Raw genomic sequence first — 57,366 nt, 5'->3', positions numbered from 1 at the left:
ACGACGGGTCCGACGCTGTCGGAGACCGCGCAGACGAGCGACCCGACCACGAGGACGGCGCCGGAGACGACCATGACCGGCTTCTTGCCGTACATGTCGGCCAGGCGGCCGGTGACGGGCATCGCGACGGCGCCGCCGAGCAGGGTGGCGGTGACTACCCACGAGGCGTTGCTCGCGGAGGTGTGCAGCAGCTCGGGCAGCTCGCTCTGGATCGGGATGACCAGCGACTGCATCAGGGCGGCGCACAGGCTGCTGAAGCCCAGCACGACCATGACGGCCAGGGCGCGGGCGTTCGTCTGCCCGGCGGGTGGGGAGGAGGAGCTCATGAACCTTCGATTCCATGTGTAAGTTACATAACCGAGTGTGTATGCTACCTACACATCAGCGATCCGCCAACACGCCCGGCCACAGGAGGCCCGATGGTGCCCGCCCCCTCGTCCACGGGCGCGTCGTCCGACGCGTCGTCCACGGATGCGTCGTCCGACGCGTCGTCCACGGATGCGCCGCCCACCGGCTCGCGCTCGCGCGACCGGGCCCTTGCGTCGCTGCTCTACCGCCTCGACCTGCACCGGCGCCTCGCCGAGCAGCGCAGCCCGCTCGGCACGGCGGACGGGCGGCTCCTGTGGCTGATGTCCGACCGGCGGCCGCGCACGCTGCGCGAGATCTCCAGCGCCCTCGGGCTGGAGCAGTCCACCGTCAACCGGCAGGTCAACGCGGCGATCGACGCCGGCCTGCTGCGCCGGTTCGCCGAGGCCGGCCGGCCCGCCCGCCTCATCGAGCCGACGGCCGCGGGGATCGAGGCCTTCGAGAACGCCACCGCCCTCGCCCTGGGCGCCTACGACGACGCCCTCGCGACGCTCGGTGACGAGTCCGGGGCGTTCCTCGAGCTCCTCGAGCGCTTCGTCGGTGCCTACGGCGAGGCCGTGCGGGCAGAGTGACCCGGCGCTCGTCAGCCGCCGAGCTCGTCGAGGAGCTGCGCCACCCCCTCGCCGTCCATGAGGCCGATGACGTTGCCGGCCGGGTCGGTGAACCAGGCCCCGTCGCCGCCCTCCATGAACCCGCGGGCGACGCCCTTCTCGTCCTGGTCGAAGCCCTCGTACCGCTCGAGGGTCACACCCTTCGCGACGAGGTCGTCGACCACGGGGTCGACGTCGGCGACCGCCAGGTGCATCACGGTGAACGCCGCCGGGACGTGGTCCTCCTTCGGGTAGACGAACACCGGGGCCCCGGGCCCGAGCCGGACCACGAGGCCCATGCCCTCGTCGAGGGGAGTGACGCGGAGCCCGAGGGTGTCCGCGTAGAAGCTGTGCGCTGCGTCGAGGTCGTCCACCGAGAAGCTGGAGAACCCGCGTCGAGTCGTGACCATCGCCCGTCCCACTCCTTCATCACCGCCGGCCCGGACGGCAGGCGCCGCCACGTGATGCCGGACGCTTCCAGGATCCGTCCGCCCCGCCGCTGCCGGCGGTGCGCCGCCGGGTGAAGTTCGGGGCGGTGCGGCCGGGGCGAGGGGTCATGCCGCGTCGGGCTGCTCCTCCACCTCGACCTGCTTCAGCTCGGGCGTGAACGCGAAGACGGTCCCGTCCTGCTCACCCACCCACCAGCGGCCGCACATCAGGGTGGCCGACTGCTCCTGCCCCGCCGTCCACCAGCCGGCCTCCAGGGTCGAGGCGTCGCGGTAGTCCTCGGGCTCGAGCGTGCCGCGGTCGGGCCGGGCGGCGAGCGGGTTCTTCGCGCTCACGGCCTCGCAGCCGGCGGGCAGGTCGTCGAGGTCGGCGGACATCGAGAGGATCACCTCGTCGCCCGTGGTGCGGAAGACGCCGCGCACGTCGGTCGCGTCGTCGGGCGCCCACGCGGGCAGCACCTCGGCGTCCTTCCCCGCCGCGCCGCTGGAGTACTCGAACGTCTTGGTGTGCCCGTCCGCGCGCTCGGCCAGCGACTCGGTGAGGCCCGCGCACGCGGTGGTCGTGACCACGACGCCGGCGGCGACGGCGAGGATGCCCAGGAGCCGGCGCTGGGGCGTGCGCAGGTCGGTGGTCGTCAGGGGTCGGTCGTCGGTCGGGGAGATCTCGGTGTGCATGACGTCGACGCTACGAACGGGCAGGTCCCGGCGTCGTCGGCCCGGGAACGGAACCTCGCGGACCGCCGTGCGACCCGGGTCGGACCGCCGGGTCAGGGTGATCCCGGACCGCCGGTCCGACGTCGCTCGGGGTCGCGACCGCCACACGGGCGGCACCGCGCCCGCCTCGTGCGCAAGGACCTTTCTCGCCAGGGGCAGGCGGCGAGGATGTGTTGTGCAATGCGGCGGCGACCGGGGAAGATCCGCAATCGCGCGCCCCGGGTCCCGTGCCAGGCTCCTCGCGTGACCGAGGTACTGACCGCCCCGGCCCCCACGGGCCGACGCACGAACCGACCCGACGACCGCCTCGACGACCGGCCCACCGGCCTGCGCGCCGAGGTCGCGGCCGGCGTCCGCGACTCGCTGGCCGCGGGGCTGGGGATGTTCCCGCTGGGGGTGGCGTTCGGCCTGCTCGTCGTGCAGGCGGGGCTGCCGTGGTGGTTCGCGCCGGCGCTCTCGGTCGCGGGCTTCGCGGGCTCGCTGGAGCTGCTCGTCGTCGGGCTGGCCGCCGCGGTGACGCCGCTCGGGACGATCGCGCTCACGACGCTGCTGGTGAACTTCCGGCACGTGTTCTACGCGTTCAGCTTCCCGCTGCAGGTGGTGCGCCACCCGGTCGCCCGCGCGTACTCGATGTACGCGCTGATCGACGAGGCGTACGCCCTGACCGCCGCGTCGCCGGGGCGGTGGACGGGGCCGCGCCTGCTGTCCCTGCAGCTGTCGTTCCAGGCCTACTGGGTGAGCGGCGGCGTCGCCGGGGTGCTGCTGGCGGGCCTGCTCCCGGGGCCGCTGGAGGGGCTCGACTTCGCGCTGTGCGCCCTGTTCGTCACCCTGGTGCTCGACGCCGCCCGCGGCCGCGGCCAGGTGCCGTCGCTCCTGCTCGCGGGGCTCAGCTTCACGCTGGCCGTGCTGCTGGCCCCCGGCAACGCGCTGTTCGTCGGGATGCTGGGGTTCGTCGCCCTGCTCGCGGGCCGCCACGTCCTGTCCGCCCGGCGGGCGCGCCGTGCCTGAGACCGGCTACCTCCTGGCCGTGCTGGCCGTCGTCTTCGCGATCACCTTCGCGCTCCGGGCGGCGCCGTTCGCCGCGATCGACCGGCTGCGCGCGTCGCGGCTGGTCGGCTCCCTCGCCCGCTGGCTGCCGGCCGGGGTCCTGCTGATCCTGGCCGCCAGCACCGTGCGCAGCAGCGCGGCCGGCGGCCGGGTGTGGCAGGCCCTCGCCGCCGTCGCGGTGACGGTCGTCGTGCACCTCGTCGGCGGCCGGCGGACTCTCCTGAGCGTCGGGGCGGGCACCGCGACCTTCGTGCTCCTGGTCAATCTCCTGTGAGGACGGCGCGCGATGATGTCCGCATGGATCGCACGGACCGGGCCATCGTCGCCGCCCTGCTCGCCGACGGCCGGATGACGAACGTCGAGCTGGCCGACCGCATCAACCTCACGCCCGGGCCGACGCTGCGCCGCGTGCAGCGGCTCGAGGCTGACGGTGTGATCCAGGGCTACCGCGCCGTCGTCGACCCGGACGCGATGGGTCAGGGCTTCGAGGTGCTCGTCGACATCGACCTGCTGGTCAACGACCGTGCCACGGTGCAGCGGTTCGAGGACGCCCTCACCGCGTTCGACGAGGTCGTGGAGGTGCAGCGGCTGTTCGGCTCGCCGGACTACTTCGTCCGCGTCGCCGTCGCCGACCTGGAGGCCTACGAGCGCTTCCACATGGAGAAGGTGCTCCAGGTGCCGGGCATCCGGCGGGCCAGCTCCCGGTTCCGGATGAAGACCGTCAAGGCCCCGGGCGTCGGAGGCCGGTAGGCACCGTCACGGCGCCGGCTCGACCGGCCCGTCCTCGCCGGCGACCCGGTCGCCGCAGCTGGTCCGCTGCGCGGCCGCGACCACCGCGTCGTCGGCGGGGGCGCCCTCGACCACGGTCTCCTCGACCCCGTCGGTGGCCCGGGTCGCGCCCGCGGACAGGTCGACGAAGGTGCGCGTCACGGTGAACACGGAGCCGTCGTCGCTGGCCTCGGCGTTCAGCGCCGCGAGGTGCAGCCGGTCCGCGTCGCGGTCGCCGTCGACCGTGGGCACCTCGTCGGCGCACTCGACGCCGGTGCCCTGCCCGGTGAAGCCCTTGTCGAACGTGTACGGGACGCCCTCCTGGTTCCGGGTGGGCGTCAGCCCGCACCCGGCCACCGAGAACAGGCGCACGGCGCGCCCGGTGTCGACGAGCGCGACCGGTGCTGTGCCGTCCTCGGTCGCGACGCGGTCGACCACCGCGGCGGCCCGCTCCGGGCTCGCGGAGCCGAGCGGGACGGAGAACGTGGCGCCGGACGCCGTCGTGATGCCGAGCCGTCGCTGGTCGCCGCCGGTGAGCCAGGCGGAGTCGTTCTCGTCGTCGCCGTCCACGTCGGCGACCTCGCGGGGCTCGGCGCCGCCCGGCGGCCCGTCGCCGGTCGGGGCGCAGCCCTCGGAGGTGGGGCCGGCGCCGCCCGCGTCTTCGGACGCCGCCGGCGGGGCCGCGGGGTCGCCGGCGCCGCCGGACCCGCACGCGGCGAGGCCGGCGACCGTCGCGAGCGTGACCATGACGACGGAGCCGGTGCGGCGCCTGCGGGCAGGGTCCTCGGCCGGGGTCCTCATCCGTCCAGGCAAACATCTCCGGGCGGGCCGGTGCACGTCGAGCGTCTCTGTCCGTCAGGAGTCGGGCGACGATCCCTGACGGACAGAGACGCTCGCGGACCCGCGGCAGGCCGCGCACGTGCCGAACAGCTCGACCTCGTGCGTGATGTCCGCGAAGCCGTACGCCTCGCCGGTCGTCCGCGCCCACTCCTCGACGGTCGGGCCGTCGATCTCCTCGGCGCGGCCGCAGACCCGGCACACCAGGTGGTGGTGGTGCTCGCGGGTGGCGCACCGGCGGTAGAGGTTCTCGCCCTCGCCCGTCTTGACGGTGTCGACGTCGCCCGTGCCGGCGAGCCGCTGGAGCCCCCGGTACACGGTCGCGAGGCCCACCTTCTCGCCGCGCTGCTGCAGCTCCCGGTGGATCTCCTGGGCGCTGCGGAACTCTTCCTGGTCGTCGATCGCGTCCAGCAGCGCCGCCCGCTGGCGGGTCATCCGTGCCACGGCGGTCACCTCCTCACCCTCTCGGACGTCCGAGGATCCCACATCCCCTCCTCGGACGTCCGCGGGTCGGCGGACCGTGCGCGTCAGGTCCCGTCCGCGCAGGTCAGACCGTCCCGGAGGGCAGCCAGGTTCTCCCGCATGACGTCCAGGTAGTCGGCCTCGGGGTCGCTGCGCCCCTCGATCGGGTCCAGCCTGGCGGACCCGATGCCGAGGTCCTCGGCGAGGGTCCGGGCGACCTTCGGGCTGGTGATCACCTCGAAGAAGACCGTCCTGACGCCGGCCTCCTCGACGACCGACCGGACCGCGCGGAGCCGGGCGGGCGACGGCTCCACCTCGGGGTCGATGCCGGTGATGCCCACCTGCTCGAGGCCGTAGCGGTCCGCGAGGTAGCCGAACGCCTCGTGCGAGACGACGAGCGTCGCCCCCGCGCAGGGCGCGAGCGTCTCGCGGTAGTCGTCGTCGAGGGCGGCGAGCCGCCCGGCCAGCGCGTCCGCGTTCGCGGCGAACTCGGACGCGTGGCCGGGGTCGGCGTCGGCGAGCCGGTCGGCGACGTCGTGCGCGACGTCCGCCAGCCGTGCCGGGTCCTGCCAGAAGTGCGGGTCCTCGGCGCCGCCGGTGAGCCCGGCGGCCTCGGCGGTGTCGACGAGGCGTTCAGGTGCGCTCGTCGCCACCGCCTCGTCGAGCGCCGCCTGCATGCCGGACAGGTACACGACGACGTCCGCCCCGCCGAGGGCGCGCACCTGCGCGGGGGACAGCTCGAGGCTGTGCGGGTCGGCCGCGGGAGGCGTGAGGTTGTCCACGCTCACGTGCTCGCCGCCGACCTGCTCGGCGACGAACTGCAACGGGTAGAACGACGCGAGCACCTCGACCCGGTCGTCCGCCGAGGACGGGGCGCAGGCCGCGAGGGCCGGGACGGCGAGCAGTGCGGCGGCCGCGGCGAGCGGCCCCCGGGCGGGGCGGGGGGTCACGGGATCACTCGTGCCCGTGCTCGTCGTGGGCGTGCTCGTCGCCCTCGCCGTACTCGGTCGAGCCGTCCTCGACGTTGCCGGAGATGCCGTTGATCTCGTTGGGCTCGACGTCGAGCTCGGCGCTGTTCCACACCTCGCCGGTCTCGATGTCGACGGCGTGGATCGCCCGGTTCGCCGGGTCGGTCACGTACGCCGAGCCGTCGAGCACGAAGATCGCCGGGCGCGGGGACTGCCACTCCACCGGCTCCTCCCACGCGTCGATCACGGGGATCGAGGTCTCGAGCTCGCCGGTCTTCGGGTCGATGACGTGGATCTTGCCGTCGGTGCCGAGCACGAGGGCCTCGCCGTGGTCACCGCGCGCGAGCGAGCGGAAGGTGTAGCTGGCCGGCAGGTCCACGAGCGTCATCTCGCCGGTCGTCGTGTCGGTGAGCGACACGCGCGTCGGGCGCTCGAGCTCCGCGTCCGGGTCCGTCTTGTAGTCGCCGAGCACGACGGGCGACTCCTCGCTGCCGGCCTGGTTGCCCACGCGGCCGTAGTCGTCCGGGCTGTCGACCTTGGTGATCTTCCCGTCGGAGACGACCAGGACGCCGTCCTCGCACCCGATGAGGACGGCCTCGTCGGCCGCCACGGCCTCGCCGTGCACGCCGGGGCACTCGTCCGACGCGGCGACCTGCTCGCCGTCGGCGTCGAGGACCCGGATGCCGGTGCGTGCGTCCTCGGTCCCCTCGGAGACGACGAGGGTGCCGTCGGAGAGCTCGACCGCGACGCCGTGGTGCGCCTCCGGCGTGGTGTGCTCGCGGGTCTCGCGGTCGGGGTCGGCCACCGCGGCGGAGTCGAAGATCTCGACGTGCCCGGTGCCGTCGTCGAACAGGGCGGTGCGCCCGTCGTGGACGACGACGTGACCGGGCGTGGTCGCCTCGAACGTCGTGCCGGTGAGCTGGGGGTCGGCCGTGTAGTAGTGCGAGTGGTCGCCGTGCGGCTCGGCCCACGCCCCGCCGTCGAGCAGCTGGAAGCCGCCCGTGGTGGACACCAGGAGGTGGCGGCCGTCGCCGACGCCGTTGATCCGGTTGAAGCCCTCGAGCTCGAGGTCCGCGACCTGCTCGAGGCTGCCGGCGTCGAGGACCTGGACGCCGCCGTCGTAGGTGACGGCGATCCGGGGCGTGTAGGTCGCCGCCTCGGTGGCGTGGCCGCTCTGCTCCTCGGCGGCCGGGGTGTCGGAGGTCGTCGAGGCGGGGTCGTCCGCCGCGCAGCCGGCGAGGGCGACCAGGGGCAGGGCGAGGCCGAGGGACAGGAGGCTCCGCGTCCGGGGCCGGTGTCGTGTGATGGAGTTCATGGTCGCAGACGGTATCAGTAATCAGAACCATTCTCATTAAGGGTCCCGACGTCCGGCTCGACCACGTGGCACGACGCCACGACCTGCGGGTTCGGCCGGTCCAGGAACCCCGACCGGATCAGGACCGGCGGCGGGCGGCGGGGTCCGACTCCGCCGCCTCGATCGCGGCCGCCAGCGTGCGCGCGTCGTGCGGCCCGCGGTGCCGGTGCCCGTCGAGGAAGAACGTGGGCGTGCCCCGGGCCCCGCTCGCCGCGGCGCTCGCGGCGTGGGCGCGCACCAGGTCGTGCAGCTCCTCGTCGTCCAGGTCGGCGTCGAAGCGCGCCAGGTCGAGACCGAGGTCGGCGGCGTAGCCGCGCAGGTCGTCCAGCTCGAGCTGGGACTGGTGGCTGAACAGCACGTCGTGCATCTCCCAGAACTGGCCCTGGCGGTGGGCGGCCTCCGAGGCGACCGCCGCGAGGAAGGCCTGCGGGTGCACGTCCGGCAGCGGCAGGTGGCGCACCACGTAACGCACCCGGTCGCCGAAGTGCTCGTGCAGCTCGACGTTCATCCCGGTCACGCGCGCGCAGAACGGGCACTGGAAGTCGAGGTACTCGACGACGGTGTGGGCGGCGTCGGGGTCGCCCCTGACGTGGTCGAGCTCGTCGTCGACCGGCGGGGCGAGCGTCACGGGCAGGTCGGCCGTCGTCTCGCCCCAGCGCACGCGGGCCACCGTGAAGATCAGCCAGCCCAGGACCGAGGCGAGCGCCATCGCGAGCAGGACGCCGACCGTCGCGGCCTGGGCGTCGGCGGGGTCGGGGAACGCGAGGTTCACCACGAGCAGGGAGACGGTGAAGCCGATGCCGGAGAGCGCGGCGCCGCCCAGGACGCTGCCCGGGCCCACGCCGTCCGGCAGCAGCCCGAGCCGCATCCGCAGTGCCGTCCAGGTGCCGAGCGAGACACCCACGAGCTTGCCCACCACGAGGCCGGCGACGACGCCCCAGGTGATCGCGGACCCGAGGGCGTCGGCGAGCGCGCCCCCGCGCAGGTCGATCCCGGCGTTGGCCAGCGCGAACACCGGGACCACGACGAGCGACACGGGACCGCGCAGCACCTCGTGCAGGCGATGGTTGACCGAGATGGACCGGGCCAGCCCTGCCTGGACGTTCCGCGCCCCCGCGGCGTCCGGGGACTGCCAGTAGGCGCGGAAGAGGCTCTTCGCGTGGAGCACGTCCGCCCGCCGGGTGACGGCCGCCGGCACGAGCAGGCCCGCGACCATACCCGCGATCGAGGGGTGGACGCCCGCCTGCACCGTCGCACCCCACAGCACGACGATGACGACCACGTACGGCGCGCTGCGCCACTGGCGCATGCGGCCCAGCAGCCACAGCACGCCCAGGCACACGACGGCCAGCACCAGCGGCCCGATCCGGACGTCGTCGGAGTAGAACACGCCGATGATCGCCACCGAGAGGAAGTCGTCCACCACGGTGAGCGTCATCAGGAAGACCCGCAGCTGGTTCGACATCGCCGGGCCGACCAGCGCGAGGACGCCCAGCAGGAAGGCCGTGTCCGTGCCGACGACCACGCCCCAGCCCTGCGGCGCCGCGCCGCCCGCGACCGCGAGGTAGACGAGCGCGGGCACGAGCACCCCGGCGGTCCCCGCGACGAGCGGCACCAGGCGCTGGCTGCGCTGGCGCAGGGAACCGATCGACAGCTCCTGGCGCACCTCGAGGCCGATGACGAAGAAGAACAGGACCATGAGCCCGTCGTTGACCCAGTGGTGCAGGTCCATGTCGAAGCGCAGCTCGCCGACGTCCAGGTTCACCGACGTCTCCCACAGGTGGGTGTACGCGCCGGACAGCGGCGAGTTCGCCCAGACGAGGGCCAGCACCGTGACGCCCACGAGCAGCAGCGCGGCGCCCGACTCGGTGCGCAGCCGCTCGACCAGTGCGCGTGGTGCCATGCGTGCCTCCCGTCCGTGGTGGGTGCGGGCCCGGCAGGAGCGTATGTCGTTCCTGGTCCGTCGGCCGTCGGGGGAACGTCGGCCCGTGGTGCGGGTGTTCCCGGGAATGTCCGAGCGGGGTGGCCGGTTGCACCCGACGGCAGGTGAGAAGCGTTCTCATCTCGACCGCACGAGGAGCCGCCGGATGGCCACCCGCACCGACCTGCGCCCGATCGTCAGGCTCCGCTCGACGGCGGGCACGGGCTTCACGTACGTCACCCGCAAGAACCGCCGGAACGACCCCGACCGCGTCGTGCTGCGCAAGTACGACCCCGTCGTGCACCGGCACGTCGAGTTCCGCGAGGAGCGCTGACGCGCCGCGTCGGCCCCGTCCAGCACGCGAAGAGGAGAAGCACCATGCAGCAGAACATCCACCCCACGTACGGCCCCGTCGTCTTCCGCGACACCAGCGCGGGCACCGCGTTCCTCACGCGTTCCACGCTGGCCGGCGACGCCGCCTCCGGCCCCGGCCGCCCCGCCCGGACGGTCGAGTGGGAGGACGGCAACACGTACCCGGTGGTCGACGTCGAGATCTCGAGCGTCAGCCACCCGTTCTGGACCGGGGCGTCCCGCGTCGTCGACACCGCCGGCCGCGTCGAGAAGTTCCGCCGCCGCTACGGGCAGGGCCCGGAGCGCCGCTGACGACGTCGGGCATCGCCGCCGGTCGAGCTCGATCCGAAGGTCTTGCGGTCGAACGCGACCATCAGCCGCGCGGAGGCCGACGGCAGCAGCCGGGCCAGCGCGTCGAGCTGACGGGCCTCGCCCACCAGCACCCGGGCCCGTCCCTTCGCGACCCCGGTCAGGATGGCGCTGGCCGCGGTGTCGGCCGAGGTGGTGAGCAGCGCGCCGAAGGCGGCGGCTTCGCTCTCGATCGCCGCCTCCCGGCCCCCGCCGGCCGGCCCACCGGGAGCGCCGGCGGCCTCGGCACGCAGGTCGGCGAGGGCCGTCACCTTGGCGTGGTGCGCGATGTTGGTCGCGACCCCGGCGGGGTAGACGGCTGTGACGCGCACGGGCAGATCGGCGCGCAGCATCTCCGTGCGCAGCGTCTCCGTGAAGCCGCGCACGGCGAACTTGGTGGTGACGTATGCCGACAGGTTCGGCTGCGCGACCAGCCCGTGCAGGCTGGACATGTTGACCACGTGTCCGTCGCCCGACGCGATCACGTGCGGCAGGAACGCCCGGGTCCCGTGGATCACGCCCCACAGGTTGATGCCCAGCAGCCGCGCGTAGACGGCGGGAGGCGTGTCGGCCACCGACGACATCGGTGCCCCGACACCCGCGTTGTTGTACACCTGATGCACCACCCCGAAGTGCTCGGCCACCTCGGCCGCCCAGGCCGCGACCTCCGTCTCGTCGGCCACGTCCACGACGGCGGAGTGCGGGTCGGTGCTCTGCGCGCGCAGCAGGTCCGTGGTCCCCTGCAGCCCGCGGGCGTCGACGTCCGACACCGCGACGCCGGCCCCTCGGGCCGCGAGGCCGAGCGCGAGTGCCCGCCCGATGCCCGAACCTGCCCCCGACACAGCGGCGACCTTGCTCTGGAAGGCGTCGGCGCGGTCGCGACCGAAGATGCGCATGGCTCCCCTTCGGTGACGTAGCGGGTGCCGACCATGCTTCCACCGCTTCCACTGCGGGGCACGCGCCGTCCACCCCGTCCGCCGTGCGGCGCGCGGTGAGCCGACCTAGATTCGAGGAACCGCACCACCGGTCGACGGAAGGGGCAGCACCATGACCGTGTCCGGCATCATCACCGCGATCATCATCGGCGCCATCATCGGCGCCCTGGGCCGACTCGTGCTGAGGGGGCGGCAGAACATCTCGATCCTGGTGACGATCATCGTGGGCATCGTGGCCGCGCTGCTCGGCACCTGGATCGCCGACCTCGTCGGCGTGAAGGACACGGGCGGCATCGACTGGATCGAGCTGGCCTTCCAGGTGGTTCTCGCCGCGATCGGGGTGTCGATCGTGGCGGGGGCGTCCGGCCGCAAGGCCGAATGAGCGTGGGCGGCCGCGCCGACACGGCGACCGCCGTCCCGTCCGCCCCCTGGTCGCAGCCGCCGGACGACGTCCTCCGCGCGCTGGGCACGACCGGCGGCGGGCTGACCTCGGCGGACGCCGCCGAGCGCCTGGGACGGGTGGGCCCGAACCGGCTGCCGCCGCCGGAGCGCGACCCGCTGTGGAAGCGGATCGCCGTGCACTTCGACGACATCCTCATCTACATCCTGCTCGTCTCCGCGGTGCTCAAGGCGATCCTCGGCGACTGGGTCGACTTCACGGTGATCCTCGCCGTCGCCGTCATCAACGCGGCCATCGGCTTCGTCCAGGAGGGCCGCGCGGAGAGCGCGCTCGACGGCATCCGGCAGATGCTGTCGGTGCACGCCGAGGCGCGGCGCGACGGCGCCTGGGCGCGCGTCGACGCGGACGACGTGGTGCCCGGCGACGTCGTGCGCGTGCGGTCGGGCGACAAGGTGCCCGCCGACGTGCGGCTGCTGCAGGCGACGAACCTGCGGGTCGAGGAGTCGGCGCTCACCGGCGAGTCGGTCGCGGCGACCAAGCGGGTCGAGGCCGTCGGCGCCGACGCCGGGGTGGGCGACCGCACGAGCATGCTGTTCTCGGGCACGCTCGTCGCGGCAGGGCAGGGCACCGGGGTCGTCACCGCGACCGGCGAGGCGACGGAGATCGGCCGCATCCAGACGATGATCTCCGAGGTCAGCAGCCTGGAGACGCCGCTCACGCGGCAGCTCGACAAGTTCGGCAAGGCGCTCGCCGTCCTCATCCTGGCCATGGCCGTGGTCATGGTGCTCGTGGGCCGCCTGGTGCACGACTTCTCCGTGCCGGAGCTGGTCTCGGCGTCGATCGGCTTCGCCGTGGCGGCCGTGCCCGAGGGCCTGCCCGCCCTGGTGACGATCACCCTCGCCCTCGGGGTGCAGCAGATGGCGCGCCGCCGCGCCATCACCCGCAAGCTGCCGGCGGTCGAGACGCTGGGGTCCGTCACGACCATCTGCTCCGACAAGACCGGCACGCTGACGAAGAACGAGATGACGGCGCGGACCGTCGTCACCGCGGGGCGGACGTTCGCCGTGGCCGGCGTCGGCTACGCGCCCGAGGGCGAGGTCACCGCCGAGGGCCGGCACGCCGACCTGGCCGACGACCCGGACCTCGCCGCCGTCGCGACCGCCATGATGCTGTGCAACGACGCGCGGATCGTGCGGGCGGGTGCGGCCGGGGACGGCGGCGGCGACGCCGGGGGCGACGGCGGCTGGCGGCTCGTCGGGGAGCCGACGGAGGGCGCGGTCCGCTCGCTCGGCATGAAGGCCGGCGTGGCCACGCAGGGCTGGACGCGCGTCGCCGTCGTGCCGTTCGAGTCCGAGAACAAGTTCATGGCCACCCTCGACCGCGGCCCGGACGGCACGCTGGACGTGCACCTCAAGGGCGCGCCGGACCGCGTGCTCGACCGCTGCGCCACGCAGACCTCGCCGTCCGGGACGTCCGAGCCGCTCGACCGCGCCCTGTGGGAGCGGCGGATCGACGAGCTGGGCGGGCAGGGCCTGCGGGTCCTCGCGGCGGCTCGGCGCCGTGCCGACGACGGGACGACGACGCTCGACGCCGACGACGTGGCGGGCGGCCTCGAGCTGTGCGGGCTGGTCGGCATCGTCGACCCGCCGCGGCCGGAGGCGGTCGCCGCGATCGCGCAGTGCCGCGACGCCGGCATCCGCGTCAAGATGATCACCGGCGACCACGCCGGCACCGCCGTCGCGATCGGCCGCGAGATGGGGATCGTCGACGGGCAGCCCGGCTCGCCCGACGCCCCCGCCGTGCTCACCGGGCCCGAGCTGGAGGCGATGTCCACCGAGCAGCTGCGCGCCGTCGTGCGGGACGTCGACGTGTACGCGCGCACCAGCCCGGAGCACAAGATCCGCATCGTGTCGGCGCTGCAGGCGCACGGCGAGGTCGTGTCCATGACGGGCGACGGCGTCAACGACGCGCCCGCCCTCACGCAGGCCGACGTGGGCGTCGCGATGGGCATCAAGGGCACCGAGGCGACCAAGGAGGCCGCCGAGGTGGTGCTCGCCGACGACAACTTCGCCACCATCGAGCGGGCCGTGGAGGAGGGGCGGCGGATCTACGACAACATCCGCAAGTCCGTGCTCTTCCTCCTGCCGACGAACGGCGCGCAGTCGCTGGTCATCCTCGTCGCCGTCCTGTTCGGCCTGACGCTGCCGCTCGCGCCCGTCCAGGTGCTGTGGATCAACATGATCACCGCCGTCACGCTGTCGCTCGGCCTGGCGTACGAGCGCGCGGAGCCGGACGTCATGTCGCGACCGCCGCGCGACCCGGCGGCGAGCATCCTCGACGCCGTCTTCCTGCGGCGGATCGTCGTGGTGTCGCTGCTCATCGGCGGCGCGACGATGTTCGCCTTCTATGCCGAGCGCGCACAGGGCGCGCCGCTCGCCGAGGCGCAGACGACGGCCGTCACGATGCTCGCCCTGGGCCAGCTCGCGTACCTGTTCAACTGCCGCTTCCTGAACCGCTCGAGCCTCACCCTGGACGTGCTGCGCGGGAACCGGGTCGTGTGGATCTCCGCCGCGAGCCTCGTCGCGCTGCAGTGCGTGTTCGTCTACGCGCCGTTCATGCACGACTGGTTCGACTCCGCGCCCATCGGGCTGGACGAGTGGGCCAAGACCCTCGGCCTGGCGGTCGTCGTCTTCCTGCTCGTCGAGGTCGCCAAGGCGGCGGGGGCGCGACGCCTGCGACCGCGCCGTGCGGCCGCGCGCGGTGCGAAGGTGCACCCATGACGCTGACCCAGTTCCTTCTCGCCCGGATCGCCGAGGACGAGGCCGCGGTCCTCGCGCTGCTCGACCCGCCCGCGTCGCGCGCCGCCGGGACCCCGGCACGGCCGACGCTCGACACCCCGCTGGCCCGGTCGGGCGACTGGGAGCTCACCCCGCGCCGGGTCCTGGCCGAGGTCGCGGCCAAGCGGCACCTCGTGGAGCTGGCGTACGAGGCCACGGGGCTCGACATGACGGTCGACCTCGACCGCACCGTCAACGCGAGAGAGGACAGCGGCGTCGCCTTCGTCGGCGACCGCATGCTGCGCACTCTCGCGCTCGCGTACGCCGAGCACCCGGACTTCGACGAGGACTGGCGGCACCCTCCGCTCTGAACCGTCGGCAGTGCGGCCGACGACGGCTCGCCGCGCACGACCGGCGTCGTCGTGCCAGCATCGTGACGGACCCGATCGGAGGCGCGATAGCCAGTGAGCAGCCAGGACGTCGCCAGCACCACAACCAAGGTCTCGCTGTTCACCCTCACCGCGATGGTCGTGGGGTCGATGGTCGGCGCGGGGGTGTTCTCGCTGCCGCGGCGCTTCGCGCAGGAGACGGGCGTCATGGGCGCCCTCATCGCGTGGGTGGTGGCCGGCGCGGGCATGCTGATGCTGGCGTTCGTGTTCCAGCGCCTCGCGATGCGCAAGCCCGAGCTCGACGCCGGCGTCTACGCCTACGCGAAGGCGGGGTTCGGCGAGTACACCGGGTTCTTCGCCGCCGCCGGCTACTGGGCCAGCGCGTGCGTCGGCAACGTCACCTACTGGGTGCTCATCATGTCGACGCTGGGCGAGTGGGTCCCGGCGCTGGGTGCCGGGGACACCGTGCTCGCCCTCGCGCTCTCCACCGTCGGCCTCTGGCTGTTCTTCCTGCTCGTGCGACGCGGGATCAAGGAAGCGACGGCGATCAACCGGATCGTCACCGTCGCCAAGGTCATCCCGATCGTGGTCTTCGTCCTGCTGGCGCTGTTCGTCTTCGACCCGAGCGCCTTCGCGGAGAACTGGGCCGGCGCCGACTACGCCGGGAGCCTGTTCGACCAGGTGCGCGGCACCATGCTGGTGACGGTGTTCGTGTTCCTCGGGGTCGAGGGCGCGAGCGTCTACTCCCGGCACGCGAAGCGTCGCGAGGACGTCGGAAAGGCCACGATCCTGGGCTTCGTGAGCGTGTTCGCCATCTTCGCGTCGGTGACGATCGTGTCCTACGGCATCATGCCGATGGCCGAGATCGCCGAGCTGCGCCAGCCGTCGATGGCGGGGGTGCTCGAGGCGGCCGTCGGCGAGTGGGGCAGCGTCTTCGTCGGCGTCGGCCTCATCATCTCGGTGCTCGGCGCGTACCTGGCCTGGACGTTGATGGCCGCCGAGGTGCTGTTCGTCGCCGCCAAGGACCGCGACATGCCGCGCTTCCTCGCCCGGCAGACGGACCGCGACGTGCCCGTCAACGCGCTGCTGCTGAGCACCTCGCTGTCGCAGGTGGTGCTGGTCCTCACCTACTTCTCCGAGGACGCGTTCGACTTCGCGCTCGACATGACCGCCGTCATGACGCTCATCCCGTTCCTCCTCGCGACCCTGTACGCGCTGAAGCTGCGCGCCACCCGGGAGACGTACGACGGCGCCGCGCCCTCGACGCTGCGCGGGGACATGGTGGTCGCGTTGCTCGCGACGGCCTACACCGCGTTCCTGGTCTTCGCCGCCGGCCTGGACCTCGTGCTGGTCTCGTTCCTCTTCTACGCGCCCGCGACGATCCTGTTCGCCATGACCCGACGCGAGCAGGGCCGGCGGGTGTTCTCGCCGGCCGAGCTCGTCCTGTTCCTCGTGGCCGTGGCCGTCGCCGTGCTCGGCGTGGTCGGTCTCTCCGCAGGCTGGGTCTCGATCTGACACGAAAGGTTGGCACCATGACCGCCGTCCCCACCGTCACCGCCCACGGCGTCCACTCCGAGGTGGGCCGCCTGCGCAAGGTCCTGGTGTGCTCGCCCGGGCTGGCGCACGAGCGGCTGACGCCGTCGAACTCCGACGACCTGCTGTTCGACGACGTCATGTGGGTGGAGAACGCGCAGCGCGACCACCTGGACTTCGTCAACAAGCTCACCAACCGGGGCGTGGAGGTGGTCGAGCTGCACGACCTGCTCGCCCAGACGATGGCGATCCCGGACGCCCGCACCTGGCTCCTGGACCGCAAGGTCGTGCCGAACCGGGTGGGCCTCGGCCTCCTCGAGCCCACCCGCACCTACCTCGACTCGCTGGCGGAGAAGGAGCTCGCGCGCGTCCTGATCGGCGGTCTGTCGACCCACGACCTGCCCGCCGACTTCCGCACCGACTACGTCACGCTGGCCCGGGAGTCGACGGGGGCGCGGGAGTACCTGCTGCCGCCGCTGCCCAACACCCTGTACACGCGCGACACCACCTGCTGGATCTACGGCGGGCTGACGCTCAACCCGCTGTACTGGCCGGCGCGCAAGGACGAGACGCTGCTGATGAAGGCGATCTACTCGTTCCACCCCGAGTACGCCGGCTCGCCGGTGTGGTGGGGCGACCCGGAGCAGGACTGGGCGCAGGCGACGATCGAGGGCGGGGACGTCATGCCGGTCGGCGGCGGCGTCGTGCTGGTCGGGATGAGCGAGCGCAGCTCGCGGCAGGGCATCACGCAGCTTGCGAAGGCGCTGTTCGACGCGGGCGCCGCCGAGCAGGTCGTCGTGGCCGGGATGCCGCGCCTGCGCGCGGCGATGCACCTGGACACCGTCTTCACGTTCGCCGACCGGGACCTCGTGACCGTGCACCCCGACATCGTCGACGGCATCCGCACGTTCACCCTGCGACCGAGCGACCGGGCGCCCGGCGTGGAGGTCACCGACGAGGGGGACACACCCTTCGTCGACGTCGTGGCGCGCGCCATGGGGCTGCCCCGGCTGCGGGTCGTCGAGACGGCGGGCGACGTGTACGCCTCCGAGCGCCAGCAGTGGGACTCGGGGAACAACGCCGTCGCGCTCGAGCCGGGCGTCGTCTTCACCTACGACCGCAACACCCTGACGAACGCCGCGCTGCGCCGGGCCGGCGTGGAGGTCATCACCATCGTCGGCGCCGAGCTCGGCCGCGGCCGCGGCGGCGGGCACTGCATGACCTGCCCCATCGCCCGGGACCCGCTGGACTGATCCGCCCCCTCGGTCTGTGACGCCGGGAACACCGGCGGCGCGGCAGCGGTTCCACCCATGGCGGACGGGTCATCGGCCCGCGCCGACACGTCATCCGCCGACACGACATCCCACGAGGGCAGCGCAGAGCGCGTGCCGTCGCACGACCACCCGACGAAGGACCGATCACGCCTATCGACCGCACGCCCCGGCCGCACCCGACGCCTGACCGCGAGGAGACCCCGATGTCCACGACCAGCCCCCACGACCTCGGTGCCCTCGTCGCCGCCCCCGCCGTCCAGCTCCTCGCCGCCGGCGCGGAGCACGGCGCACGCAGCTGGGTCGTGCGCCTCGGCCAGGACCTGTACGTGCGGACGGTCCCCGGGGACCGGTGGTCCCCGGCCGGCCGGGCCCGCGTGCGGCTGGACGGTGCGGAGTACCCGGTCGTGCTGACGGAGGTCGCCCCCGAGCTGCACGGCCCCCTCGACGACGCCTACCGCGCCAAGTACGACCCGTACGGCCCGGCGAAGGTCGACGCCGTCCTGTCGGACCCGGCGACGGCGTCGACCTTCCGGCTGCGGCCGCAGCGCGCCTCGGTGCGGGAGCGGGTCGCCGGGACGGTCGCCGCGCTGCGGCGGCGTGCGGCGGCCTCACCGGCGGCGTCGCCGGCCGACGTCCCCTGCACGAGCGGCTGACCGCCCGCGGCGGATTCCCCTGGACGCGACCGTGCTCGGGCGGCGACGATCCCGGACATGACGATCCGCTACCCCCGCCCGCTGCGCCCCGGTGACACCGTCGGCGTGACCGCGCCGTCGTCGGGCGTGCCGGCCCCGCTGCAGGCCCGGCTGCACCACGCGGCCGAGGTCGTCCGTGCCCGGGGCTACGACGTCCGCCTCGGCGCGACGGCCACGGGCCAGGGGATCGTCAGCGCCCCGGCCGGCGTCCGCGCCGCCGAGCTCACCGCGATGGTCACCGACCCGGCGGTGCGCGCCGTCGTGCCGCCGTGGGGCGGGGAGCTCGCGACCGACCTGCTGGGCCGGCTCGACTGGGAGGCCCTGGCCGCGGACCCGACGTGGCTGGTCGGCTTCTCCGACGTCTCCACCGTGATGCTGCCGCTGACGCTGCGCACGGGCGTCGCCACGCTGCACGGCCAGAACCTCATGGACACGCCCTACGACGTGCCGGACGGCGTGCTCGGCTGGTGGGAGGTCGCCTCGGCCGGGCAGGGCGCGGAGCTGGTGCAGCGGTCGCCGCGGCGGCACCGCTCGTCCGGCTGGGACGACTACGAGGAGCACCCCGACGTCTCGACGTGGACCCTCGACGCCCCCGGGTCGTGGGTGCGGCTCGACGCCCACGCCGACCCCGACGAGCCCGTCGACGTCGCCGGTCGCCTGATCGGCGGCTGCCTGGAGACGGTCGCGCCCCTCGCCGGCACGCCGTACGGCGACGTGCGGCGGTTCGCCGCCGAGCACGCGCCCGAGGGGCTGGTCGTCTACCTCGACATCCTGGAGTGGGATGCGCTCTACGTCGGCCGGGCCCTGTGGGCCCTGCGCCACGCCGGGTGGTTCGACGCCGCGAACGCGGTGCTGGTGAGCCGCACGCACGCCCCCGACGCGGACGGCCTCACGCAGCACGACGCCGTCCGCGACGCGCTCGGGGACCTCGGGGTCCCGCTCCTCGCGGAGGTCGAGTGCGGGCACGTGCCGCCGTACCTCGCCCTGGTGAACGGCGCCCTCGCGCGCGTGCAGCACGGCCCCCAGGAATCGGTGGTCACGCAGCGCCTCGTGCCGTAGCGGTCCGCCGACGCGTCAGCCCCGGAACGCCGCCGGCATGACGTCGCGCGCCGGGCCGGTGCGGTCGAGGAACGCCGTGCCGCCGGCCTGCAGCTCGCGGGCGGCGTCGACCAGCGCGGACAGGGCGTTCCACGCGAACGTGCCCCCGACGGAGATACGGGCCGCGCCCGCCGCTGCGAGCTCGGCTGGGGTCGGCCCGCCGCGCACGAGCAGGACGCTGACCGGCCGGTCGACCTCGCGGCACACGGTCGCGACCTGCGCGGCGTCGTGCAGCCCGGGCGCGAACAGCACGTCGGCGCCCGCCTCCTGGTAGGCCTGGAGCCGGCCGATCGTGTCCGTGAGGTCGTCGCGCCCGTACAGGTGGTTCTCGCAGCGGGCGGTGACCACCAGGTCGCCCGCGGCCTCGACCGCCGCCGCGACGCGCTCGACCGCCAGCCCTCGCTCGTAGACAGGGTCGTCCTCGTTGCCGGTGTGGTCCTCGATCGAGCACCCGGCGACGCCCGTGAGACGAGCGTCGGCGACGGTCCGCGCGACGTCGGCGGGGGAGTCGGCGAAGCCGTTCTCCAGGTCGGCGCTCACGGGGACGTCGACGGCGGCCGCCAGCGCGGCGGCGTGCTCGAGCGCCTCGGCGCGCGTCACGCCGCCGTCGGGCCGGCCGAGCGTGGCGGCGAATCCGCTGCTGGTCGTCGCGACCGCGGCGAACCCGAGCGCCGCCAGGATGCGGGCCGAGCCCGCGTCCCACGCGTTCGGGAGCAGGAGCGGGTCGCCGGGACGGTGCAGGGCGAGGAAGTCCGGTGCGAGACGGTCCGTGGTCACGGGTCCGACGCTAGCGACCGCCCCCGACGCCGGGCGCCGGCCCGTCGGTCGTCGCGACCCGCGCGGGGCACGCGGTTAGGGTGAGGCCTTGTGACCTGCCGACCCGCCCCTCGCCCGAGGTGCGCCGCGTGAGCCGGGAACGCTTTCCCCGCTGGGTGTACGAGCGCGGCACCGAGCCGGACCCGCGGTTCTCGCTGGCCAACGAGCGCACCATCCTCGCGTGGATCCGCACGGCCCTCGGGCTCATCGCCGGAGGTACGGCGCTCGAGGCGCTCGACCTGCCGATGGAGCCGCGGCTGCGGCTGGCGTCCGCGATCGTGCTGCTGGTCGCCGGGGCCGCCGTCCCGGTGGTGGCCGCGATCGAGTGGGCGCGCACCGAGCGCGCGATGCGGGAGCACGGCCCGCTGCCCGGCGCGATCACCGGCTTCCTCCTCGTGGCCACGGTCAGCGTGGTCGGCGTCCTCGTCCTGCTCGCGCTCCTGCTGAGATGAGGCCGGCCACGTGACGGGGCAGAGGCGATGACCGACCAGCCGCTCGTCGGCCCGGACCGCGACCGCGGGCTCCAGGTGGAGCGCACCGCGCTGGCGTGGCGGCGCACCCTGCTGTCGTTCACGGCCGCTTGCCTGGTCGCGATCCAGGTGCTGCCGACCGTCGAGGGCTCCCGGGCGCTGGTGCTCGCCGCCGCCGTCGCCCTCGTCCTCACCCCGCCCCTGTGGTGGTTCGCCAAGAGCCACGCGCGGCACACGCACGCCCACCTGACGCACGACGAGCCGCGGCTGCGCCACGGCCGCCGCATCGCCGTCATCTGCGCCGGCACGTGCCTGCTGGGGCTGGCCGGCCTGGTGCTGGTCCTGGTCTTCTGAGCCCCTTTCCGGGCCTCCCCCTCTGCGCTTCCCTTCGAGAACGCCCTCGTGGACGAAACTCGGGCCAGTTTCGTCCACGAGGGTGTTCTCGAAGGGGAGCAGCGGGGCGTCCGTCAGGGGGTGACGATCGCGAAGTTCTTGTCGCCCGGGTCGAGCACCGCGGCGAGTCGCCCGAGCGCGGACGGATCGCCGGCGACCTCGATCCCGGCCGCGGCGAGCGCGTCCGGCGAACCGGCGGCGAGCGCCGGCAGCGACGCGCGGGTCGCCGTGATCGTCGCGTCCGCGTCGCCCTGCTGTGCCGCGGCGCTGTAGGTGAGGACGCCGTTGGCGAGCCGGAGCCGGTACCGCGTGCCTGAGTCGGTGAGCACGACGTCGATCGTCAGCTTCTCGCCCCACGCCTTCGGGCCGTTGACCTGGATGGCGATGGCGTCGAAGAGCATCTCGGGGGAGAGGTTGGCGACGACGTCGGGCGCGTTCGTCTCGGTCGGCGTGCCGAACTGGCCGTCGCGCAGCTCCATGGCGCCGGCGAGGTAGAAGTCGCGCCACGTGCCGTTCTCGGAGCCGTAGCCGAGCTGCTCGTACGTGTCGGCGAGCACCTCCCGCGCCGCGACGTGGTCGGGCTGGGCGAAGACGGCGTGGTTGGCCACCTCGGCCGCCCAGCGGAAGTCGCCGGCGTCGAAGGCGTCGCGGGCGGTCGACACCAGGGCGTCGACGCCGCCCGCGAGCTTCGCGTACCGCTTCGCCCGCTCCACCGGGGTGTGCTCCCACAGGTGGGCCGGGTTGCCGTCGAAGAAGCCGAGGTAGCGCTGGTAGATCGCGCGGACGTTGTGGCTCACGGAGCCGTAGTAGCCGCGGGTGTTCCAGGCGTTCTCGAGCGCCGGCGGGAGGGTGATCTCCTCGGCGATCTCCGGGCCGGTGAGGCCCTTGTTGAGCAGGCGCAGGGTCTGGTCGTGCAGGTAGGCGTAGATGTCGCGCTGGTCCTGCAGGAACTTCACGACGCGGTCGTGGCCCCAGGTAGGCCAGTGGTGGGAGGCGAAGACGACCTCGACGTCGCCGAAGAGGTCCACGGTCTCGGTGAGGTACTTGGACCAGGCGTGCGGGTCGCGCACGACGGCGCCGCGGAGGGTCAGCAGGTTGTGCAGCGTGTGGGTGGCGTCCTCGGCCGAGCAGAGCGCCTGGTGGTCGGGCAGGTAGATGAGCATCTCCGACGGCGCCTCGGTGCCGGGGGCCATCTGGAAGACGAAGCGGACGCCGTCGATGACCTCCTCGTGGCCGGTCGTGGAGATCGTGTGGGTCGGTGGGACGAACGTGACCTCGCCGGTGGAGATGGTCTGGCCGAGGCCGGCGCCGACGCCGCCCTGCGGGCCGCGGGCGAGGGCCGCGCCGTACATGTAGGCGGCGCGGCGGTTCATCGCGACACCCGCGTACACGTTCTCCGAGACCGCGTGCTCCACGAAGCCCTCGGGCGCGAAGATCTTCACCGCGCCGGAGTCGACCTCCTCCTGCGTGACGAACCCCTTGGTGCCGCCGAAGTGGTCGGCGTGCGAGTGCGTGTAGATGATCGCCTTGACCGGCCGGTCGCCCCGGTGCTCGCGGTACAGCGCGAGCGCGGCCTCCCCGGTCTCCTTGGTGAGCAGGGTGTCGATGACGATGACGCCCTCGTCGCCCTCGATGATCGACGTGTTCGACAGGTCCATGCCGCGCACCTGGTAGACGCCGGGCACGACCTCGAACAGTCCCTCGACCGCATTGAGCTGCGACTGGCGCCACAGGCTCGGGTTCACGGTGTCGGGCGCGTCGCCGGAGAGGAAGGCGTAGGTGTCGTTGTCCCAGACGACGGCGCCGGAGGCGTCGGTGACGGCGTTGGGCTGGCGTCGGGCGACGAGCCCGCGCGTCGCGTCCTCGAAGTCCTGCCGGTCCGAGAACGGCAGCGTGTTCAGGATCTCCTGCTGCTGGGCGACGATCGTGGGCGTGGCTGGCTTGGGCGTCGTAGGCATGGCGCCAGGCTGGCACTGCTCGCCCCCCACCGCACGGCGAGGGTTCAGCCCTCGGCCGAACCTGTTCCAGGGAGCACGTAGTGGGCACCCCGACGCTCACCGCGCAGCTCGAGATCTCCGGCGTCGACCATCGAGCGCAGCAGTGCTGTCGCGGCCGGGGGAGCGAGCGAGCAGAGCTCGGCAGTCGTGGCACGGGTGATCTTGCCGTGCGCGCGGACATAGGTGAGCACCATTTGTCGCAGCTGAATCCGGTCGAAGCCGCGGACCCGGACGTCGCTGGGGTCGGACTGCAGGGCCCGGTACGTCGCGGCCGAGAGGTGGTATCGGCGGCCGCGACCCGACCCGCGGGGTTCGACCAGCCCGGCTTCCACCATCCTCGTCAACGAGGCGCGAGCTTCGCCCTCGACCTTCTGCAGGAGCCGAGCCGCTTCGACCACGCTGAGATCGCCCTCGCGCCGCAGCTCGTGCAGCACCTGGAGGACGGAGAGCGCCATCGGGCTGCCCTGCGCCGACTCCTTCTCGAAGACGAACCTGGCCAGGGCGGCGTCGGCGTCGGACGTCGCGAACGACGCCACGACGGCGTCCGACGTGCTGCGGGAGTAGTCGGGGGCGTCGCGTCCGATCCGGAGCGTGCTCTCGAACATCCGGGGGATCCCTCGTCCCGTGCGCTCTACGAGACCGGCGCGCTTGAATGCGTCCGCCAGCGTCCGGCTGCGGGGACGACTGTGGTCGAGGAGGTTGTCCAGGCTGATGCCGCGAGGGAACGAGCCCGGGCTCGAGACGACGACGGCGTCATCGCCCACCTGGAGGCGCACGGCGCCCGTCATCGTGTAGTCGCGGTGCACGAGCGCGTTGGCGATCACCTCGCGCAGAGCGCGCTCGGGCACCCGCGGGAGGGCGAGGCGCACCAGTCCGGCGTCGACCTCCTCCTCTGTGTTGTAGGGGGAGAAGCGTGTGAAGAGCTCCTCGGCGGCTTTGAGCAGGGCGCCGACGATATGCTCGTTGACCTCGACGTCGGAGCCGCGCATCACCTGGAAGAACGTCTCGTGGGTTGGTGCGAAGCGTGCGAGCGCCGTCGCCGAGCCGAAGAGGAGTAGTGCCCCCATGAGCGGGGTCGGCTCGGCTCTTCCGGGATCGGTCACGCCCAGTGATCGCGCGATCTCGACGTCGGAGAGCGTGGCGAGGGTGCCGTCACCCGACTGACTGGCCGCGAGGCGTCGGAATCGGTCGAACTCGGTGGAGTCGAGATCCGCCCAGGTCGCGCCGGGTGCACGTAGCGTGGCGTAGTCGGACTCGCCGGCGCTCGTGGTCGTGCTCAACATCTCGTGCAGGGGGTAGGGGGTGCACTCGGGCATGCCGTCGTTCCGAAGAGCTCGCCGCGTGTACCGGCCCGTCTTGGTACCGACGGGCGTCGTGGCCTCGTCGACCTCGATCGCGACCACGCCCTTCTCCGCGATCGTGAGCAGAGACACGCGTGCGGGCAATGGCGGGATCGTCCCGTTGGCGATCGTGGCCTGGACCCGGAAGGGGTCCGTCCGCGTGCCGTGCCGTGGGCGAGCGCCCGTGACCGTCCCGTCGTCCTCGACGCCGAGGAACAGCACCCCACCGGACCCGTTGGCGAGACAGGCAACTGCCTCGATCAGCTCCTTGTCCGCATAGAGCTGCCGCTCCTCGCTCTTGAACTCGACGTCGAGCTTTTCGCCCTCCGCGACGAGGCGAGCCCCCCGCTCTGCATCCATGCAGACCAGTATGGGGAGTTATATAACTCTGAGCAAGAGGCCCTAGAAGTTATATAACTTCTATTTGGGGGACGCCCGCTTGCCGAGCTCCGCGGCGACGAGCAGCAGCACGGCGGTGAGCAGCAGCGACGCCACCATGACGGTCACGAGCACCACGGGGGTGCCGACGAAGCTGGTGCCGGCGATGAGCAGCGCCGCCGACAGGTTGCGCTGCGCCGACCCGAGGGACGTCACGACGCGCTGGGACCGCCCCGACCCGCCGAGCAGGTACCCGACGGCGAGGCACACGACGACGAACAGCAGGGTCGCGAGCAGCAGCCCGGTGCCGACCTGGTCCCAGATCTGCGGCAGGCCGACCAGCACCGCGGCGCCGATGCCGAGGGCGAGCGCCGTCGTCGACACCCGGTTGAGGACCGGTGCCAGCCTCGCGGCGTCGGGGTAGCGCGCTCGCACGACGAGCGCGACGGCGAGCGGCAGCAGCATGAGCAGCAGCAGCGGGCGGGCGATGTCCCAGGCGCTCACGGTGACGCCGTCGACCAGCAGCGGAAGCACCAGCGGCACGTAGCCGACGGTGACGACCATGAGCAGCACCATGAGGCCCACCGAGTAGGGCACCTCGCCGTGCGCCAGCTGCGCGAGCTTGGGCAGGAACGGCGCGCCCGCGGCGACGCCGAGCAGCAGCAGCCCGAGCGTCTGGTCGTCGCTCAGGCCGAACAGCGCCGCGATGCCCCACGCGGCGGCCGGCGCGACGACGAAGCTCGTCACCAGCCCGAGCAGCACCAGCTTCGCGTCCTTCAGCGGCGTGAGGATCTGCACCACCGTGAGCGACAGGCCGAGGGCGACCATCGACGTCACGACGAACGTGAGGACCGCGACCTGCGCGAGGGTGGTGAGGACGTCGGTCATGCGGGGTCCTTGTCGTCCGGGGCGTCGTCAGGGGCGGGCGGGGAGAGGGCGGCGCGTGCGGCCCGGCGGCGTTCCGCCAGGTCGTAGGCCCGGCGCAGGGAGGCGAGCACGCCGCCGGCGTCGCCGACGAGCGCGCCCTGCAGCCGCCCGGAGACGCCGCCCGTCTCGAAGCGTTGCCGCAGCTCGTCCGGCACCCCGCACACGACGACCTCGACGCCGTGGTCGTGCCAGCGGTCCAGCAGGCGGTCGAGAGACTTGAGGAACGTGGTCGACGGGATGCCGGCCGAGCCGCGCAGCGAGATCACCAGCCCGGCGTCGCGGGTGCTCGCGGTGTGGGGCCACTCCTCCTCGAGCCGGTTCACCTCGGCGAAGAACCCGGAGCCCACGTAGTGCAGCACCGTGGTGCGCCCGCTGGGCAGGTCGGCGGGCGGGTCGGCCACGGTGAAGTCGCCGCCGCCCTCGCCGTCGGGGGTGGGGACCAGCTCGACGATGCGGCCGCGCTTGGCGGACTGCACGGCGAACAGCACGATCGACAGGCCGGCTCCGAGGAAGATGGCCTGCTGCAGCGGCAGCTGGGTGGTGGCGACGAAGGTCACGACCATCGCCGCGGCGGACAGCCACGACGTGCGGACCACGAGCACGATGTCGGCCCACCGGCCCACGACCAGCTCGCCGCCGATGACGAGGAGCAGGCCGCCGATGACCGCCATCGGGATGGCGCCGGCCAGGGGCCCGAGGACGAGCACGAGCACGATGAGCCACACGCCGGCGAAGATGCCGGCCCAGCGCGTCTGCGCCCCGCCGCTGGTCGCGACGCCCGTGCGGGACAGCGAGCCGCCCGTCGGCAGCGCGCCGAAGAACCCGCCGGCGACGTTCGCGAGCCCCTGGGCCGTGAAGTCCTTGGAGACGTCGGTGCGCGTCCCGTCCGGGTTGGGCACGGCGGCCCCGATGCCCGCCGCCTGCGCGAGGGCGATGAGCGCGATGGCGAGCCCGCCGGACGTCAGCTCCGGCAGCGCACCGACGTCGGGCAGCGTCAGCGGCGGCAGGGAGCGGGGGATGGCGGCGATGTCGGAGACGGTCTCGACGCCGGCTCCCAGCAGCGTCACGACGACCGTGACGACGACCAGCGACACCAGCGTGGCCGTCTTGCGCAGCCGCGGGACCAGGCTGAGGGCCGCCCACGCGGCGACGGTCGCGCCGGCGACGGCGACCGTCGGTGCGTCCCACGCGCCGACGTGCACGATGGCCTCGACGAGCTTGCCCACCGTGTTGTGCGACTGCGGCTCGTAGCCGGTCGCGTCCTGCACCACGCCGGCGACGATCTGCACGGCGATGCCGGCGGTGAAGCCCGTCATGACCGCCGTCGAGACGAACGACATCACCGAGCCCAGCCTCAGCACGCCCAGCAGCACCATCCACAGCCCGACCATGAGCGTGAGCGCCGCGATCGAGCCGAGGTCGCCGGGGTCGAGCCCGGCGTCGGTGAGCACGCTCCTGGCGGACAGCGCGATGGCGCTGGTCAGCGTGGTGACCATGAGGACCGTGCGGGAGAAGATCGACCCGATCACCGTCGGGACGGCGCCGGACCACAGGCCCAGCGGGGCCGAGAACCCGCCCACCGTCGCGTACGCCATGCCCTCGGGGATGGAGAACAGGCCGGTGACGAAGCCGGAGACGACGTCGCGCGGGGTGGGCTTCGACTGGGGCACCTCAGCACCGTGCCGTACTCGCCCCGGCCCCGCGACCGGGACGGCCGGACCGACGGTGCCCGGGGCGGGGCAGGTGGGCAGGTCAGCGCCCGCGTCGACGCCAGTCGTCGGCGACGCGGGAGCACGCGTCGTGCTGGTCCGGGTCGACGACGAGCACGAGGTTCCCGGCGTGGTCGCTGTACTGCGCCTCGACGTTGACGCCCGCGCCGGCGAGCAGGGCGGCGACGGCGCCGAGCTGGCCCGGGGTCTCCTGGTCGAGCCGCAGCGTGACGACGTCGTGCAGCACGGCGGCCCCCAGACCGGCCCGCGTGGCGGCCTCGCGGGCCCCGGGGCCGTCGTCGACGAGGTAGTGCGCGACGGCGGTGGGGCCCGTGGCGAAGACGCCACCGCCCTCGAGGCTGATCCCCGCCTCGCCGAGAGCGCGCCCGAGGGCGGCCAGGGTGCCGGGGGTGTGGGCGAGGACGATCTCCAGGTCCTGCAGGTGCGTGGTGGTCATGCCGGGACGGTAGGGCGGGGACGGTTCGGCAGCGGCCGAACCGTCCCCGCCCTACGGTGGCCGCATGGGTGGACGCGCGGCCCGGCGCACGGGCAAGGACGTGAGCGGCAAGGACTTCACCGCCGTCGGGCGCGCCCTGGCGGCGCCGGCGCGCTCGACGATGCTGAACCTCCTGGTCGACGGGTCGAGCCGGCCCGCGAGCGAGCTCGCGCACGCCGCGGGGGTGCGCCCGTCGACCGCGAGCGAGCACCTCACCGCGCTCGCGGACGCCGGGCTCGTCGCGGTGGCACGGCGAGGCCGGCAACGGTTCTACCGGCTGGCCGACGTCGGGGTGGCCGACGCGCTCGAGACGCTGGGCCGGCTGTGCCCGCCGGCCCCGGTGGTGACCCTCCGGCAGTCGGCCGAGGCGGCGCGGCTCGCGCGCGCCCGCCTCTGCTACGACCACCTCGCCGGACGCCTCGGCGTGGCCCTCACCGAGGCGATGGCGGCGCGCGGCTGGCTGGGCGACGCGCTCGTGCTGACCGACGCCGGGCAGGCAGGGCTGTCCGGAGCGGGCGTCGACGTCGACGCGGCGCGGTCGAGCCGCCGGCCGACGACCCGGGCGTGCCCCGACTGGACCGAGCGCCGCGAGCACCTGGCCGGGGCGCTGGGTGCCGCCGTCGCGACCAGGTTCCTCGGTGCCGGGTGGGTGGCCCGGCGCAGCGGCACGCGCGGGCTGGTCGTGACCGACGGCGGGCAGGCCGCGCTCGCGGACCTCTGGGGCGTGGCCGCCGGCACCCTCGACGACGCGGCGGCCTGAGCAGGCCGCGCGCCGTCAGCAGTCCAGGTCCTCCCGGACGGCGGCGACCTCGTCCACGACGTCCTGCGCCTCCACCCGCAGCGTCGGCGCCGCCTCGGAGAGCGACGCCTGGTCGTCGACGTCGCCGAACGCGGTCACCAGGGCGTCCCAGGTGCGGTTGATCTCGTCCGTCCGGTCCTTCGCGACGTCGGAGATGCTGTCGCCCAGCGCCCGCTGCGCCTGGTCCGCCTGGTCGCGGGCCGCCTGGACCTCCTCGGGCGTCGCGTCCGCCCCGAGCGTGCGGGCGAGGTTCCCCAGGGCGTCCGTGTAGGCGTCGAGGTCCTCGCACGTCTGCGTGGTGCTGTCCCCGGCGGCGTCGGTGGAGTCGGCGCCGCAGCCCGCGAGGACCAGCGCCGCCGCGCCGAGCAGCGCGATACGCCGTGCCGTCGCCTGGCTCATGGTCGGCTCCTTCGCCGTGCGCTCTGACCTCGCCTTCTCCCACTCTCGTCGCGCCGGTCCCCGCTCGCGAGCCGGTGAGCGGGACTGAGCCGAGGCGTCCCAGAACTCGCGAAAGACCGTCCTGGGGCGGATCTCCCGTTTCGGCGCGCCAAGCCGGGTGATTTCTGACACCTTCGTAGGTGGTCCTTGCGCGCAAGGTCGCGCGCGGGCGGTTGTGCACCGATGTGTGGGAGGGCACTGATGGTGGAGGGGCGCAGGTCAGCGAGCCGGACGGCGCGGCACGGGAGGAGTCGGGACAGGCGGCGGTTCAGCCGCGGCTGGTCCGTGCTGGGCGCCGTGGCGCTCGCGCTGCCGATGCTGCTGGTGCCGGCGACGACGGCGTCGGCGGCGGAGTGGGGGATCAACAAGCAGGTCACCAGCGGCGAGGGCCCGTACGAGCCCGGGCAGCAGGTGCAGTACGCGATCCAGATCTCCTGCTCGGACCCGAACAACGACCCGTGCACCAACACGGTGATGACGGACGAGCTGCCGGACGAGCTCGTGCTCGTGGACGCGTCGGTGAGCAGCGGGAGCGGCGACGTCGTCGCGGACACCGAGACCAACACGGTGACGTACACCGCCGACGAGACGCCGAACGGCCAGCAGGCGCTGATCGTCGTGACGGCGACGGTGGACCCCGACCTGCCGTACAGCGCAGACGGCGTGCCGATCCCCAACACCGCCACCGTCGACGCGGACAACGCCGACCCGGAGTCCGACACGGTCGAGATCACCCCCGTCGTCGAGCTGAGCCTCGCCTCGGAGACCACCAAGACCATCGAGCCGGAGGGCGCGTTGGCCGCGCCCGGCACCGAGGCGACGATGACGCTCGGGGCGACCAACACCTCCAACACCCCTGTCGACACGCTCGTCGTGCAGGACCCGGTGGACCCGACGGCCGACCCGAACCCGTTCACCTACCTCGAGTACACGGGCACCGGCGACATCGAGATGCCGCCCAACGCTACGGACGTGACCGAGGAGTACTGGGACGGCGACTCGTGGGAGCCGCTCGACGACTCCGTGGACCCGGCCTCCGTGCAGGGCGTGCGCTACACCTTCAGCGGCGACATCCAGCAGGGTGCGACGGCGACGATCCCGGTCGAGGTGCAGCAGAGCGAGGCGGTCGAGGAGCTCGAGGACCCGACGACGGTCACCAACGAGGTCCAGTCGAACGTCACGCTGGGTGACGACGCGTCCGACCCGGTGACGGCGAGCGACACGTACGTCATCACGCCGCCGAACAACTCGGTCACGGCGTCGAAGAGCTTCGACCCGGGCGAGGTCAGCGCGGGCGCGCCCACGACGGTGACCCTGGGCGCCACCAACACCGGCACCCCGGTGACCTCGATGAGCATCACCGAGCCGGCGCCGGGCACCAACAACGTGTTCGAGGGCGACGACCCGATCACGTTCACCGGGTGGGGCACCGACGGTGCGGGCGCCGGCGTGGTGTGGCCCGACGGCGCGACCGGCGCCTCGGTGACGTTCGTCTGCGACGGCACGCCTGGTGAACCGATCCCGGCGTCGGCGCCGAACACGCTGCCCGACCCGCCGGCCGGCTGCAACGTCACCGGGTTCACCATCGAGTACACGGGCACCATCTCCAACGGCGCCGAGGCGACCGTCCCGTTCACGGCCGACACGGACCCCGACCAAGAGCCCGACAACGTCGACCACCCCAACCAGATCGAGGCCGACGTGCCGAGCGCCGACCCGGCGCTCGCGGACGACACCCTCACCACGTTGGTGGACCGGCTCGCGACCGACATCGAGAAGAACATCTCGCCGTCCACGATCCCGGCGGTGCCGGGGCAGAGCGTCGTGGTGCAGCTCCCGAGCGAGCTGGCGACGTTCGGGCCCGATGGTTCGACGACGGATGCGAACACGTTCGTGGTGCAGGACCCGACCGACCCGGCCAACCCCGACGAGTTCTGGCAGAACTTCGAGGCCACCGGCGTGCGCAGCACGGACGTGCCGGCCAACGCCACCCTGACGGTGAACTACTGGGACGGCGACTCGTGGGAGCCGGCGCCCGACTGCGGGCCGTTCGAGGGCCCGACCACGGCGAACTGCGACCTGCCCGCCGGCGCGGAGGGTGTGCAGTTCGTCTACACCTCCGACGACGGCTTCCCGCCCGGCACGGCCTTCCAGCCGAACTTCACGGCGGACTACACCGGCCCGACCGACCGCGACGACCCCATCGAGAACTGCGGACAGTCGTCGGCATCGGCCGACACGGTCGAGGAGACCGAGCCGGTCGTGGCCTGCGACACGGTCGACCCGTTCCCGGTGGACGGCGAGGGCCCGGGGGACTTCATCGACAAGACGATGCTCGGAGACCCTGCGACGGTGCGGGCACGTACGGACGACCAGGTGACCGGCCAGATCACGTGGTCCACGGGCGGCTTCTCGGGCGTGGACCCGATGGTCATCTCCGACATCACCGACCCGGCGGCCGTCCCGATCGAGGACTCGTTCTACGACGCGTTCAACCTGGTGCGCGTGGAGCCGATCGACAACACCGTGGACCCGCTCATCCAGTACGACCAGGTGGAGAGCGTCGAGCTGTTCATCGACGGCGCCTGGGTCGAGGCCTCGGACGACCCCTGCCCAGAGGCCTGTGACGGGACGTTCCCTGGCTACACGCTGACCGCCGAGGAGCAGGCGAGTGCGACGTCCGTGCGGCTCACCTACACCGAGTCGCCGTCACGTGCGGAGAACCCGACCGACCCGACCGCGCCGGTCCCCGGCGACGGGGTGGCCCGCTCCACGCAAGAGACCGGCCGCCACCTGGACCTCACGTGGCAGGTGCGGGACTACAAGCGGAGCGACCCGAGCCAGGCGGTGCTCGGTAACACCAGCGGCGTGGAGTACAACATCCCGGGCGATGCGGGGGTCGTGAACAACACCGTGCGTGGCACGGCCACGATCGACGGCGAGGACTTCGTGGAAGAGGACGCCGACGAGGCCACGATCCTCGACGTGCCGCTCAACGTCACCGTGGACAAGGAGTGGGCCGGCGGGCCGGTCTCGGTGCCGCCGGACGGCACGCCGCCCCAGTTCTACCCGAGCACCATCGCGACGATCACCGGCACCAACAACTCCGCCGCCAAGGTGGAGGAGCTGCGACTGGCCGACCCGACCGTCGAGGGCTCGGGTGATGTGGAGACGGCGGACGGCACGAAGCCGTTCGACGCATTCACCCTGACGGCGATCGACCTCACGCCGCCGGAGGGCACGGAGACCACTACGGTCACGCTGCACTACGACGACGACACCACGGCGACCTTCACCGAGGACGAGGCCGAGGCGCTCGCCGTGAGCGACCTGGACGACGTCGTCGGCGTCGAGGTGGCGTACGACGGCCTCGTCGCGCCGGGCGCGGCCGGCAGCATGGACCTCACGTTGCAGCTGCGGCAGTTCGACCGGTACTCGGACGCCCCGATCACGGTGGCCGACTACAGCCCGGTGCCGAACATGTCGGCCGCGACGATCGACGACCCGGGCGGCACCACGGAGGACGTCCGCCTCGACAACGACGACGCGACCATGGAGCTGCAGGACGCGGAGATCGCCCTCGAGGTGGGCAAGTCGTTCACCCCCGACACGATCGTCGAGCCGAACCACGGCAACCCGGGGGACACCCCCGTGGTCATGACGCTCACCGGCCAGCCGCAGGGCCCGTCGCGCAGCGTCGAGATGGTGCTCACGGACGACGACCCGCAGTTCTGGAACCAGTACGACTTCGTCGGGTTCGACCCGAGCGCCGACCTGGCCCGCCCCATCCAGCAGGTGCAGGTGGATGCCTTCACCGGCGGCACCTTCACCGGTGAGCCCGGGTCGGAGGACCCGGTCACCGTGACGGGCGGTGACTGGGTCACCGGCACGCCGTCGGACACGTTCACGCTGCCGGACGGCGTGGCGCCGGAGGACGTGCAGGGCCTGCGGTTCACCTTCACGCGCACGGACGGGTCGATCTGGGAGAACCCGGCGACCCCGACGCAGGAGGTGCCGATCCAGATCCTGCGCCGCGACGAGATGCGCTCCGGCGGCCCGGTGCTCCCGGACCTCGCCGCGAACCCGCCCGGCCCTGGCGAGACCGACCCCGGCGTGGCGAGCAACTCCGTCCAGGGCAGCACGACGGGTGCCGACCTGGTCACCGACCCGGACACGGGGGAGCTCGTGCCGGTGTCGGCGACCGACGAGGCCGAGTCGTCGATCCTGTACCAGCACGCGACCAACGGGGTGATGATCGAGAAGGACTTCGACGGCGTCCCCACGGGCGGCACCGAGGCGCCCGAGGCGACGTTCCCCATGAACATCACGTTCACGAACACGGGCGACCGGCCGATCGTGGACCCCGTGGTGACGGACGACCCGATGCCGTTCGACGACGAGGGCGCGCAGCTGCGGATCGCCGAGGGTGAGGACGAACCGTTCAGCTACTCCCTGGGCGGCGTCTCGGACCCCGACACCAGCACCCCCGACCTGCCGACCGACGCCGCTCAGGTGACCGTCGACCAGCAGGGCGACATCGACAGCCTCGGGTTCAGCTTCCCCGAGGGCTCGGTGCTCGAGGTCGGGCAGAGCTACACCATCACCGTGATGGTGCAGTTCCGGCTCGGCCTGCCGCCGCAGACCCCGGTGGAGAACACCGCCGGTGTCACGGGCGACCGGCCCTGGGACGAGTGTGCGCAGCGGCTCAACGAGGAGACCGGCGCCTGCGAGGCGGACGCCGACGTCACCCCGACCGGCTCGGCGGCACTCCAGCAGCAGAAGCTCGTCAAGGCGACCGACGACGACGAGCTCGACGTCATGCTCGACCCGGCCTACCCGGACCAGAGCTTCGAGTGCACACCCAACGGGGCCGGCTTCTACGCGTACCCGTGCACCCCGGTCATCGCTCCGGGCCACAACGAGACGTGGCAGGTCGGCGTGGAGAACGTCGGCAACCTCCCGATGGACACGCTGGTGCTGTACGACCGGCTGCCGACCCCGGGCGACACGGGCTCGTACGCGGGCGCCGATCGCGGGTCCGAGTGGGCGCCGATCCTCACCAACGACCCGCCGCCGGAGTTCGTCAACCTCCCCCCCGGCGCCGAGGGCACGTTCTACTACTCGACCACGCAGGACTACTGCATGGGCGACATCGAAGACCCGATCACCATGCCGTGCCCGACCGGCGACCCGGAGACCGGGTGGGTCGAGCTGACCGGAGACGAGTCGGAAGAGGTCTACCAGCAGATCACCGCGTTGAAGGTGGTCGTGACCTTTCCCGAGGACGACCTGTTCGAGCCGGGCGACTCCATCGCGCTGGAGGGCACGACGACCACCCCGCCGGCGGCGCCGGAGGCCGGCGACCGGTCGATCGCATGGAACTCCGCGGCCGCCGGCGGCGTCGTCGTCACCCAGCAGGCGGGCCGGCAGAACAACCTGCCCACCGAGGGCGTCAAGGTCGGGGTCGCGACGGCGACCGGACCGCTCGAGGTGAACAAGTTCGTCACGGGCGACGGGGCCGACCAGTACGCACCGGACTCGTTCGAGGTCCAGGTGGAGTGCACGTCGGCCGTGGGGACGTGGGTGGAGACCGATCTCGACCCGGTCACGATCACCGTCAGTCCGGACGAACCCGTGACCGTGCCGAACCTCCCGTACGGGGCCGAGTGCACCCTGACCGAGGACGCGGCCGTGAACGGGCAGACGGACTTCACCGTCACCCCGGAGTCGGTCACGATCGGCGACGAGACGGCCCCCGCGCAGATCGCGATCACGAACGAGTACGACCTGGCGAGCCTGGAGCTGTCCAAGGACGTCGTGAGCGACGCCGTCGACCAGGACGGCAACCCGATCTCCTACGGCCCGTTCGAGGCCGCGGTGGAGTGCACGTTCCTCGGCGAGGAGGTGTTCGCCGAGGGATACGACGCGGACACCCCGATGGTCGTGGAGCTTGACGCCGACGGCACGCCCGTGACCCTCGAGGGGCTCCCGGTCAACGCCGAGTGCACGGTCACCGAGACGGACACCGCGGGAGCGGCGTCGACATCGATGACCGTGACGCAGCCGGGGGAGGACCCGGTCACCACCGACGGCACATCCGCCGACGTTGTCATCGTCCCCGACGACGAGGGCACGGCCGGCACGCAGGTCGGCGTGACCAACACCTTCGGCGACGGCGCGATCCACCTCACCAAGGTGGTGGAAGGCGAGGGTGCACCCGAGTATGGCGACGGGCCGTTCACGTTCGACATCGTCTGCACGCTGGACGACACGGGCGGCGAGCCGCGCACCGTGTACGAGGACTCGGTGAGCCTGGGCGGCGACGACCCGCTGGAGCTCACGATCGAGAACCTGCCCGCGGGGGCCGAGTGCGACATCACCGAGACGGACGACGGTGGCGCGACCGACACCGTCGTCACGCCGAACCCGGTCACGGTGGGCGCCGGTGAGACCGCGGAGGTCACCGCCACCAACACCTTCGACGTCGGCGGGATCGTGGTCGACAAGGTCGTGGACGGGGCCGGCGCCGACCTGTACGGGGACGGCCCGTTCGAGGTCACCCTGGAGTGCACGTACCAGGGTGAGCCGGTCGAGATCGACCCGGCGACGCAGACGCTCGTCGGAGGGGAGTCGGTCAGCTACGACGGGATCCCCGTCGGCGCGGAGTGCGTCGTGACGGAGACGGAAGACGGGGGAGCCACCTCGTCGACGGTCTCCACCACCGTGGAGGGTGGTGACCCGGGCGAGGTCGTGGTGCCTCCCGCGGGTGATGACCCGGCCGAGATCACCGTGACCAACACGTTCGACGTCGGCGAGGTCGTGGTCGACAAGATGGTGGACGGTGACGGCGCGCAGTACGGCACCGGCCCGTTCGAGGTCACCCTGGAGTGCACGTACCAGGGCGAGGCCATCGAGATCCCGGGCGGTGCGACGCGCGAGATCACCCCGGGGGAGCCGGTGACATACGGCGACCTGCCGGTCGGCGCGGACTGCGTCGTCACGGAGCCGACGACGGGCGGGGCCACCGAGGTCACGATCTCGTCCGTCGACGACGGTGCGCCGGGCGAGGTCACGATCGGCGACGACCCGACCGAGGTCACGGTCACGAACACGTTCGACCTGGCGTCGCTGCAGGTGACCAAGGACCTGGCCGGCCTGGGCGCGCTGTACGGGCCCGGGCCGTTCGAGGTCGAGCTCTCCTGCACCTTCGAGAGCGAGACGATCGCCATCCCGGGCGGCGAGCTGCGCACCATCAACGGTGGCCAGACGATCACCTACGACGACCTGCCGGTCGGCGCGGTGTGCGCCGTGACCGAGACCCAGGACTTCGGGGCCACCTCGGTCGAGATGGACCCGGTGGGCGAGGGCGACCCCGCCACCAGCGGTGACGTCACCGTCGGCGGCGCCGACGAGGACCCGGTCGTCATCACCGTGACGAACACGTTCGAGACCAGCCCGCTGGTGGTGCGCAAGGTGGTGGACGGCGAGGCGGCCGAGTTCGCCCCGCCGATGCCGGACCTGCCGGCGCCCCCGGAGATCCCGGACCCGCTGCCCACCGACCCGGACGAGATCCAGGAGCTGGTCGACGAGTACCAGCAGTTCTTCGCGGACATCCCGTTCGACGAGTTCCCGTACCAGGCGTCGATCTCCTGCGTCGACGACCAAGGTGTCCCGGTCGAGACGATTCCCGGCGGTGACACCCGTCGGTTCGGGCCAGGCTTCCCGGCGCTCTACTTCGGGCTCCAGGACGGGGACACGTGCACGGTCACGGAGACCGGCACCGGGGGCGCGACGTCGGTCTCGTATCTGGTGCCGCCGGACGAGGAGCCGCAGTCGGAGCCGGTGACGGTACCGGTCGACGGGGCCGACCTGGCCGATCCGGTCGAGGTCGTCGTCACCAACATCTACGACGTCGGTGAGTTCACCGTCGAGAAGGTCGTGGACGGTGAGGGCGCCCAGTACGGCACCGGCCCGTTCGAGGTGACGGCCGAGTGCACGTTCGAGGGCAACGCGATCGAGGTGCCGGACGGCGCCACCCGCACGGTGGCTCCGGACGAGCCCGCGGTCTACGCCGGGCTCCCGGTGGGAGCGGACTGCGTCGTCACCGAGACCGAGGACGGCGGCGCGACGTCCACGACAGTGTCGACCGCCGTGGACGGCGGCGGACCGGGTGAGGTCGTGGTGCCGCCGTCCGACGGCGAGCAGGTGACGCTCACCGCGACCAACACCTTCGACCTGGGCGAGCTCACGGTCGACAAGGTCGTGGTCGGCGACGGTGCGGAGCTGTACGGCGACGGGCCGTTCGAGGTCTCCCTCGAGTGCACGTTCGAGGGGGAGCCGGTCGAGATCCCCGGCGGGGCCGTGCGGGAGATCACCCCCGGCGAGCCGGTGACGTACACGGAGCTGCCGGTCGGCGCCGACTGCGTCGTGACCGAGACGGACGTCGCGGGCGCGACGTCGTCCACGGTCTCCACGACCGTGGAGGACGGGGAGCCGGGCCAGGTCGTGGTGCCTGGCACGGACGGCGACCCGGTGACCGTGACGGTGACGAACACGTTCGACGTCGGGTCGATCGCGGTGGACAAGGTGGTCGAGTTCGAGGGCGACTCGTACGACGTCGGGCCGTTCGAGGTCGCGCTCGAGTGCACGTTCCAGGGCGAGTCGATCGAGATCCCCGACGGAGCGGCGCGCGAGCTCACCCCGGGCGACCCGGTCACCTACGACGGGCTGCCGGTCGGCGCGGACTGTGTCGTCACGGAGACCGACGACGGCGGGGCGGCCGCTTCGACCGTCTCCAGCGTCGACGGCGGCGACCCGGGCGCGGTGACGGTCGCGGCCGACCCGGCGTCGGTCACTGTGACCAACACGTTCGGCCCGCCGCCCCCGCCCGCGGACGGCGGCGACGACGGCGGGAACGGTGGCGCCACCGGTGGTGACGACAGCGGCCTGCCGGGCTGGCTGCCGCGCACGGGTGCGGACTTCATCAAGCTGCTGGGCCTGGTCGTCCTGCTGACGGCGGCGGGTGTGGTGCTCGTGAACGTGCGACGGCGCGGGGTGCACTGACGCGGAAGGAGACCAGCGTCACCTAGGCGGCTCGTTGCACTCAGTGCAGCGAGCCGCCTAGTGTCGCTCCGTGCCGCCGACCCCCTCCCCGCGTCCTGACGGCCCGTCCGTCGGGAAGCGTGCCCTGCTGAAGGCCCGGACGCGCCGCGACATCGTCCAGGCGGCCGCGGCTCTCATGCACGACGGTGGCGGCGTCGGCTTCTCGGTCGACGACCTCGCCACGCGCGCGGGCGTCTCCCGGCGCACCGTCTTCAACCACTTCCCGTCGCTCGACGACGTCGTCGCGGCCGTCGGTGCCGACGCGTTCGGCACCGTCCGCGACGCGCTCCACGCCGTCGCGCCGCCGACGCCGGCCGGTCCCGGCCCGGACGCCGCGCGCGACGCCCTCCGCGACGACCTCGTCGCGGCGCTGCGGCGCGCGGAGCTCGTGGCGCCGATGGCGTCCCTCACGCGCGGCCTCGGCCTCGCGGGGGAGTCGGCGGACGCCGCCGTCGTGCCTCCGCACCAGGCGATGCTGCTGCTGCGGTCGCTGTCCGACGTCAGCGAGGAGCTCGCGGCGGACCTCGCGCGCCGGCACGCCGACGTCGAGGCCCTCGACGTGGAGCTCCTCGTCGCCCAGGCCATGAGCAGCCTCGTCGTGCTGCACCGTCACTGGTTCGCCCGGACCGGCGGCGCGTCGGACGGCGCTGCTCACGACACCTGGTCCGCCCTGCTCGACCACCTCGTTCCCGCCCTGCGCACCACCCCACCTGGCCCGATCGCAACTGAAGGACACCATGGCTGAGCTGCTCTACCGCCTCGGACGCTTCGCGTCGCGACGCGTCAAGACCGTCGTCGCCGCGTGGGTCGCCGTCCTGGCGATCGCCGGCGTCGGCTACGCCGTCGGGGCGGGGACCCTGAGCGACAGCTTCTCGATCCCCGGCACGCCGACGCAGGAGGTGACCGACCAGCTCGCCGACGAGCTGCCCGAGGCGGCGGGCGGCGCCGGCACCGTCGTGCTGAGCACGGACGACGGTTCGGAGTTCACCGCCGACCAGGAGAAGGCCCTGGGCGAGATCCTCGCCGGGGCGACGGGCATCGACGGCGTCGAGGACGCTGTCGACCCGTTCACCACCGAGGCCGACCGGCAGGAGCAGGCCGACCAGCTCGCCGACGGCGAGAAGCAGATCGCCGACGGGCGCGACCGGCTCGCGGACGGGCGGGACCAGCTCGAGGCGGGTCAGCAGCAGCTCGACGCCGCGCGCGCCGAGGTCGAGGCGGGCCAGGCCCAGCTCGACGACGCCCGCGCCCAGGCGGAGGCCGCCGGCCAGGCCGAGCTCGCCGCCCCGCAGCTCGACGCCCAGCAGGAGCAGCTCGACGCGCAGCAGGACACCCTCGACGAGAAGACCGCGGAGCTCGCGGACGGCGCCGCCGAGCTCGACGAGCAGGCCACGCAGCTCGAGCAGGGCCGGGAGCTGCTGGACCTCGCGTCCGGGATCACCCTCGTGTCCGACGACGGCTCCACCGCCGTCGCCACCGTGATGTTCACCGACGACCTGATGGCCGTGGACATGGAGACCAAGGACGCCGTCATCGGCGCCATCACCGACGGGGTCGCGGACGTCGGCGGCGTGAGCGTGGACTTCGGCTCCGACATCGCCCAGGAGACGCCGTCGGTCGTGGGGCCGGGCGAGGTCGTCGGCCTGGTCGTGGCGGCCGTCGTGCTCGTCGTCATGCTCGGCACGTTCGTCGGTGCCGGGCTGCCGCTGCTCACCGCGCTGGTCGGCGTCGGCGTCGCGGCGATGGGCGCCCTGGCGTTCTCGGGCGTCGTGCAGATGTCGTCCGTGACGCCGGTGCTCGGCCTCATGCTCGGCCTCGCCGTCGGCATCGACTACGCGCTGTTCATCGTCAACCGGCACCGCCAGCAGCTGAAGGACGGCTACGAGGTCCGCGAGTCCGTGGCGCTCGCCAACGGCACGTCGGGCAACGCCGTCGTCTTCGCCGGCGCGACGGTCGTGATCGCGCTGCTCGCGCTCAACGTCACCGGCATCCCGTTCCTCGGCCTCATGGGCACCGTCGGCGCGGCCTCGGTCGCCGTCGCGGTGCTGGTCGCGGTGACGCTCACGCCGGCGCTGCTGTCCGCCATCGGCATGCGGATCCTCAGCCGCAAGGAGCGCGGGCGCCTCGGGCAGGCGGCCGCGGCCGACGTGCCGCCGGCGAAGCAGGCGACGCCGGTGAAGCCGATGCGGACGCTCGTCGCGGTGGGCCGCGTGGTCCTCGGCGTCGCGGTGCTCGGCGTCGTCGCCATCCCGGCGCTCGACCTGCGGACCAACCTCCCCGACGGGTCGTCGGCCCCCGAGGACACCACGTCGTACGCGGCGTACACGACGGTCGCCGACCAGTTCGGCGCCGGCGTGAACGGGCCGCTGCTCGTGGTCGCGGACGTGCCGGACGCGGTCACCCAGGACACCGAGGTCGCGACGCAGCTCGCCCTCGCGAAGCAGCTCGCCGCGCAGGACGACGTGGTCGCCGTCGCGCCCGCCGGGACGTCGGAGGACGGCTGGACGCTCGCGTTCCAGGTGGTCCCCACCGAGGGGCCGACGAGCGCGTCCACCGAGCAGCTCGTCCACACGCTGCGAGGCCTGTCCCCGCTGGCGGTCGACGTGCAGGGCACCGGGGACGCGACCGTGACGGGCGACGTCCAGGTCGGCGTCGCGGGTGCGGCGTCGGGCAACATCGACATCTCCGAGAAGCTGTCCGACGCGCTGCCGCTCTACCTCGGCGTGGTCATCGGCCTGTCGCTGCTGATCCTCGTGGTCGTGTTCCGGTCGATCCTCGTGCCCGTGATCGCGACCCTCGGCTTCGTCCTGTCGTACTTCGCCGCCCTCGGCGGCGTCGTGGCGATCTACCAGTGGGGCTGGCTGGCCGGCGTCTTCGGCGTCCACCAGCCGGGGCCGATCCTGAACTTCCTGCCCACGATCCTCGTCGGCATCCTGTTCGGCCTGGCCATGGACTACATGCTTTTCCTCGGCTCGGGCATGCGGGAGGCGTACGCCCACGGTGCGCCCGCGCGCCTCGCCGTCGCGCAGGGCTTCCGCGCCGGCCGCTCCGTCGTCACCGCGGCGGCCGTCATCATGATCTCCGTGTTCGGCGGGTTCGTGTTCGCCGAGGACGCCATGATCCGGTCGATCGGGTTCGCCCTCGCGTTCGGCGTGCTCGTCGACGCGTTCGTCGTGCGGATGCTCGTCGTGCCGGCGCTCATGCACCTGCTCGGCGACGCGGCGTGGTGGCTGCCGCGGTGGCTCGAGCGGATCCTGCCGAACGTCGACGTCGAGGGGGCGGCGCTGGAGCGTCGTCACCCGCACGCCGAGGACGGCGCGCCCGACGCCACCCCCGAGCCGGAGCCCGCCCCGGCGGACGCACGCTGAGGGCCCGCGCCCTCGTCGCAGGGGCCGGGGTGGTCGCGCGGCCGGGGAGGCCGTGCGCCGGGCGACGTCCTCCGGCGGGTCGCCGCATGCGCCGGTGTGACCTGTGTCACCCTCAGGTCGGTACTTCGACCGAAAGGTGGCCCTGCCCGTGCGACGTTCACGACCCCTGGTGCTGGCCGGCATGGCCGGCGCCCTCACGCTCCTGCACGCCCCTGTCGCTGTCGCGGCTCCCGGAGGGGGCGACGCGCCGGCGGACGACGACGGCCTGCCGCCCGGCGTCGTCGTCGAGGACGGGACGACGCAGCCCGTCTTCTCGCTCGACGACGCGATCACGGAGCGGGTGTACGTCACCGCGCCCGTGGACAGCGACCACGACGGCGAGCACGACCGGGTGGCGATCGACATCGCCCGGCCGGCGGAGACCGCGACCGAGGGCCTCGACGTCCCCGTCATCTTCGAGCACAGCCCGTACCGCAAGGACACGTGGGGCGAGGCTCCGTACCCCAGCGTCCTCGTCGACGAGCTGCCGCAGAACCGCCTCTTCGCCAAGGGCGCGACGGCCGGCTCGTTCCGCACGACGGCGGGCTTCCTCGGCGGCGACGCCGTCGCGGGGGCCAGGGCCGCCGACCTGCCCGGCAGCCTGGACGACTACTACGTGCCGCGCGGCTACGCCGTCGTGCTCGGGATGAGCGTCGGCACGGGGGACTCCGACGGCTGCCCGACCAGCGGCGACCCCGCCGAGACCCTCGGCACGAAGGCCGTGATCGACTGGCTGAACGGTCGCGCGCCCGGCGTCGACGCCACCGGCGAGGCCGTCGAGGCGGACTGGACCACCGGCGACGTCGGGATGATCGGCGGCTCCTACAACGGGACGCTGCCCAACCAGGTCGCGACCACCGGCGTCGAGGGCCTCAAGACGATCGTCCCCGTCGCCGCCATCAGCAGCTGGTACGACTACTACCGCGCCAACGGCCTCGTGGTCGCCCCCGGCGGCTACCAGGGCGAGGACGCCGACGTCCTCGCGAACTTCGTCGGCGGCGAGGAGCGGGTCACGGGCGACTGCGCGGACGAGATCGCCGAGATCACCGCGGAGCAGGGGCGCGACACCGGGGACTACACGGACTTCTGGGCGGCCCGCGACTACCGCGACGCGAGCGACGTGGCCGCGAGCGTCTTCGTCGTGCACGGGCTGAACGACTGGAACGTCCGCACGGAGAACTTCGCCGGGTGGTGGGACGAGCTCGCCGCGCACGACGTGCCGCGCAAGATCTGGCTGCACCAGGGCGGACACGGCGGCCCCGGCTCCGGCGCGAGCGTCACGCTGCCGGACGGCGAGACCTGGACCTACAAGCAGACCGAGAACCGCTGGTTCGACCACTGGCTGTGGGGCGTCGACAACGGGATCATGGACGAGCCGCAGGCGGTCGTGCAGCGCGAGGACGGCGAGAACACGCCGTCCTCCACCTGGCCGGACGCCGGTGCCAAGGACGTCCGGCTGCGGCTCGCCGCCGATGCGTCCGACGCCCCGGGCGCCCTGGTCACGCGCGGGCCGCACGGTCCGGCGGCGCGGCAGTCGTTCGTCGACCAGGGACGCACGGTCCACCCGGACACGTTGGTCGCCGACCCCGACACCGTCAGCGAGAACCGGCTCGTGTACACGACGCCGGAGCTCGACGAGGACGTCCGTCTCTCCGGGCGCCCGTCGATCCGGCTGCGCACGGCGATCGAGAACGCTGCCGACGCGAACCTCACGGTGCAGCTCGTCGACTACGGCCCGGCCGGGTCCGACGTCGAGCCCACGGTCGTGACCCGGGGCTGGACGGACCCGCAGAACCGCAAGGGGGCGGACCGCTCGGAGCCGCTCGTGCGCGGCAAGGCGTACGACCTGTCCTGGACGCTCGAGCCGAAGGACTACGTGGTTCCCGCGGGTCACCGGATCGGGCTCGTGGTCTTCTCGACCGATCAGGAGCACACGCTGCTGCCGCTCGGCGGGACGGAGCTCACGGTGTCGCCGCACCAGAGCGTGCTGCGGCTGCCCGTGGTCGGGGGAGCGGAGGCGCTGGGCTTCTGAGGAGCCGCCGGCGGGCGGGCCGAGCGGTGGGAGGTGGCTACGCGGCGGTGCCGAAGTCGCCCCGCCGGCGCTCGGCCCGCACGACGGTGCCCTCGGGCACGATCTCGTCCGGCAGCACGATCGCGCCGGGCTCGATCTGGATGTCCTCGCCGAGCCGTGCGTGCGCGCCGACCCGGGCGCCGTCGCCCACGACGCCGCGGACGCCGACGTGCACCGCGTCGCCGACCCGGGCGCGCGGCCCCACGACGGCGTCGACGTCGATCCAGCTGAAGCGCCCCACGCGGGCGCGCTCGGCCACGCGGGCGCCGGCCTCGACGTAGGCTCCGGCCTCGACCGTCGCGTCCGGGTGGACGGTCGCGTACGGGGAGACGTAGCCCTCGCCGTTGTCGTGCCGCAGATAGCGCGTGACGTTGCCCGCGTCGTCCTCGATCTCGACCTTCCGGGGGATGCGTCGCACAGTTCTCCTCGCCTCGGGTGCTCTGCTGTTCCAGTGACATAACGTAACGACTCGCGCAAGGATTCCCCCGAAACGGTCATCTGGTGAGCCGGGCCGTGGCGACAGGTGGACAGCGACGGGTTCGTCAGCAGGGCCGGCGATCGGCAATGATCGGGAGGTGAGCACGACGACGCGGGGGACCCGGAGACGCTGGCGCACGGCGGCGGTGGTCGCCGGGGCGCTCGTCGTCGCGCTCGGTGTCCTCGCGGCGCTGGTGTGGACCGGTGTGCTGTGGCCCAACCGCATCACGGCGGCGAAGTTCGACGTCCGCGGGGTGGACGTCTCCGCCTACCAGGGCGAGATCGACTGGCCGGTGCTCGCCGACCAGGACCTCGACTTCGCGTTCATCAAGGCCACTGAAGGCTCGAACCACGTCGACGAGCGCTTCGCCGCGAGCTGGGCGGGCGCGCGCGAGACGGACCTGCTCGTCGGCGCCTACCACTTCCTCAGCTTCGAGAGCCCGGGCGAGGACCAGGCCGGGAACGTCGTGGAGAACGTCCCGGCCGACCCCGGCACCCTGCCGCCCGTCGTCGACGTCGAGTACTACGGGCCGTTCATGGACGACCCGCCCAGCGTCGACGAGCTGCGCGGCATCCTCGACCCGCTGCTCGCCGACCTCGAGGAGCACTACGGCGCCGCGCCGATCATCTACACGACGCAGCAGCTGCGCGAGGCCTACCTCGGCGACGACTACGACCGCTACCCGCTGTGGATCCGGTCGGTGGCGTCCAGCCCCGACCTGCCGAAGCGCGCGTGGGACTTCTGGCAGTACTCCGACCGCGACGTCCTGGACGGCTACGTGGGCGAGGAGGAGCACATCGACATGAACGTCTTCGACGGCACCCTCGACGACCTGCGCGCGATGACGATCGGCTGACGACAGCGCCCGGCGCCCGTCAGAGCGCGACCGTGCGGAACCCGCCGTTGCCGGTGGACGACTCCACCGTGTTCGACGACCGGGCGGCGTTGCGGTAGCGGTTGCAGTACGAGTCGTGGCACAGGTACGAGCCGCCGCGCAGCACCCGGGCGTCGGAGGCACCCTGCTCGAGCGGTGCGTGCGCCGCGGGGCCGCGGCGGGCGTACGTGTGCGGCGACCACACGTCCTGGCACCACTCCCACACGTTGCCCACCGTCTGCCACAGCCCGTAGCCGTTGGGCGCGAACGTCCGCACCGGGGCGGTGGTCAGCCAGCCGTCGTCGCGGGTGTTCGCGGTCGGGAACGTCCCCTGCCAGATGTTGCAGCGCCATTCGCCGTCGTCGCCGAGCAGGTCGTCACCCCACGGGTACCGGGCGCCGTCGAGGCCGCCGCGCGACGCGTACTCCCACTCCGCCTCGGTGGGCAGCCGGCGCCCCGCCCAGGCGCAGTAGGCCTGCGCGTCGTTCCACGACACGTGCACCACCGGGTGGTCGCCGCGGCCCGCGAGGTCGGTGCCCGGCCCCTCCGGGTGCGCCCAGTCGGCGCCGGTGACGAACAGCCACCACGGTGCGCCGCCCGCGACGCCGAGCACCTCCACCCGCCCTTCGTCCACGGCGCGCTGGTCGACGGCGAGGTGGAAGACGGGCGAGCTGCCGAACGTCTCCGCCTCCGTGCGGTAGCCGGTGGCGTCGACGAAGCGGGCGAAGTCGTCGTTGGTCACCGACGTCGCGTCGATCGTGAAGCCGTCCAGCGACACCTCGTGCACGGGCGACTCGCCGTCGAACGGCTTGCCGTCCCCGTGGGAGTCGCCCATCGCGAACCGGCCGGCCGGCACCGCGACCTGCTGGACCGTGTGGCGCGGGCCGTCACCGGGCGCGGCGGCCGTGCCGGCGCCGGCGGCTCCGCCACGCAGCACCGGCATCGCCAGGGCCGCGGGCTCGGCCGGCCGGGAGGGGGCGCAGCAGGAGTCGGTCGTGTCGGCCGGACGTGCCGGGGCGCAGCACGAGTCCTGCTCGGGGTGGGTCATCGTCGCTCCTTCGGGCTGGGCCGGTCTGCTGCCAGTATCGCGGACGACCGGTACGCCTCGATCAGCCGACCGCGGCGCGGGACGTGCGGGGTGTCGCAGAACACCGCCCTGAGCAGCGGCGATGGCGCCGTCGCGCGACTCGGACGTTACGGTCGGCGACGTGGACGAATGGACTTGGCCCGCGTACGTGGGCGTGGCGCTCGGGGTGCTGGCGTTCCTCGCGGTGCTGCTGCCGGTGCTCGTGGTGCAGCAGCGACGGTACGGGCGGCTCGACGCGCGGCGGATGCTCGGTGCGGCGGCACTGGCGGTGTACGTCGTGACGCTGCTGGCGTACACGCTGCTGCCGCTGCCGTCCGGCGACCTCGCCGCATGGTGCGCCGCGAACGCGGTGTCCGGGGCCGAGCTCGTCCCGCTGCACTCGATCGACGACATCCGTGGCGACACCTCCGGACTGAGCACCCTCGCGACGCTGCGCAGCCGGGCGTTCCTGCAGGTGGCGTTCAACGTGCTCCTGTTCGTCCCGTGGGGGGTGTTCGCCCGCCGGTACCTCGGCTGGGGCGTCGTCGCCTCGACCGCCTCCGCGCTGCTGGCGTCGGTCGCGATCGAGACCGTCCAGTACACCGGCATCTTCGGCGTCATCGGCTGCTCCTACCGCGTCGCGGACGTCGACGACGTGCTCACCAACACGCTCGGGGGCCTGCTCGGCGCGCTCGTGGCGCCGGTGGTGCTGCGGTGGATGCCGCAGGCGCGGGCGCTCGCCGCCGACCGCCTGGAGCCGCGGCCCGTGACGGTGCCGCGGCGGCTGCTGGGCATGGTCGTGGACGTCGGCGCCGCGGCGGCGCTGGGCGCCGCGCTCCAGCTGGCGTACCGCATCGCGCTGATGGCCACGGGCCACGGGCTGCCGGCGACGCCCACGTGGGCGGAGGTGCTGCTCGGCACCGTCCTGCCGGCGGTGCTGGTCTTCGGGGTGCCGCCGTGGGTGGGGTCGGGGGCGTCGCTGGGGCAGCGGGCGGTGTGGCTGGAGCCGCGCTGGCCGGACGGCGCGGGCGGGCTCGCGCGCGGGAGCCTCGGCCGACGCCTCGCGCGGGGGTATGCCGTGCTCGGCGTCTACGGGCTGCTGGACGTCGCGGCGGCGGTGCCGCCCGGCGCCGAGGCCGCGGGGGCGCAGTCGCTCCAGGGGCTGGTGGTGCTGGCCGCCGTCGTCGGTGTGCTCGCCACGGGCGACCGACGGGGGCTGTCCTGCGCGCTCACGGGCGCGCGCCTGGTCGACGCCCGGGCCTGACCGCTCAGCAGACCGCTCAGCAGGCCGCTCATATGTGTTGAACGCTGCGCTCGTTTGGTACCTTGGCCGTTCCGGCCCGACGAAGGAGCGACGCACCATGACCGCACTCAGCGACGAGACCCTGGCATCCCTGTCGGGCGGCGACCTGCCGGTCGCGGTGCCGGCGTACGACCGCTCGCGGCTGCGTGCCGGCATCGTCCACCTCGGCGTCGGCGGCTTCCACCGCGCCCACCAGGCCATGTACCTCGACCGGCTGATGAACGAGGGCAAGGCGCTCGACTGGGCGATCTGCGGCGTCGGCGTGCTGCCCCACGACGCGCGCATGCGCGACGCGCTCACCAGCCAGGACGGGCTGTACACCCTCGTGCTGAAGCACCCGGACGGCACGCTCGAGGGCCGTGTGATCGGGTCGATCGTGGACTTCCTGCTCGCCCCCGACGACCCCGAGGCCGTCATCGAGAAGATGGCGTCCCCGGAGATCCGGATCGTGTCGCTGACCGTCACCGAGGGCGGCTACAACGTCAACCCGGTGACGGGGGAGTTCGACGCCGAGGACCCGGCGGTCGTCGCCGACCTCGCGCCCGGCGCCGTCCCCGCCACGTCGTTCGGGCTGGTCACGGAGGCGCTGCGGCGTCGTCGCGACCGCGGGGTCACCCCGTTCACGGTGGCCAGCTGCGACAACATCCAGGGCAACGGCGACGTCGCGCACCGCATGTTCGTCGCGTTCGCGCGCCTCAAGGACCCCGCCCTCGCGGACTGGATCGAGGCGCACGTGCCGTTCCCCAACTCGATGGTCGACCGCATCACCCCGGTGACGACGGACGACGACCGGGCGATGGTCGCCGAGCGGTTCGGCGTCGACGACGCGTGGCCGGTGGTGGCGGAGCCGTTCACGCAGTGGGTGATCGAGGACCGGTTCACGAACGGCCGCCCGCCGTACGAGGAGGTCGGCGCGCAGCTGGTCGACGACGTCGAGCCGTACGAGCTCATGAAGCTCCGGCTGCTCAACTCCAGCCACCAGGCGCTGTGCTACGTCGGCTACCTCGCCGGCTACCGGTACGCGCACGAGGTGTGCGCCGACGAGACGTTCGTGCAGTTCCTGCGCGACTACATGGCCCGCGAGGGGGAGCCGACCCTGCTGCCCGTGCCGGGCATCGACCTGGCGGAGTACCAGGACACCCTCATCGAGCGGTTCGCGAACCCGCACGTGCGCGACACCCTCGCCCGGCTGTGCGCCGAGTCGTCCGACCGGATCCCGAAGTGGCTGGTCCCCGTGATCCGGGCCAACCTCGCCGCCGGCGGGGAGGTCCACCGCTCCGCCGCGGTCGTCGCCTCGTGGGCCCGCTACGACGAGGGCGTCGACGAGCAGGGCGAGCCCATCGAGATCGTGGACCGGTACGCCGACCGGCTGAAGGCCGCCGCCGCCCGCAACCACGAGGACCCGCTCGCGTTCGTGCGCGACGAGGAGCTGTTCGGCGACCTGGCGTCCCAGCCGCGCTTCGTCGAGGCCTACACCGCCGCGCTGGCCTCGTTGCACGCGCGCGGCGCGCGGGCCACGGTGGAGGAGCTCGTCGCCCGCTGACCTCAGCCGGTCGCGCGGGACCTGAGCAGTCCCGCGACGTCCTGGAGGCCCATCTGGACGCGCCCGTAGACGCGGGGGTTGAGCAGGAGCGTGCCGTCGAAGTCCCCGGACGACGCGTAGAACGCGACCGGCACGGTCATCGCCTGGAAGAAGGCGAAGAGGGGGCGCATGGCGTGCTCCAGCACGAGGGCGTGGCGGTCGCTGCCGCCGGTGGCCACGAGGAGCACGGCCTTGTTGGCGAGCGCGTACTGGTCCACCAGGTCGAAGAAGTGCTTGAACATGCCCGGGTAGGACCCGCGGAAGACCGGCGCGGCGGCGACGAGCAGGTCGGCCTCCTCGGCACGGTGCAGCGCGGACTCGACGTCCGGCGTGACCTCGTCCCGCGAGGTCGCGTCGGTGAACCCGTGGCCGAGCCGGTAGACGTCGACCTGCGACGCCTCGGTCGGGAGCATCTCGGCCAGCGTGTCCAGGACCACGGAGGTGAGCCCCATCGTCTTGGACGGCCGGCTCGGGCTGCCGTTGACGACGACGACCCGCAGCCGCGCGCTCCCGGGGTCCGGGGTGGGCGCGGTGTCGGCGGACGACGCGCCGCCGGCCGTCGTGGGACGCGGGACCGCCGTCGCGCCGGCCGAGGTCGTGGTGGCGGAGGTCGTGGTCATGCCGCGCTCCTCTCGGCGGCGGCCACCTCGCGGCGCACGACCGGCGCCACCTCGGTGCCCAGCCGCTCGATCGCCTCCAGGTGGTCCTTCTGCGCCATCCCTCCGAACCCCATGTGGACGATGGCGCGGTCCAGCCCGTAGAGCTCGTGGTAGGCGAGCAGCTTGTCGACGACCTCCTGGGGGCTGCCGACGAGCAGCCCGGCGCCGGGGGCCGAGAGCGCGTCGAACGACGGGCGGGACAGGGGGAACCCCGCGCCGCGCTGGTGGTTGTTCTCCGCCATGCCCTGCACGAAGGAGGGGTACATGAGGTCCCTCGCCCCCTGGCTCGTGGCGCCGACGTAGCCGTGGGTGTTGATGCTCACCGGCAGCGCGTCGGCGTCGTGGCCCGCGGACGCGGCCGCCTCCCGGTACAGCGCGAGCGTCCGCTCGTGGAAGGTGATGGGGCCCAGCAGGAGGGCCATCGCCATGGGCAGCCCGAGCCTGCCGGTGCTGACGGCCGAGGCCGGCGAGCCGCCGACCCCCACCCAGACCGGGATGGTGTCGCCGAAGGCGCGGGGCGCGATGTCGGCGTCCACCAGCGAGGGACGCAGCCGCCCCTGCCAGGTCAGCGGGTTCTGCTCGCGGATCGCCAGGAGCAGGTCGAGCTTCTCCCGGAAGAGCTCCGCGTAGTCGCCGAGGTCGTACCCGAAGAGCGGGAACGACTCGGAGTACGACCCTCGGCCGGCGATGATCTCCGCCCGCCCGCCGGACAGCTGGTCGATCGTGGCGAACTGTTCCCAGACCCGCACGGGGTCGTCCGAGCTGAGCACGGTCACGGAGCTCGTGAGCCTGATGTTCTCGGTGTGCTCCGCGGCCGCCGCGAGCAGGACGGTCGGGGCGGAGCCGACGAAGTCGGTCCGATGGTGCTCCCCGACCCCGAAGACGTCGAGGCCGACCTGGTCGGCGACCCGTGCCTGCTCGACGGTCTCGCGGACCCGCTGGCGCGGGGACGGCGTGGAACCCGTGCGGGGGTCGGTGGTGACCTCTCCGAACGTCATGATCCCGATCTCGAAGGGCATCGCTCTTCCTCTCGTCGGACGGTGCTGCCGGGTCCGCCGCATAACTTGTCTGCGCAGACAGATATTCCGCCGAGCCGTGGGTGGCCGGCTGGTTCCGCCCACGACGTCCGGATACCGTGCTCGCCATGGCGACCGACGGGCTGCAGGACCTCGAGCAGGAGGCGTGGCGCGGGTTCCTCTACGCCCACGACCGGATCTGGCGCGAGCTGGAGTCACGGCTCGCGACGATGAACGTCAGCATGGCGGAGTACAGCGTCCTGGCCCTGCTCGGCGAGGCCGGCCCCGAGGGCATGCGGATGTCGGAGCTCGCCCGGCGTCGCCTGATGACGACCGGTGGGTTCACCCGCCTGGCCGACCGGCTGGAGCGGCGCGGGCTGATCGAGCGTCGCCGGTCGCGGGTCGACGGCCGGAGCGTCGACGCGGCCCTGACCGACGAGGGACGGGCGCTGATGCGCCGCGCCTGGCGGCAGCATCACGGCGACCTGCGGGAGCTGTTCTTCGACCGCCTCGACGACGACCGGCTGCGGTGCCTGGCCGACGTCTGGGCCCGGCTGGACCCCGAGGCCGGGCCGGCGGGCGACCTGCCAGGCGACCTGCCCAGGGCCTGACCCGTCCCGCCCGCGCGGGGCTGCGTCGGCGGTCGCTCAGGGCCGCGTCGGAGCCTCGTCGTGTGCCGCGTCGTCGCGGGCGGCCCGTTCGCGCACCTTGCGCGCCTCGGCCACGGCGTCGGCGCGCTTGGCGGCCTTCTTGTCGCTGGCCTTCGTGTCGCGGGGCGGGAGCTGGACGCGCTCCTCGGCCGCGATGCCGTCGTTCAGCTCGCGGGTGCGCTCCAGCTCGGAGTCGAGCTCGGCGCCGAACAGCAGGACGAGGTTGATGATCCACAGCCACAGGAGCAGCACGATGAACGTGGCGAGGATGCCGTACGAGCCGTAGCTGGAGAAGCTGCTGCCGACGTACAGCCCGAACGCCGCGGAGGCGATCGCCGCGACCACGATCGCGACCAGCGCGCCGGCGCTCACCCAGCGGAACCGCGGGCGCTTCACGTTGGGCGTGAAGTGGTAGAGCATCGCGATCGCGACCACCACGAGCAGCAGCGCGACCGGCCACTTCGCGATGCTCCACACCGTGATCGCGGCGTCGCCCAGCCCGACCGCCGAGCCCACCGCGCGGGCGACGGGGCCGGACAGCACCAGGCTCGCCACGACCAGCGCGGCGATGATCACGACGACCAGGGTGACCCCGAGCATCGCGGGCCGCAGCTTCCACACCGGGCGGCCCTCGGGGACGTCGTACACGCGGTTCATGGCCCGGCCGAAGGCGCCCACGTAGCCGGAGGCGGACCACAGCGCCAGCACCAGCCCGACGACGAACGCGATCCCCGCACCGGTGTTGCCCACGGCGTTCTCCACGAGGGGCTCGACGATGTCGATCATGTCCTGCGGGAGGAACTCCGAGACGGTGCTCATCACGGAGTCGAGCGCCTTCTCGGCGTCGCCCACGAACCCGAGGAGCGACACGAGGGCCAGCAGCGCGGGGGCCGAGGCCAGGACGGCGTAGTACGTGAGCCCGGCGGCGAGGTCGGTGCACTGGTCTGCGCCGAACTCCCGGACGCTGCCCTTGAGCGCCCGCCCCCACGACGGCGGCGGTGCCTCGGCGGGAGTGCGGGGGGTGTCGGGCACGCCCACGCCCGGTCCGGCGTCGGCGTCCGGGCTCCTGTGCTGCTCGCCGGTGTCGGCCATGGCGACCTCCTCGTGCGTGCGGCACCCTGCCGCGGTCAGTCCCAGGCTCGGACGGCCGGCGCATGTCCGCAAGGCGGCCGCACCGTGCCCGCACCGTGGCCGCACCGTGCCCGCGGCGCTCAGGTCGAGGGGGCCTGTTCCTCGAGGGCCAGGGCCGCGGCCTCGTCGCACACCAGCGTCGTGACGCCGATCCCGGCCACGGCCGCGCGGAGCGCCGTCGCCGTGTGCGCCCCGTACCCGACGGCGAGCACCTCGGGCGTCCGGGCGAGCTGCTCCAGCGTCACGCCGACGACCCGGGCGTCGAGCGGGGTGAGCACGGCGCTCCCGTCGGCGGCGAGGAGTCGCCCGGAGCACTCGGCGGCGGCCCCGGCCTCGGTCGCGGCGCGCCGGTCCTCCTCGGTGATGAGGGGGTAGACGGTGGAGCCGTCGCTCGTCCAGGCACCGACGGCGACCACGGCGAGGTCGAGGGCGTCCGCCCGGTCGAGCGCGGCGGCGATCTCCGTCTGCCGCCGCATCCCGGCGGCGGTGGCCGGGTCGCCCACGAGCATCGGCGACCACACGGGCCAGGTGCGCACCCCCTCCATGCCGCGGAACCGCTCGATCAGGCCGAGCGAGTCGCCGGCGCCGCTGACCGGCAGGGCGCCGACGAGCTGGACGACCTCGCAGGGCGGCAGGGCACCGAGGAGGCCGACCGCGGTCTCGATGGTGCGCGACCAGGACACGCCGACCGTCATGCCCGCGTGCACGCGGGCGGCCAGGATGCTCGCGAGGGCGTGGGCGGCCGCGTCGCGCGTCGCCGCCGGGTCGGCCCCGGACGGCACGATCACCACGTCGCGCGCGCCCAGCAGGTCGGCGAGCCGCCCCGCCCGGTCGCCGTCGAGATGGGCCGGCGGCGCGATCTCGATGCGCACCACGCCGGACTCGCGGGCCTCCGTGAGCAGCCGGGCCACCTGGAAGCGGGAGATGCCGCGGTGCTGGGCGATCTCCACCTTGGACCGGCCGTCGAGGTAGTAGTCGCGGCTCACGTCGACGAGGAGCCTGGCGTGGGCGGGATGGGTCACGGAGTCTCCTGTGAGCGGCGGAGCGAGCGGCGCACGCCTGCGTGCGACCGGATGAGCGCGGTGTCTTGCTCACCTGAGCATAGCGGGCTACTGTCGTGACAGATGAGCGCAGCGCCGCCTCTCATCTGTGCACGGCGGGCGCGCTCGACGCACCGAGACACGTGAGGACAGCGATGTTCCGACCACCCGGCGCACCGGCCCGCACCACCCGCCGACCCCGCGCGTCCCGACCCCGTGGGCGACGGCGCGCCTCGGCGGCCGCCGCCGGCCTCGTCGCCCTGAGCCTCGGCGCCACCGCCTGCGCCGGGGCGGGCGCGGTGGGCGGGGGAGACGGCGAGCAGATCGTCGTCGCCATCGTCTCCAACCCGCAGATGCAGGACGCGATCTCCCTCCAGGACGAGTTCCGGGCGGAGCACCCCGGCATCGACGTGCAGTTCGTGTCGCTGCCGGAGAACGAGGCCCGCGCCAAGATCACGGCCTCCGTCGCGACGGGCGGCGGCGAGTTCGACGTCGTGATGATCTCCAACTACGAGACCCCGATGTGGGCCGAGAACGGCTGGATCGAGAACCTGCAGCCGTACGCCGAGGAGACCGAGGGCTACGACCCGGACGACTTCGTGCCGAGCGTGCGCGACGCGCTGTCCGTCGACGGCGACCTGTACTCCGTGCCGTTCTACGGCGAGTCGTCGTTCCTCGCCTACCGCGAGGACGTCTTCGCCGAGGCCGGGCTCGAGATGCCCGACCGGCCCACCTGGGACGACGTGCAGGAGCTCGCCGCCGAGCTGGAAGACCCGGCCCAGGACTTCTCCGGCATCTGCCTGCGCGGCCTCGCCGGCTGGGGCGAGGTGATGGCGCCGCTGAGCACCGTGATGAACACGTTCGGCGGGCAGTGGTTCGACGAGGGCTGGAACGCGCGGCTCGACTCGCCCGAGGTGAAGGAGGCCGTGCAGACCTACGTCGACACCGTCCGCGAGCACGGCCAGCCCGGCGCGGCGACGTCCGGCTTCGGCGACTGCCTCACCCGCTTCGCGCAGGGCAACGCGGCCATGTGGTACGACGCGACGTCGATGGTCTCCTCCATCGAGGACCCCGCGTCGTCCACCGTCGCGGGCAAGACCGGTTACGTGCCCGCGCCGGTGGAGAAGACCGACGCAGCCGGCTGGCTGTACTCCTGGTCGCTGGCGATCCCGTCGACGAGCGAGCACAAGGACGCCGCCTGGGACTTCGTCTCCTGGATGACCGACAAGGACTACATCCAGCTCGTCGGCGAGAAGCTGTCCTGGGAGCGCGTGCCCCCCGGCAGCCGGCTGTCGACCTACGAGATCCCCGAGTACGCGGAGGTCTCCGAGGCGTACGCCGACGCGACCCTGACCGCGATGGGCGAGGCCACCCAGGAGGACACGATGCTCCAGCCCGTCCCGTACCCGGGGATCCAGTTCGTCGGGATCCCGGAGTTCCAGGACCTCGGCACCCGCGTCGGCCAGCAGATCTCGGCCGCCGTCGCCGGCCAGAAGACGGTGGACGAGGCGCTCGAGCAGTCGCAGCGGTACGCCGAGACCGTCGCCGAGACGTACCGGAACGAGCAGGACGCCGCGTCCGACCCCGAGCCCGGAGGCCCCCGATGACCACCGTCGCCGCGCACGCCGGCAGCGCCCGCCGTGCCGAGTCGCAGCGGGCGGCCCGCCGCGCCGACAAGCACCAGTACCCGTCCGCCGAGCGGTGGCGCCGCCGGGCGCCGCTGCTGCCCGCGCTGATCTTCACGATCGTCGTCACGCAGATCCCGTTCCTCGTGACGATCTGGTACTCGCTGCACTCGCGGAACCTGCTGCGGCCCGACTCCGACATCTTCGTCGGGCTCTCGAACTACCTGGACATCGCGCGCGACTCGGTGTTCCGCCAGACGGCGCTGAACTCGGTCGTCATCACGCTCGGGTGCGTGCTCGTGGCGATGGTGCTCGGCATCGTGCTCGCGATCCTGCTGGACCGCCCGTTCCGGGGGCGCGGGGTGGCGCGCACGCTGCTCATCACGCCGTTCCTCATCATGCCGGTCGCGACCTCCGTGCTGTGGTCGATGGCGATGCTGAACCCGACGTACGGGCTGTTCAACTGGACCCTCGGGTTGGTGGGCATCGACCCCGTCGACTGGACGTCGACCTACCCGATCGTCGCCATCCTCATGGCCCTCGTGTGGCAGTGGACGCCGTTCATGATGCTGCTGGTGCTCGCCGGGCTGCAGGCGCAGCCGAAGGACGTGCTCGAGGCCGCCGCGATGGACGGCGCCGGCTGGTGGCGCACGTTCGCGTCGATCACGCTGCCGCAGCTGCGCCGGTACATCGAGCTCGGGATCCTGCTGGGGATCATCTACGTGGTCAACACGTTCGACCAGATCTACCTCATGACCGCCGGCGGCCCCGGGACGGCCAGCGCCAACCTGCCGTTCTACATCTACCAGCGCGCCTTCCTGGGCTTCGACGTCGGGCAGGCCGCCGCGATGGGCGTCGTCGTCGTCATCGCCACGATCATCGTCGCCTCCCTCGCGCTGCGGCTCATCTTCCGCAGCTTCGACGTCAAGGAGTGAGCAGGTCATGAGCACCGCCACCGCAACCCCCGCTCCGCCCGCCGGCCGGCCCGCGCCTGACGTGGCGCCGCGCCGCGGTGCGTCGCGCGGCCGTGTCACCGGGAGCCTGCTGACCACGCTCACCTGGATCCTGTCGCTCGGGTTCTTCTTCCCCGTGCTCTGGATGGCGATGACGGCCTTCAAGCAGGAGAACGAGGCGTCGTCGAGCCCGCCCACCTGGTTCTTCACGCCGACGCTCGACCAGTTCCGGGCGGTGGTCGGCGAGTCCGGCACCTACGTCGCGAACTCGGCGATCGCCACCGGCGTCTCGACGGTCCTCGTGCTGCTGCTCGGCATCCCCGCCGCGTACGCCCTGTCGATCCGGCCGGTGGAGAAGGTCAGCGACGTGCTGTTCTTCTTCATCTCCACCAAGATGCTGCCGGTCGTGGCCGTCATCGTGCCGATCTACGTCATCGCCGGGCAGCTCAAGGTGCTCGACAACGTCTGGACGCTCGTCGTGCTGTACACGGCGATGAACCTGCCCATCGCGGTGTGGATGATGCGCTCGTTCTTCCAGGAGATCCCGGCCGAGGTGCTCGAGGCCGCGGCCGTCGACGGCGCGGGCCTGATGAAGACCCTGCGGTCGGTGCTCATCCCCATGGTGGCGCCCGGCATCGCGGCGACGGCGCTGATCTGCGTGATCTTCGCGTGGAACGAGTTCTTCTTCGCCCTCAACCTCACCGCCTCGCAGGCGGCGACCGTGCCGATCTTCATCGTGTCGACCATGACCAGCGAAGGTCTGTTCCTCGCTCGGCTGTGCGCCGCCGCGCTGCTCGCGTCGCTGCCGGTGATCCTCGCCGGGTGGATCGCTCAGAAGCAGCTGGTGCGCGGCCTGTCGATGGGCGCGATCAAGTAGCGACCGAAGCCGGCGACGAGTTTCCCCGCCCCGGCGGGTCTGCCCGTCATGAACCTCACCGGACAGCTCGACCCCCGCTTCAGCGAGGCCTCCGCCCCCACCCCGTGGGCGGAGGTCGACGCCGCGCTCGCCGGCGCCACCGGCTACCTGCTCGTCACCGTGCGCGCGGACGGGCGCCCGCACGTCACCCCGCTCGTGGGCCTGTGGACGGACGGCGGGTTCGTCTTCTGCACGGGCCCCGCCGAGCAGAAGGCCCGCAACCTGGCGCACGCCCCGCGCGTGGCGGTCACCATCGGCTCGGCGGCGTGGGACGACGGGCTCGACGTCGTCGTGGAGGGCACGGCGGAGCGCGTCGTCGGCGGGCCGGAGCTGCGGCGCCTCGCCGACGGCTTCCGCGACAGGTACGGCGACGCCTGGGACTTCGAGAACGACGACGAGTCGTTCGACCCGCACGGCCAGCGGGCCCTCGTCTACCGCGTGGTCACCGACAAGGTCCTGG

Annotated in this window: 50 protein-coding genes (2 of these 50 only partly in view); 28 read left to right on the top strand and 22 right to left on the bottom strand. The window is 73.1% G+C overall.

Features of this window, described 5'->3' with window-relative positions:
* A protein-coding gene (locus IEW03_RS16580) for an MFS transporter (RefSeq protein ID WP_188524807.1) crosses the window boundary here: on the bottom strand, positions 1–326 show its 5' end (the start). The gene continues 1,138 nt to the left of window position 1, outside the view; 326 of the gene's 1,464 nt are visible here — the first part of the coding sequence; its start codon is at positions 324–326; its stop codon lies off the left edge, out of view.
* Between the two features lie 93 nt (positions 327–419).
* Between IEW03_RS16580 and IEW03_RS16575 the strand changes: the two genes are divergently transcribed.
* Positions 420–938 carry a MarR family winged helix-turn-helix transcriptional regulator gene (locus tag IEW03_RS16575; protein ID WP_229738366.1) on the top strand — a complete coding sequence of 173 codons (519 nt, stop codon included), beginning with the start codon at positions 420–422 and terminating at the stop codon, positions 936–938.
* Between the two features lie 11 nt (positions 939–949).
* Here IEW03_RS16575 and IEW03_RS16570 read toward each other — a convergent pair whose 3' ends face one another.
* Together IEW03_RS16570 and IEW03_RS16565 are read right to left on the bottom strand one after the other, a co-directional pair.
* Positions 950–1,366, bottom strand: a complete 417-nt coding sequence (locus IEW03_RS16570) for a VOC family protein (protein WP_188524806.1) — start codon at positions 1,364–1,366, stop codon at positions 950–952.
* A 144-nt stretch (positions 1,367–1,510) separates the two neighbouring features.
* The gene (locus IEW03_RS16565) at positions 1,511–2,077 is read right to left on the bottom strand and encodes a hypothetical protein (protein ID WP_188524805.1); all 567 of its coding nucleotides are present in this window, start codon (positions 2,075–2,077) and stop codon (positions 1,511–1,513) included.
* Between the two features lie 282 nt (positions 2,078–2,359).
* On the opposite strand from IEW03_RS16565, the gene IEW03_RS16560 reads away from it, so the two are divergent.
* From IEW03_RS16560 to IEW03_RS16550, 3 genes are read left to right on the top strand one after another with little or no spacing between them, the layout of a single operon-like run.
* Positions 2,360–3,124 carry an AzlC family ABC transporter permease gene (locus IEW03_RS16560; protein ID WP_308808232.1) on the top strand — a complete coding sequence of 255 codons (765 nt, stop codon included), beginning with the start codon at positions 2,360–2,362 and terminating at the stop codon, positions 3,122–3,124.
* On the top strand, positions 3,117–3,437 hold the full coding sequence (locus tag IEW03_RS16555) for an AzlD domain-containing protein (protein ID WP_188524803.1): 321 nt from the start codon (positions 3,117–3,119) through the stop codon (positions 3,435–3,437). Before IEW03_RS16560 ends, IEW03_RS16555 begins: the two co-directional genes overlap by 8 nt.
* 23 nt (positions 3,438–3,460) lie before the next feature.
* Positions 3,461–3,913: an Lrp/AsnC family transcriptional regulator gene (locus IEW03_RS16550; protein ID WP_188524802.1), complete on the top strand. Its 453-nt coding sequence runs from the start codon at positions 3,461–3,463 to the stop codon at positions 3,911–3,913.
* A 6-nt stretch (positions 3,914–3,919) separates the two neighbouring features.
* On the opposite strand, the gene IEW03_RS16545 is transcribed toward IEW03_RS16550, so the two are convergent.
* The 5 genes from IEW03_RS16545 to nhaA form a co-directional block, all read right to left on the bottom strand.
* A complete protein-coding gene (locus IEW03_RS16545; RefSeq protein WP_188524801.1) occupies positions 3,920–4,732 on the bottom strand; it encodes a hypothetical protein in 813 nt (270 codons plus the stop codon).
* 54 nt (positions 4,733–4,786) lie between these two features.
* A complete protein-coding gene (locus tag IEW03_RS16540; RefSeq protein WP_308808230.1) occupies positions 4,787–5,221 on the bottom strand; it encodes a Fur family transcriptional regulator in 435 nt (144 codons plus the stop codon).
* Between the two features lie 74 nt (positions 5,222–5,295).
* Complete coding sequence (locus tag IEW03_RS16535) at positions 5,296–6,180, bottom strand: metal ABC transporter substrate-binding protein (protein WP_188524800.1); 885 nt, start codon at positions 6,178–6,180, stop codon at positions 5,296–5,298.
* Positions 6,181–6,184: 4 nt separating this feature from the next.
* The gene (aztD, locus tag IEW03_RS16530; protein WP_188524799.1) at positions 6,185–7,513 is read right to left on the bottom strand and encodes a zinc metallochaperone AztD; all 1,329 of its coding nucleotides are present in this window, start codon (positions 7,511–7,513) and stop codon (positions 6,185–6,187) included.
* Positions 7,514–7,631: 118 nt separating this feature from the next.
* Entirely contained in the window at positions 7,632–9,455 is a 1,824-nt protein-coding gene (nhaA, locus tag IEW03_RS16525; protein WP_188524798.1) for a Na+/H+ antiporter NhaA, read from the bottom strand.
* 184 nt (positions 9,456–9,639) lie between these two features.
* On the opposite strand from nhaA, the gene rpmG reads away from it, so the two are divergent.
* The gene (gene rpmG / locus IEW03_RS16520; protein WP_188524797.1) at positions 9,640–9,807 is read left to right on the top strand and encodes a 50S ribosomal protein L33; all 168 of its coding nucleotides are present in this window, start codon (positions 9,640–9,642) and stop codon (positions 9,805–9,807) included.
* Between the two features lie 44 nt (positions 9,808–9,851).
* Complete coding sequence (locus tag IEW03_RS16515; protein ID WP_188524796.1) at positions 9,852–10,136, top strand: type B 50S ribosomal protein L31; 285 nt, start codon at positions 9,852–9,854, stop codon at positions 10,134–10,136.
* Here the strand turns inward: IEW03_RS16515 and IEW03_RS16510 are convergent.
* Positions 10,109–11,068, bottom strand: coding sequence for an SDR family NAD(P)-dependent oxidoreductase (locus IEW03_RS16510; RefSeq protein ID WP_188524795.1), 960 nt, complete (start codon positions 11,066–11,068; stop codon positions 10,109–10,111). The two genes, IEW03_RS16515 and IEW03_RS16510, sit on opposite strands and share 28 nt — an antisense overlap.
* 151 nt (positions 11,069–11,219) lie before the next feature.
* Here IEW03_RS16510 and IEW03_RS16505 point away from each other — a divergent pair, with 151 nt between their 5' ends.
* From IEW03_RS16505 to IEW03_RS16475, 7 genes are all read left to right on the top strand, one after another.
* Positions 11,220–11,489 (top strand): GlsB/YeaQ/YmgE family stress response membrane protein, encoded by a 270-nt coding sequence (locus tag IEW03_RS16505; RefSeq protein WP_188524794.1) that lies wholly within the window; start codon positions 11,220–11,222, stop codon positions 11,487–11,489.
* A 2-nt stretch (positions 11,490–11,491) separates the two neighbouring features.
* Positions 11,492–14,287, top strand: coding sequence for an HAD-IC family P-type ATPase (locus IEW03_RS16500; protein WP_229738365.1), 2,796 nt, complete (start codon positions 11,492–11,494; stop codon positions 14,285–14,287).
* Positions 14,284–14,655: a DUF6221 family protein gene (locus IEW03_RS16495; protein ID WP_188524792.1), complete on the top strand. Its 372-nt coding sequence runs from the start codon at positions 14,284–14,286 to the stop codon at positions 14,653–14,655. The genes IEW03_RS16500 and IEW03_RS16495 overlap by 4 nt, the downstream gene beginning before the upstream one ends.
* Before the next feature lie 93 nt (positions 14,656–14,748).
* Positions 14,749–16,188, top strand: coding sequence for a basic amino acid/polyamine antiporter (locus tag IEW03_RS16490; RefSeq protein ID WP_268236105.1), 1,440 nt, complete (start codon positions 14,749–14,751; stop codon positions 16,186–16,188).
* Positions 16,189–16,205: 17 nt separating this feature from the next.
* On the top strand, positions 16,206–17,459 hold the full coding sequence (locus IEW03_RS16485) for an arginine deiminase (protein ID WP_188524791.1): 1,254 nt from the start codon (positions 16,206–16,208) through the stop codon (positions 17,457–17,459).
* 224 nt (positions 17,460–17,683) lie between these two features.
* Positions 17,684–18,133: a DUF2255 family protein gene (locus IEW03_RS16480; RefSeq protein ID WP_188524790.1), complete on the top strand. Its 450-nt coding sequence runs from the start codon at positions 17,684–17,686 to the stop codon at positions 18,131–18,133.
* A gap of 57 nt (positions 18,134–18,190) precedes the next feature.
* Positions 18,191–19,231, top strand: a complete 1,041-nt coding sequence (locus IEW03_RS16475) for a S66 family peptidase (RefSeq protein ID WP_188524789.1) — start codon at positions 18,191–18,193, stop codon at positions 19,229–19,231.
* Between the two features lie 15 nt (positions 19,232–19,246).
* On the opposite strand, the gene IEW03_RS16470 is transcribed toward IEW03_RS16475, so the two are convergent.
* The gene (locus IEW03_RS16470; RefSeq protein ID WP_188524788.1) at positions 19,247–20,047 is read right to left on the bottom strand and encodes an isocitrate lyase/PEP mutase family protein; all 801 of its coding nucleotides are present in this window, start codon (positions 20,045–20,047) and stop codon (positions 19,247–19,249) included.
* A gap of 128 nt (positions 20,048–20,175) precedes the next feature.
* On the opposite strand from IEW03_RS16470, the gene IEW03_RS16465 reads away from it, so the two are divergent.
* Positions 20,176–20,538: a YidH family protein gene (locus tag IEW03_RS16465; RefSeq protein ID WP_229738364.1), complete on the top strand. Its 363-nt coding sequence runs from the start codon at positions 20,176–20,178 to the stop codon at positions 20,536–20,538.
* A 27-nt stretch (positions 20,539–20,565) separates the two neighbouring features.
* A complete protein-coding gene (locus IEW03_RS16460) occupies positions 20,566–20,910 on the top strand; it encodes a DUF202 domain-containing protein (protein ID WP_188524787.1) in 345 nt (114 codons plus the stop codon).
* A 113-nt stretch (positions 20,911–21,023) separates the two neighbouring features.
* On the opposite strand, the gene IEW03_RS16455 is transcribed toward IEW03_RS16460, so the two are convergent.
* The 5 genes from IEW03_RS16455 to IEW03_RS16435 form a co-directional block, all read right to left on the bottom strand.
* Positions 21,024–22,907, bottom strand: coding sequence for an alkyl/aryl-sulfatase (locus IEW03_RS16455; protein WP_188524786.1), 1,884 nt, complete (start codon positions 22,905–22,907; stop codon positions 21,024–21,026).
* A 44-nt stretch (positions 22,908–22,951) separates the two neighbouring features.
* The gene (locus IEW03_RS16450) at positions 22,952–24,646 is read right to left on the bottom strand and encodes an RNA-binding domain-containing protein (RefSeq protein WP_188524785.1); all 1,695 of its coding nucleotides are present in this window, start codon (positions 24,644–24,646) and stop codon (positions 22,952–22,954) included.
* Positions 24,647–24,706: 60 nt separating this feature from the next.
* Positions 24,707–25,552, bottom strand: a complete 846-nt coding sequence (locus IEW03_RS16445) for a bile acid:sodium symporter family protein (RefSeq protein WP_188524784.1) — start codon at positions 25,550–25,552, stop codon at positions 24,707–24,709.
* A complete protein-coding gene (locus IEW03_RS16440; protein WP_188524783.1) occupies positions 25,549–27,261 on the bottom strand; it encodes a SulP family inorganic anion transporter in 1,713 nt (570 codons plus the stop codon). Before IEW03_RS16440 ends, IEW03_RS16445 begins: the two co-directional genes overlap by 4 nt.
* 82 nt (positions 27,262–27,343) lie before the next feature.
* The gene (locus IEW03_RS16435) at positions 27,344–27,757 is read right to left on the bottom strand and encodes an ACT domain-containing protein (protein ID WP_229738363.1); all 414 of its coding nucleotides are present in this window, start codon (positions 27,755–27,757) and stop codon (positions 27,344–27,346) included.
* Positions 27,758–27,821: 64 nt separating this feature from the next.
* On the opposite strand from IEW03_RS16435, the gene IEW03_RS16430 reads away from it, so the two are divergent.
* The gene (locus IEW03_RS16430; protein WP_188524782.1) at positions 27,822–28,556 is read left to right on the top strand and encodes an ArsR/SmtB family transcription factor; all 735 of its coding nucleotides are present in this window, start codon (positions 27,822–27,824) and stop codon (positions 28,554–28,556) included.
* Between the two features lie 15 nt (positions 28,557–28,571).
* On the opposite strand, the gene IEW03_RS16425 is transcribed toward IEW03_RS16430, so the two are convergent.
* The gene (locus tag IEW03_RS16425; protein ID WP_188524781.1) at positions 28,572–28,994 is read right to left on the bottom strand and encodes a hypothetical protein; all 423 of its coding nucleotides are present in this window, start codon (positions 28,992–28,994) and stop codon (positions 28,572–28,574) included.
* A 324-nt stretch (positions 28,995–29,318) separates the two neighbouring features.
* Here IEW03_RS16425 and IEW03_RS16420 point away from each other — a divergent pair, with 324 nt between their 5' ends.
* The 4 genes from IEW03_RS16420 (at position 29,319) to IEW03_RS16405 (ending at position 43,574) form a co-directional block, all read left to right on the top strand.
* Positions 29,319–38,096, top strand: a complete 8,778-nt coding sequence (locus tag IEW03_RS16420; protein ID WP_188524780.1) for a DUF5979 domain-containing protein — start codon at positions 29,319–29,321, stop codon at positions 38,094–38,096.
* A gap of 70 nt (positions 38,097–38,166) precedes the next feature.
* Positions 38,167–38,880 (top strand): TetR/AcrR family transcriptional regulator, encoded by a 714-nt coding sequence (locus tag IEW03_RS16415; RefSeq protein ID WP_188524779.1) that lies wholly within the window; start codon positions 38,167–38,169, stop codon positions 38,878–38,880.
* Positions 38,873–41,503: an MMPL family transporter gene (locus IEW03_RS16410; RefSeq protein ID WP_188524778.1), complete on the top strand. Its 2,631-nt coding sequence runs from the start codon at positions 38,873–38,875 to the stop codon at positions 41,501–41,503. The genes IEW03_RS16415 and IEW03_RS16410 overlap by 8 nt, the downstream gene beginning before the upstream one ends.
* Positions 41,504–41,651: 148 nt before the next feature.
* The gene (locus IEW03_RS16405) at positions 41,652–43,574 is read left to right on the top strand and encodes a Xaa-Pro dipeptidyl-peptidase (RefSeq protein WP_229738358.1); all 1,923 of its coding nucleotides are present in this window, start codon (positions 41,652–41,654) and stop codon (positions 43,572–43,574) included.
* Between the two features lie 37 nt (positions 43,575–43,611).
* On the opposite strand, the gene IEW03_RS16400 is transcribed toward IEW03_RS16405, so the two are convergent.
* Positions 43,612–44,031 (bottom strand): transferase, encoded by a 420-nt coding sequence (locus tag IEW03_RS16400; RefSeq protein WP_188524777.1) that lies wholly within the window; start codon positions 44,029–44,031, stop codon positions 43,612–43,614.
* A gap of 157 nt (positions 44,032–44,188) precedes the next feature.
* Between IEW03_RS16400 and IEW03_RS16395 the strand changes: the two genes are divergently transcribed.
* Complete coding sequence (locus tag IEW03_RS16395) at positions 44,189–44,947, top strand: GH25 family lysozyme (RefSeq protein ID WP_229738356.1); 759 nt, start codon at positions 44,189–44,191, stop codon at positions 44,945–44,947.
* Between the two features lie 19 nt (positions 44,948–44,966).
* On the opposite strand, the gene IEW03_RS16390 is transcribed toward IEW03_RS16395, so the two are convergent.
* Entirely contained in the window at positions 44,967–46,013 is a 1,047-nt protein-coding gene (locus IEW03_RS16390) for a formylglycine-generating enzyme family protein (protein WP_268236104.1), read from the bottom strand.
* A 160-nt stretch (positions 46,014–46,173) separates the two neighbouring features.
* Between IEW03_RS16390 and IEW03_RS16385 the strand changes: the two genes are divergently transcribed.
* Both IEW03_RS16385 and IEW03_RS16380 read left to right on the top strand, forming a co-directional pair.
* Positions 46,174–47,295 carry a VanZ family protein gene (locus tag IEW03_RS16385; protein ID WP_188524776.1) on the top strand — a complete coding sequence of 374 codons (1,122 nt, stop codon included), beginning with the start codon at positions 46,174–46,176 and terminating at the stop codon, positions 47,293–47,295.
* 97 nt (positions 47,296–47,392) lie between these two features.
* The gene (locus IEW03_RS16380; protein WP_188524775.1) at positions 47,393–48,877 is read left to right on the top strand and encodes a mannitol dehydrogenase family protein; all 1,485 of its coding nucleotides are present in this window, start codon (positions 47,393–47,395) and stop codon (positions 48,875–48,877) included.
* Positions 48,878–48,879: 2 nt separating this feature from the next.
* Here IEW03_RS16380 and IEW03_RS16375 read toward each other — a convergent pair whose 3' ends face one another.
* Complete coding sequence (locus IEW03_RS16375; RefSeq protein ID WP_188524774.1) at positions 48,880–49,536, bottom strand: NAD(P)H-dependent oxidoreductase; 657 nt, start codon at positions 49,534–49,536, stop codon at positions 48,880–48,882.
* The gene (locus tag IEW03_RS16370) at positions 49,533–50,594 is read right to left on the bottom strand and encodes an LLM class flavin-dependent oxidoreductase (RefSeq protein WP_188524773.1); all 1,062 of its coding nucleotides are present in this window, start codon (positions 50,592–50,594) and stop codon (positions 49,533–49,535) included. Before IEW03_RS16370 ends, IEW03_RS16375 begins: the two co-directional genes overlap by 4 nt.
* 125 nt (positions 50,595–50,719) lie before the next feature.
* Here IEW03_RS16370 and IEW03_RS16365 point away from each other — a divergent pair, with 125 nt between their 5' ends.
* Positions 50,720–51,202 (top strand): MarR family winged helix-turn-helix transcriptional regulator, encoded by a 483-nt coding sequence (locus IEW03_RS16365; protein WP_188524772.1) that lies wholly within the window; start codon positions 50,720–50,722, stop codon positions 51,200–51,202.
* A 36-nt stretch (positions 51,203–51,238) separates the two neighbouring features.
* On the opposite strand, the gene IEW03_RS16360 is transcribed toward IEW03_RS16365, so the two are convergent.
* Together IEW03_RS16360 and IEW03_RS16355 are read right to left on the bottom strand one after the other, a co-directional pair.
* A complete protein-coding gene (locus tag IEW03_RS16360) occupies positions 51,239–52,333 on the bottom strand; it encodes a YihY/virulence factor BrkB family protein (protein WP_188524771.1) in 1,095 nt (364 codons plus the stop codon).
* A gap of 119 nt (positions 52,334–52,452) precedes the next feature.
* Positions 52,453–53,394 carry a sugar-binding domain-containing protein gene (locus tag IEW03_RS16355; protein WP_188524770.1) on the bottom strand — a complete coding sequence of 314 codons (942 nt, stop codon included), beginning with the start codon at positions 53,392–53,394 and terminating at the stop codon, positions 52,453–52,455.
* A 173-nt stretch (positions 53,395–53,567) separates the two neighbouring features.
* Here IEW03_RS16355 and IEW03_RS16350 point away from each other — a divergent pair, with 173 nt between their 5' ends.
* The 4 genes in view from IEW03_RS16350 to IEW03_RS16335 are tightly spaced (at most 48 nt apart) and all read left to right on the top strand, a layout consistent with a single transcriptional unit that may run on beyond the window.
* Complete coding sequence (locus IEW03_RS16350; protein ID WP_188524769.1) at positions 53,568–55,019, top strand: ABC transporter substrate-binding protein; 1,452 nt, start codon at positions 53,568–53,570, stop codon at positions 55,017–55,019.
* On the top strand, positions 55,016–55,972 hold the full coding sequence (locus IEW03_RS16345) for a carbohydrate ABC transporter permease (RefSeq protein WP_188524768.1): 957 nt from the start codon (positions 55,016–55,018) through the stop codon (positions 55,970–55,972). Before IEW03_RS16350 ends, IEW03_RS16345 begins: the two co-directional genes overlap by 4 nt.
* 7 nt (positions 55,973–55,979) lie before the next feature.
* Positions 55,980–56,867, top strand: a complete 888-nt coding sequence (locus tag IEW03_RS16340; protein WP_188524767.1) for a carbohydrate ABC transporter permease — start codon at positions 55,980–55,982, stop codon at positions 56,865–56,867.
* A gap of 48 nt (positions 56,868–56,915) precedes the next feature.
* Positions 56,916–57,366, top strand: the 5' portion of a protein-coding gene (locus IEW03_RS16335; RefSeq protein ID WP_188524766.1) for a pyridoxamine 5'-phosphate oxidase family protein. Its footprint extends 44 nt past the window's final position; the window shows 451 of its 495 coding nt (coding positions 1–451); the start codon lies at positions 56,916–56,918; its stop codon lies off the right edge, out of view.

The sequence above is a fragment of the Isoptericola cucumis genome, from assembly GCF_014635665.1.
GTDB lineage: Bacteria > Actinomycetota > Actinomycetes > Actinomycetales > Cellulomonadaceae > Isoptericola > Isoptericola cucumis.
Note: the sequence above shows the minus strand (reverse complement) of the source record. Positions and strands in the feature narration are given on the sequence as shown.

Bases quoted from the DNA above. Each gene is read 5' to 3' on its own strand.
- IEW03_RS16575 (WP_229738366.1), top strand. From the start codon at position 420: ATGGTGCCCGCCCCCTCGTCCACGGGCGCGTCGTCCGACGCGTCGTCC.
- IEW03_RS16570 (WP_188524806.1), bottom strand. From the start codon at position 1,366: ATGGTCACGACTCGACGCGGGTTCTCCAGCTTCTCGGTGGACGACCTC.
- IEW03_RS16565 (WP_188524805.1), bottom strand. From the start codon at position 2,077: ATGCACACCGAGATCTCCCCGACCGACGACCGACCCCTGACGACCACC.
- IEW03_RS16550 (WP_188524802.1), top strand. From the start codon at position 3,461: ATGGATCGCACGGACCGGGCCATCGTCGCCGCCCTGCTCGCCGACGGC.
- IEW03_RS16545 (WP_188524801.1), bottom strand. From the start codon at position 4,732: ATGAGGACCCCGGCCGAGGACCCTGCCCGCAGGCGCCGCACCGGCTCC.
- aztD (WP_188524799.1), bottom strand. From the start codon at position 7,513: ATGAACTCCATCACACGACACCGGCCCCGGACGCGGAGCCTCCTGTCC.
- nhaA (WP_188524798.1), bottom strand. From the start codon at position 9,455: ATGGCACCACGCGCACTGGTCGAGCGGCTGCGCACCGAGTCGGGCGCC.
- rpmG (WP_188524797.1), top strand. From the start codon at position 9,640: ATGGCCACCCGCACCGACCTGCGCCCGATCGTCAGGCTCCGCTCGACG.
- IEW03_RS16515 (WP_188524796.1), top strand. From the start codon at position 9,852: ATGCAGCAGAACATCCACCCCACGTACGGCCCCGTCGTCTTCCGCGAC.
- IEW03_RS16510 (WP_188524795.1), bottom strand. From the start codon at position 11,068: ATGCGCATCTTCGGTCGCGACCGCGCCGACGCCTTCCAGAGCAAGGTC.
- IEW03_RS16505 (WP_188524794.1), top strand. From the start codon at position 11,220: ATGACCGTGTCCGGCATCATCACCGCGATCATCATCGGCGCCATCATC.
- IEW03_RS16495 (WP_188524792.1), top strand. From the start codon at position 14,284: ATGACGCTGACCCAGTTCCTTCTCGCCCGGATCGCCGAGGACGAGGCC.
- IEW03_RS16485 (WP_188524791.1), top strand. From the start codon at position 16,206: ATGACCGCCGTCCCCACCGTCACCGCCCACGGCGTCCACTCCGAGGTG.
- IEW03_RS16480 (WP_188524790.1), top strand. From the start codon at position 17,684: ATGTCCACGACCAGCCCCCACGACCTCGGTGCCCTCGTCGCCGCCCCC.
- IEW03_RS16475 (WP_188524789.1), top strand. From the start codon at position 18,191: ATGACGATCCGCTACCCCCGCCCGCTGCGCCCCGGTGACACCGTCGGC.
- IEW03_RS16460 (WP_188524787.1), top strand. From the start codon at position 20,566: ATGACCGACCAGCCGCTCGTCGGCCCGGACCGCGACCGCGGGCTCCAG.
- IEW03_RS16455 (WP_188524786.1), bottom strand. From the start codon at position 22,907: ATGCCTACGACGCCCAAGCCAGCCACGCCCACGATCGTCGCCCAGCAG.
- IEW03_RS16450 (WP_188524785.1), bottom strand. From the start codon at position 24,646: ATGGATGCAGAGCGGGGGGCTCGCCTCGTCGCGGAGGGCGAAAAGCTC.
- IEW03_RS16445 (WP_188524784.1), bottom strand. From the start codon at position 25,552: ATGACCGACGTCCTCACCACCCTCGCGCAGGTCGCGGTCCTCACGTTC.
- IEW03_RS16435 (WP_229738363.1), bottom strand. From the start codon at position 27,757: ATGACCACCACGCACCTGCAGGACCTGGAGATCGTCCTCGCCCACACC.
- IEW03_RS16430 (WP_188524782.1), top strand. From the start codon at position 27,822: ATGGGTGGACGCGCGGCCCGGCGCACGGGCAAGGACGTGAGCGGCAAG.
- IEW03_RS16425 (WP_188524781.1), bottom strand. From the start codon at position 28,994: ATGAGCCAGGCGACGGCACGGCGTATCGCGCTGCTCGGCGCGGCGGCG.
- IEW03_RS16410 (WP_188524778.1), top strand. From the start codon at position 38,873: ATGGCTGAGCTGCTCTACCGCCTCGGACGCTTCGCGTCGCGACGCGTC.
- IEW03_RS16390 (WP_268236104.1), bottom strand. From the start codon at position 46,013: ATGACCCACCCCGAGCAGGACTCGTGCTGCGCCCCGGCACGTCCGGCC.
- IEW03_RS16380 (WP_188524775.1), top strand. From the start codon at position 47,393: ATGACCGCACTCAGCGACGAGACCCTGGCATCCCTGTCGGGCGGCGAC.
- IEW03_RS16375 (WP_188524774.1), bottom strand. From the start codon at position 49,536: ATGACCACGACCTCCGCCACCACGACCTCGGCCGGCGCGACGGCGGTC.
- IEW03_RS16370 (WP_188524773.1), bottom strand. From the start codon at position 50,594: ATGCCCTTCGAGATCGGGATCATGACGTTCGGAGAGGTCACCACCGAC.
- IEW03_RS16365 (WP_188524772.1), top strand. From the start codon at position 50,720: ATGGCGACCGACGGGCTGCAGGACCTCGAGCAGGAGGCGTGGCGCGGG.
- IEW03_RS16360 (WP_188524771.1), bottom strand. From the start codon at position 52,333: ATGGCCGACACCGGCGAGCAGCACAGGAGCCCGGACGCCGACGCCGGA.
- IEW03_RS16350 (WP_188524769.1), top strand. From the start codon at position 53,568: ATGTTCCGACCACCCGGCGCACCGGCCCGCACCACCCGCCGACCCCGC.
- IEW03_RS16345 (WP_188524768.1), top strand. From the start codon at position 55,016: ATGACCACCGTCGCCGCGCACGCCGGCAGCGCCCGCCGTGCCGAGTCG.
- IEW03_RS16340 (WP_188524767.1), top strand. From the start codon at position 55,980: ATGAGCACCGCCACCGCAACCCCCGCTCCGCCCGCCGGCCGGCCCGCG.